Annotated in this window: 51 protein-coding genes and 1 pseudogene; 5 read left to right on the top strand and 47 right to left on the bottom strand. The window is 58.9% G+C overall.

Annotated features, from left to right (window positions below; all coding sequences use genetic code 11):
- Positions 1 to 241 precede the first annotated feature (241 nt).
- The 9 genes from prmB to LAT62_RS05155 all read right to left on the bottom strand — a co-directional run bounded on the left by prmB (position 242) and on the right by LAT62_RS05155 (position 7286).
- Positions 242 to 1174, bottom strand: coding sequence for a 50S ribosomal protein L3 N(5)-glutamine methyltransferase (prmB, locus tag LAT62_RS05195; RefSeq protein WP_293379983.1), 933 nt, complete (start codon positions 1172 to 1174; stop codon positions 242 to 244).
- Between the two features lie 7 nt (positions 1175 to 1181).
- On the bottom strand, positions 1182 to 2027 hold the full coding sequence (locus LAT62_RS05190) for a DUF4892 domain-containing protein (protein ID WP_293379980.1): 846 nt from the start codon (positions 2025 to 2027) through the stop codon (positions 1182 to 1184).
- Positions 2028 to 2091: 64 nt separating this feature from the next.
- Positions 2092 to 2958 (bottom strand): alpha/beta hydrolase, encoded by an 867-nt coding sequence (locus LAT62_RS05185; protein ID WP_293379977.1) that lies wholly within the window; start codon positions 2956 to 2958, stop codon positions 2092 to 2094.
- Entirely contained in the window at positions 2951 to 3823 is an 873-nt protein-coding gene (locus tag LAT62_RS05180; RefSeq protein ID WP_293379974.1) for an alpha/beta hydrolase, read from the bottom strand. The genes LAT62_RS05185 and LAT62_RS05180 overlap by 8 nt, the downstream gene beginning before the upstream one ends.
- Entirely contained in the window at positions 3814 to 4254 is a 441-nt protein-coding gene (locus LAT62_RS05175) for a histidine phosphatase family protein (RefSeq protein ID WP_293379971.1), read from the bottom strand. Before LAT62_RS05175 ends, LAT62_RS05180 begins: the two co-directional genes overlap by 10 nt.
- Positions 4251 to 4547, bottom strand: a complete 297-nt coding sequence (locus tag LAT62_RS05170; RefSeq protein ID WP_293379968.1) for a DUF4389 domain-containing protein — start codon at positions 4545 to 4547, stop codon at positions 4251 to 4253. Before LAT62_RS05170 ends, LAT62_RS05175 begins: the two co-directional genes overlap by 4 nt.
- Complete coding sequence (locus LAT62_RS05165) at positions 4547 to 5563, bottom strand: NAD(P)H-dependent glycerol-3-phosphate dehydrogenase (RefSeq protein ID WP_293379965.1); 1017 nt, start codon at positions 5561 to 5563, stop codon at positions 4547 to 4549. The genes LAT62_RS05170 and LAT62_RS05165 overlap by 1 nt, the downstream gene beginning before the upstream one ends.
- Before the next feature lie 50 nt (positions 5564 to 5613).
- On the bottom strand, positions 5614 to 6105 hold the full coding sequence (locus LAT62_RS05160) for an STAS domain-containing protein (protein ID WP_293379961.1): 492 nt from the start codon (positions 6103 to 6105) through the stop codon (positions 5614 to 5616).
- Positions 6102 to 7286, bottom strand: a complete 1185-nt coding sequence (locus LAT62_RS05155) for a response regulator (RefSeq protein WP_293379958.1) — start codon at positions 7284 to 7286, stop codon at positions 6102 to 6104. Before LAT62_RS05155 ends, LAT62_RS05160 begins: the two co-directional genes overlap by 4 nt.
- Positions 7287 to 7492: 206 nt before the next feature.
- Here LAT62_RS05155 and LAT62_RS05150 point away from each other — a divergent pair, with 206 nt between their 5' ends.
- The gene (locus LAT62_RS05150; RefSeq protein ID WP_293379955.1) at positions 7493 to 7789 is read left to right on the top strand and encodes a PilZ domain-containing protein; all 297 of its coding nucleotides are present in this window, start codon (positions 7493 to 7495) and stop codon (positions 7787 to 7789) included.
- 40 nt (positions 7790 to 7829) lie between these two features.
- Here the strand turns inward: LAT62_RS05150 and LAT62_RS05145 are convergent, their stop codons facing one another.
- The 30 genes and pseudogenes from LAT62_RS05145 to fliE all read right to left on the bottom strand — a co-directional run bounded on the left by LAT62_RS05145 (position 7830) and on the right by fliE (position 37470).
- Entirely contained in the window at positions 7830 to 8264 is a 435-nt protein-coding gene (locus tag LAT62_RS05145; protein WP_293379952.1) for a DUF2802 domain-containing protein, read from the bottom strand.
- Positions 8265 to 8340: 76 nt separating this feature from the next.
- Positions 8341 to 8823 carry a chemotaxis protein CheW gene (locus tag LAT62_RS05140; RefSeq protein ID WP_293379949.1) on the bottom strand — a complete coding sequence of 161 codons (483 nt, stop codon included), beginning with the start codon at positions 8821 to 8823 and terminating at the stop codon, positions 8341 to 8343.
- A gap of 21 nt (positions 8824 to 8844) precedes the next feature.
- Positions 8845 to 9723 carry a chemotaxis protein CheW gene (locus LAT62_RS05135; RefSeq protein WP_293379946.1) on the bottom strand — a complete coding sequence of 293 codons (879 nt, stop codon included), beginning with the start codon at positions 9721 to 9723 and terminating at the stop codon, positions 8845 to 8847.
- A gap of 17 nt (positions 9724 to 9740) precedes the next feature.
- Positions 9741 to 10523 (bottom strand): ParA family protein, encoded by a 783-nt coding sequence (locus tag LAT62_RS05130; protein WP_293379943.1) that lies wholly within the window; start codon positions 10521 to 10523, stop codon positions 9741 to 9743.
- A gap of 49 nt (positions 10524 to 10572) precedes the next feature.
- On the bottom strand, positions 10573 to 11604 hold the full coding sequence (locus tag LAT62_RS05125) for a chemotaxis response regulator protein-glutamate methylesterase (RefSeq protein WP_293379940.1): 1032 nt from the start codon (positions 11602 to 11604) through the stop codon (positions 10573 to 10575).
- A 40-nt stretch (positions 11605 to 11644) separates the two neighbouring features.
- Positions 11645 to 14029: a chemotaxis protein CheA gene (locus LAT62_RS05120; RefSeq protein WP_293379937.1), complete on the bottom strand. Its 2385-nt coding sequence runs from the start codon at positions 14027 to 14029 to the stop codon at positions 11645 to 11647.
- Between the two features lie 11 nt (positions 14030 to 14040).
- The gene (locus tag LAT62_RS05115) at positions 14041 to 14871 is read right to left on the bottom strand and encodes a protein phosphatase CheZ (RefSeq protein WP_293379934.1); all 831 of its coding nucleotides are present in this window, start codon (positions 14869 to 14871) and stop codon (positions 14041 to 14043) included.
- A gap of 18 nt (positions 14872 to 14889) precedes the next feature.
- On the bottom strand, positions 14890 to 15282 hold the full coding sequence (gene cheY, locus LAT62_RS05110) for a chemotaxis response regulator CheY (protein ID WP_293379931.1): 393 nt from the start codon (positions 15280 to 15282) through the stop codon (positions 14890 to 14892).
- A 137-nt stretch (positions 15283 to 15419) separates the two neighbouring features.
- Positions 15420 to 16169 carry an RNA polymerase sigma factor FliA gene (locus LAT62_RS05105; RefSeq protein ID WP_293379928.1) on the bottom strand — a complete coding sequence of 250 codons (750 nt, stop codon included), beginning with the start codon at positions 16167 to 16169 and terminating at the stop codon, positions 15420 to 15422.
- A gap of 6 nt (positions 16170 to 16175) precedes the next feature.
- The gene (locus LAT62_RS05100) at positions 16176 to 16997 is read right to left on the bottom strand and encodes a MinD/ParA family protein (protein WP_293379925.1); all 822 of its coding nucleotides are present in this window, start codon (positions 16995 to 16997) and stop codon (positions 16176 to 16178) included.
- A gap of 36 nt (positions 16998 to 17033) precedes the next feature.
- Positions 17034 to 18431: a hypothetical protein gene (locus LAT62_RS05095; protein ID WP_293379922.1), complete on the bottom strand. Its 1398-nt coding sequence runs from the start codon at positions 18429 to 18431 to the stop codon at positions 17034 to 17036.
- Between the two features lie 13 nt (positions 18432 to 18444).
- Entirely contained in the window at positions 18445 to 20646 is a 2202-nt protein-coding gene (gene flhA / locus LAT62_RS05090; RefSeq protein WP_293379992.1) for a flagellar biosynthesis protein FlhA, read from the bottom strand.
- A 179-nt stretch (positions 20647 to 20825) separates the two neighbouring features.
- Entirely contained in the window at positions 20826 to 21968 is a 1143-nt protein-coding gene (gene flhB, locus LAT62_RS05085) for a flagellar biosynthesis protein FlhB (protein WP_293379919.1), read from the bottom strand.
- On the bottom strand, positions 21961 to 22743 hold the full coding sequence (fliR, locus tag LAT62_RS05080) for a flagellar biosynthetic protein FliR (protein ID WP_293379916.1): 783 nt from the start codon (positions 22741 to 22743) through the stop codon (positions 21961 to 21963). Before fliR ends, flhB begins: the two co-directional genes overlap by 8 nt.
- 9 nt (positions 22744 to 22752) lie before the next feature.
- Positions 22753 to 23022 (bottom strand): flagellar biosynthetic protein FliQ, encoded by a 270-nt coding sequence (locus LAT62_RS05075; protein WP_293379913.1) that lies wholly within the window; start codon positions 23020 to 23022, stop codon positions 22753 to 22755.
- Positions 23023 to 23032: 10 nt separating this feature from the next.
- Entirely contained in the window at positions 23033 to 23764 is a 732-nt protein-coding gene (gene fliP, locus LAT62_RS05070; protein ID WP_293379989.1) for a flagellar type III secretion system pore protein FliP, read from the bottom strand.
- A gap of 52 nt (positions 23765 to 23816) precedes the next feature.
- Complete coding sequence (gene fliO, locus LAT62_RS05065) at positions 23817 to 24341, bottom strand: flagellar biosynthetic protein FliO (protein ID WP_293379910.1); 525 nt, start codon at positions 24339 to 24341, stop codon at positions 23817 to 23819.
- Positions 24341 to 24865 carry a flagellar motor switch protein FliN gene (fliN, locus tag LAT62_RS05060; protein ID WP_293379907.1) on the bottom strand — a complete coding sequence of 175 codons (525 nt, stop codon included), beginning with the start codon at positions 24863 to 24865 and terminating at the stop codon, positions 24341 to 24343. The genes fliO and fliN overlap by 1 nt, the downstream gene beginning before the upstream one ends.
- A 245-nt stretch (positions 24866 to 25110) precedes the next feature.
- A pseudogene (fliM, locus tag LAT62_RS05055) lies at positions 25111 to 26067 on the bottom strand (flagellar motor switch protein FliM); the annotation flags it as partial.
- Positions 26068 to 26075: 8 nt separating this feature from the next.
- The gene (gene fliL / locus LAT62_RS05050) at positions 26076 to 26609 is read right to left on the bottom strand and encodes a flagellar basal body-associated FliL family protein (protein WP_293379904.1); all 534 of its coding nucleotides are present in this window, start codon (positions 26607 to 26609) and stop codon (positions 26076 to 26078) included.
- Between the two features lie 57 nt (positions 26610 to 26666).
- Positions 26667 to 28472, bottom strand: coding sequence for a flagellar hook-length control protein FliK (locus LAT62_RS05045; RefSeq protein ID WP_293379902.1), 1806 nt, complete (start codon positions 28470 to 28472; stop codon positions 26667 to 26669).
- A 78-nt stretch (positions 28473 to 28550) separates the two neighbouring features.
- Positions 28551 to 28910, bottom strand: a complete 360-nt coding sequence (locus LAT62_RS05040; protein ID WP_293379899.1) for an Hpt domain-containing protein — start codon at positions 28908 to 28910, stop codon at positions 28551 to 28553.
- Between the two features lie 11 nt (positions 28911 to 28921).
- On the bottom strand, positions 28922 to 30625 hold the full coding sequence (locus LAT62_RS05035; protein WP_293379896.1) for a fused response regulator/phosphatase: 1704 nt from the start codon (positions 30623 to 30625) through the stop codon (positions 28922 to 28924).
- 14 nt (positions 30626 to 30639) lie between these two features.
- A complete protein-coding gene (locus tag LAT62_RS05030) occupies positions 30640 to 30945 on the bottom strand; it encodes an STAS domain-containing protein (RefSeq protein WP_293379893.1) in 306 nt (101 codons plus the stop codon).
- A 212-nt stretch (positions 30946 to 31157) separates the two neighbouring features.
- Positions 31158 to 31601, bottom strand: coding sequence for a flagellar export protein FliJ (gene fliJ, locus LAT62_RS05025; RefSeq protein WP_293379890.1), 444 nt, complete (start codon positions 31599 to 31601; stop codon positions 31158 to 31160).
- A 19-nt stretch (positions 31602 to 31620) separates the two neighbouring features.
- Positions 31621 to 33087, bottom strand: a complete 1467-nt coding sequence (gene fliI, locus LAT62_RS05020; RefSeq protein ID WP_293379986.1) for a flagellar protein export ATPase FliI — start codon at positions 33085 to 33087, stop codon at positions 31621 to 31623.
- Positions 33071 to 34165: a FliH/SctL family protein gene (locus LAT62_RS05015; protein ID WP_293379887.1), complete on the bottom strand. Its 1095-nt coding sequence runs from the start codon at positions 34163 to 34165 to the stop codon at positions 33071 to 33073. Before LAT62_RS05015 ends, fliI begins: the two co-directional genes overlap by 17 nt.
- Before the next feature lie 12 nt (positions 34166 to 34177).
- The gene (fliG, locus tag LAT62_RS05010) at positions 34178 to 35212 is read right to left on the bottom strand and encodes a flagellar motor switch protein FliG (protein WP_293379884.1); all 1035 of its coding nucleotides are present in this window, start codon (positions 35210 to 35212) and stop codon (positions 34178 to 34180) included.
- Positions 35205 to 36965, bottom strand: coding sequence for a flagellar basal-body MS-ring/collar protein FliF (gene fliF / locus LAT62_RS05005; RefSeq protein WP_293379881.1), 1761 nt, complete (start codon positions 36963 to 36965; stop codon positions 35205 to 35207). Before fliF ends, fliG begins: the two co-directional genes overlap by 8 nt.
- A gap of 64 nt (positions 36966 to 37029) precedes the next feature.
- Positions 37030 to 37470 carry a flagellar hook-basal body complex protein FliE gene (gene fliE / locus LAT62_RS05000; RefSeq protein ID WP_293379878.1) on the bottom strand — a complete coding sequence of 147 codons (441 nt, stop codon included), beginning with the start codon at positions 37468 to 37470 and terminating at the stop codon, positions 37030 to 37032.
- A gap of 247 nt (positions 37471 to 37717) precedes the next feature.
- Here fliE and LAT62_RS04995 point away from each other — a divergent pair, with 247 nt between their 5' ends.
- On the top strand, positions 37718 to 38383 hold the full coding sequence (locus tag LAT62_RS04995; protein WP_293379875.1) for a hypothetical protein: 666 nt from the start codon (positions 37718 to 37720) through the stop codon (positions 38381 to 38383).
- Positions 38384 to 38409: 26 nt separating this feature from the next.
- Here the strand turns inward: LAT62_RS04995 and LAT62_RS04990 are convergent, their stop codons facing one another.
- The 5 genes from LAT62_RS04990 to fliS all read right to left on the bottom strand — a co-directional run bounded on the left by LAT62_RS04990 (position 38410) and on the right by fliS (position 43433).
- A complete protein-coding gene (locus tag LAT62_RS04990; RefSeq protein ID WP_293379872.1) occupies positions 38410 to 39777 on the bottom strand; it encodes a sigma-54 dependent transcriptional regulator in 1368 nt (455 codons plus the stop codon).
- On the bottom strand, positions 39774 to 40898 hold the full coding sequence (locus LAT62_RS04985) for an ATP-binding protein (RefSeq protein ID WP_293379869.1): 1125 nt from the start codon (positions 40896 to 40898) through the stop codon (positions 39774 to 39776). The genes LAT62_RS04990 and LAT62_RS04985 overlap by 4 nt, the downstream gene beginning before the upstream one ends.
- A 63-nt stretch (positions 40899 to 40961) precedes the next feature.
- Positions 40962 to 42416, bottom strand: a complete 1455-nt coding sequence (locus LAT62_RS04980; RefSeq protein WP_293379866.1) for a sigma-54 dependent transcriptional regulator — start codon at positions 42414 to 42416, stop codon at positions 40962 to 40964.
- Between the two features lie 217 nt (positions 42417 to 42633).
- Positions 42634 to 43029 carry a hypothetical protein gene (locus LAT62_RS04975; protein WP_293379863.1) on the bottom strand — a complete coding sequence of 132 codons (396 nt, stop codon included), beginning with the start codon at positions 43027 to 43029 and terminating at the stop codon, positions 42634 to 42636.
- Positions 43026 to 43433, bottom strand: a complete 408-nt coding sequence (fliS, locus tag LAT62_RS04970; RefSeq protein WP_293379860.1) for a flagellar export chaperone FliS — start codon at positions 43431 to 43433, stop codon at positions 43026 to 43028. Before fliS ends, LAT62_RS04975 begins: the two co-directional genes overlap by 4 nt.
- 255 nt (positions 43434 to 43688) lie before the next feature.
- Here fliS and LAT62_RS04965 point away from each other — a divergent pair, with 255 nt between their 5' ends.
- From LAT62_RS04965 to LAT62_RS04955, 3 genes are all read left to right on the top strand, one after another.
- Complete coding sequence (locus LAT62_RS04965) at positions 43689 to 45725, top strand: methyltransferase domain-containing protein (protein ID WP_293379856.1); 2037 nt, start codon at positions 43689 to 43691, stop codon at positions 45723 to 45725.
- 128 nt (positions 45726 to 45853) lie between these two features.
- Positions 45854 to 47233 carry a YjgN family protein gene (locus tag LAT62_RS04960; RefSeq protein ID WP_293379853.1) on the top strand — a complete coding sequence of 460 codons (1380 nt, stop codon included), beginning with the start codon at positions 45854 to 45856 and terminating at the stop codon, positions 47231 to 47233.
- A 3-nt stretch (positions 47234 to 47236) separates the two neighbouring features.
- Positions 47237 to 48289, top strand: coding sequence for a M48 family metallopeptidase (locus LAT62_RS04955; RefSeq protein WP_293379850.1), 1053 nt, complete (start codon positions 47237 to 47239; stop codon positions 48287 to 48289).
- 174 nt (positions 48290 to 48463) lie between these two features.
- Here LAT62_RS04955 and traF read toward each other — a convergent pair whose 3' ends face one another.
- From traF to flgL, 3 genes are all read right to left on the bottom strand, one after another.
- Positions 48464 to 50032: a conjugal transfer protein TraF gene (gene traF / locus LAT62_RS04950; RefSeq protein WP_293379847.1), complete on the bottom strand. Its 1569-nt coding sequence runs from the start codon at positions 50030 to 50032 to the stop codon at positions 48464 to 48466.
- 160 nt (positions 50033 to 50192) lie between these two features.
- The gene (locus LAT62_RS04945) at positions 50193 to 51551 is read right to left on the bottom strand and encodes a peptidoglycan DD-metalloendopeptidase family protein (RefSeq protein WP_293379844.1); all 1359 of its coding nucleotides are present in this window, start codon (positions 51549 to 51551) and stop codon (positions 50193 to 50195) included.
- Between the two features lie 167 nt (positions 51552 to 51718).
- On the bottom strand, positions 51719 to 52935 hold a 1217-nt coding region (flgL, locus tag LAT62_RS04940), incomplete at its 5' end, for a flagellar hook-associated protein FlgL (protein ID WP_293379841.1).

The following is a 52935-nucleotide window of genomic DNA, read 5'->3' as shown; positions in this document are numbered from 1 at the left end:
CAGGGATGACGTTTTTTGCGTGTCTGCGGTCAGTGCTCCCCGCCATCAGGCGGCATTGGCACCAGCTATTATTCGGCGCTCATTTTACGCATGCGTGGCCAAGGGCCACAGCCTACAATTGCGGTCTGTTGCCCGGGTCTCCGAAAGTCTGATAGTGAATTTCACGCACCTCCGGAAGGGACCACCTCAGGTTCCCAAACCCCGGCCACCGTCATCGAGGTAACCGCCAACAGGCCGGCGTTCAGGGCAGGTCTGCCTGCGCGATGACGGCGATGCCGTGGCCGCCCTGCTCCAGTTCGACCCAGGTCATGGGCAGCGTTGGGAAGGCCTGTTCCAGGGCGGCGGCGCTGTTGCCGACTTCGATGAACAGCAGCCCACCCGGATTCAGGTGCTGCCGGGCCTGCTGCAGCAGGCGCCGGGTCAGGTCCAGCCCGTCTGTGCCGGACCCGAGAGCCTGTGCCGGTTCACGGTGGTACTCAACCGGCATGTCCGCCAGATCTTCCGCGTCCACATAGGGTGGGTTTGCCAGAATCAGGTCATAGGTTTGGCCGGCCAGCGCATCGAAGCCATCGGATTCCAGGGCTCTGACCCGGCCGCCTACCTGATGGCGCGCTATGTTTTTTCTGGCGACCTGCAACGCAGAGTCGCTGATGTCGACCAGATCCACCAGAGCGCCCGGGAACTCATGTGCGGCAGCAATGCCGATGCAACCGGAGCCGGTACACATGTCCAGAATGCGTTCTGGCGCCTGCTCCAGCCAGGGCGCACAGTGGTCGGCCAGTATCTCGGCAAAAGGCGAGCGCGGGATCAGCACATCAGGTGTCACGGTGTAGGCCCTGCCTGCAAACCAGGCTTCACCGGTGATATAAGGCAGCGGCAGCCGGTCTTCGACGCGTTTCTGCAACCAGCGCGCGATCTGATGCTTCTCCGATGGCACCAGACGCAGATGCAACAACTCAGGCCCGCTGTCGAGAGGCTGCGCCACTGCAGACAACACCAGGAAGGTGGCTTCGTCCCAGGCATTGTCGGAACCGTGCCCGAAGTATAGTTGATGGCGGGTCATGGCACTGCTGCACCAGCGGATGAAATCGCCGATGGTGTGCAGGGTCAGATACTCTTCCGGGGCATGCCAGGTTTCTGCTCTTGCATGCAGTGCACTTTCTTCCGGTGTCATGGCTGGCCTACTGATTTTCCTGATATTGCGGGGGCAGAACAACCGTTACCCGGCTGCCAAGTCCGACTCTAGGGGCCAGATAGCCGACGCTCTCCACTCTCACCCGATCGGAATCGATACCCTCGTCTACCCACGTATCAAGAAACCTTTCGGCTTGCTGTCGACCCGAATCGATGGCCTGCTGGGTATTCATGCTGTAGTCATGGCCCACCAATACCAACTCCCAGTCGGGCTGATTGTCCAGTACTTCGGCCCAGACCTGAGCCGGGAAGGCTGACGCCAGAATGGCTTCACCGGCCCTCAGGTCGCTGGCCAACCGACCAGCAGGATTGGTGCGCACCGCCTCCAGCCAGTAGACATAGTTGAGCTGGGTACCCCGACGCACGGCGTACAGCACCCGAATATCGTCTCCGACGGTGCCAGTACTATAGTGCTGGTGGCGATTGAGGCCATAAAGAATGGACTCATTGAAGACCTCATTGGCCCAGTGCTGGCTGGTACCGCAACTGTTGCCTTCACAGTGGAATATTTCCTGATAGCCGTCGTTCTCCTTCCAGGACCGACGGACCTGTTCGAACACGTCCGCCTGATCATGCGCGCGGTCTATTTCGATGACCTGCCACCGACTGAACAGAACATCGACACGCTCTGCATCGTCGGGGGCGAAGTCACGTTCGATACGGCGCAATGCGCTGCGCACCCACCAGTAACGATGGGGTTCTTCGATAGCCCCCTCACTGCGCAGCCGATTGGGCTGAAAGTCGCGCAGTGCCTCTTGTCCAAGGTCGGCCTGCGCGGACGCAGCCAACAATACCATGACCAATAGAGCGATCACTCTGGGCATCGATCGCATGCACACTTCCTCCTGATAATTAACGGCACACCAGAATTGGTGCCTTCAGCCATTCGGCCCCGTTTCACTCACTGTCCATCAGTTGTCTTATTGTCTGCCACAGGGCCGGCGTCTGTGATTCCATATGGAAATGGTGGCCCCCTGGCCACCACTGGATACGCACGGCCGGCCAGTTCGGTTGCCATTCGCGCACCCGCTGCGGGTCGAACAGACCCTGCTCTCCCAGTATAACGTGCCAGGGGCAGTCGATCATATGACCCAGAGCAATCACCTGGTCGGTCGTGGGGCGCATGACAGAGCCGTGGCGTACCCGGGGGTCCAGGCGGAAGCACCAGCCTTCCGTTGTCTGCTTTGCACCCCGCCTGACCAGTGCCTCGTTGGCCTGTGCGGTAGCCGGGCTGCCAAAGCGCATGCGGCGCCGAGTGGCATGTGCCAGATCGGGCGAGGGTTGGCTGCCCGGCAGTCCGCGACTCTGCTCTCCCAGCACCTTGGCCAGGCGGCTGACCTGAGCCTCGGCGTCAACGTCGAACGACTGACCCAACATATCGAGTGTCAGCAACCCGCATGTCAGATCCGGTCGGGCCACCGCCAGTTGTGTCATCACCATGGCCCCCATTGAGTGGCCACATAACCAGTTAGGGCCAGGGCGCGATTCCAGCCAGCCTGCCAGCAAGGGTATAAAATCCCACAGATTGTAAAACTGAGACGGTGGTAAATGATCCGAAAGGCCATGCCCGGGAAGGTCTACCGCAATCAGTTGCCAGCCGGCGGGCCCCATCTGCTCCAGCGCAGCGCCAAGCGCCTGGAAGCTGGCGGCATTGTCCTGCCAGCCATGAGCACAGATCAATGTGCGCTCGCCAGGCGCCGCGGGGTCTCCCCATTGGCAACCCGCCAGTGTTACGCCCAGTACCCTGTGTGTCCACTCAACCACTGTCAGTCCCCGTGTCCGCCTCGACCTCGCCCACGTCAAGCAGGCCGAGCAACTGTTCGGCGCTGGCCTGCGGATGTTCCAGCGGAAACAAATGGCCGCCCCTTGCTTCATGCACGGGAATGCCCAACCGTTGGCGCATCAGGTGAACATGGTGTGGCCGGACCAGGTCAGTATCTTCGCCAATCACCACACTCAGCCCCGGATGATGATGGCGGTATCGGCGCACCCAGTTGGTGGGATAAGTGCGGAATATCTCCGCTTCCACTTCGGGCCGATAGCGCAGCGTCCAGCCCGTTTGCGGTGTTTCACCGATATCGCTTGCTGGCTCTGTAGCCGGCAGTTGTTCGAGCACTGCCTTGATGTAGTCCCAAAGAACACTGTCGGGAAAACGCGCAAAGAGCGCACGCTGACGCATATAGTCAAAGGCATCCTGACGGCTGGCCCATTCACTGCGGCGGCGAGAAGCCCGCCCGGCCGGGGTGAAACGATCGCGCCAGGGCGAGCGTTTCAGCAGGGCAAAAAAAGTCGCCTCCCAGAAGGTAATCAGTGGGACATCCAGCAGTGTTACCGACTGAAACAGTTCCGGGCGGCGCAGCGAGGACATAAACATCAGCCCGCCCCCCAGCGAGTGTCCGATGCCCAGGACAGGTCTTCCTGAGCGCTTTACCGCAGCTTCCACATCATGCAACAGATGGTCGCACAGGTAGAACCAGTTGTCGGTCACCGGGTAATCCGGATGGTGGCCAATGAAATCAGTGCAACTGACATCTGCAACAGCCTGCAGAGGGGCCAGAAACTGCCGGTAGCTGCCAATGGGAAACCCATTGGCATGCGCAAAATGCAGTGGTGGTCTTTCTAGAGCCATTGCAGCGTCATGCAGCCGGGCAGCAGGGCCTCTCCGTCCAGTCGGGCCAGGCTGCCGGTACCGAAACCGACCTCGAACTCCGGCGCTCCGGTCAGGCTGGCTGTCAGTCGGGTAACCAGAGGATTGTGAGTGACCAGCAGCAGATCGGGCCCCTGCAAAAGCTCCAGTTGCGCCAGCGTATCGTCCAGCCGCGCATCCGGAGTCAGCCAAAGAGCGGCCTGCTGCCCGCTTACAGCAACATGGTTCATTACGATCTGTGCCGACTCGGTCGTTCTCACATAGGGGCTGTGGTAGAGCATCAGGCCCTGTTTGGGCAGTTGATTGGCGGCGCGGCGAATCTGCTGTACGCCCCGGTCTGTGAGGCGGCGCATTTCATCATGCGCCCCGCCAAACTCTGCCTCGCCATGACGCAGGCAATACAGTGTGCTCAAGTCCGGCTTTCTCCGTCTCCGTCAGTGGACGCGGGCCAGTCATTGAACGGAAAAGGTTTGTATTCACTCTGGAAGGTCAGATAGTCCCCACATTGACGGGCGAACTGAACCACACTGCCACTGACCCGCAACAAATCAGGCTGCTTCTCGCTGCGCACCAGCACGAACACGAACTGGACGACGGCAAAGATGCCCACCAGCACCCAGGCGAGGCGGCTGAACAGCCAGAAAAGGATCATGTACAGCACGCGGAAAAGGACATATTCCCACTTGCCTCGATTGTTATCAGCCATCAGGGGTTCTCCGCATCAAATATGAATTCCACATCACTGGCACGCTCTCCCAGCATAAGGCGCTGGGCGACCACGTCAACATCCTGATTGTCATGAACCACGGCATACAGGCCTTCCACCAGTGGCATGTACACACCCAGCTCATCGGCTTTCTCTTTTACCACGCGCAGTGTATTGACGCCCTCTGCGGTTTCTCCCAGTTGCTTGACGGCCTGCTTGAGCGAATAGCCCTGTCCGATCGCCTGCCCGATGCGAAAGTTGCGGCTCAATGGAGAGGTACAGGTCACTACCAGATCGCCGACTCCGGCCAGACCGATAAAGGTCAGCGGGTTGGCGCCCAGTTTGGCCGCAAACCGGCTCATCTCTGCCAGGCTGCGGGTCAGCAACAGGGCGCGCGAATTCTCTCCCATGCCCAGGGCGGCCGCCATGCCACTGGCAATGGCATAGATGTTCTTCAGCGCCCCGGCCAGTTCCACACCGTACACATCCGGATTGGTATAGACCCGAAAGGTCCGGTCGGACAAGAGATCATGGACCTGATTGCGCAACGCTTCCGACTGGGACGCCACAACGGTGCCGGCCAGATGACCCTGGGCAATTTCCTTGGCCAGATTGGGACCACTGATGACCCCGATGGGGTGCTGCGGCACCAGTTCCTTGAGGACCTCACTCATCAACTTGAAGCCTTCCGGCTCGATCCCCTTGGTCAGGCTGACAAGGGCAGTGTCCGGCCCCAGATGGGGCACTGCGCTGGACACCACGACGCGAAACGCCTTGCTGGGCACGGCGACAAAGACAATGGCGGCGTCATGCACCGCAGCCGGCAGATCATTGGTCGGGGTCAGACGTTCATGAAGCGGGTATTTGGGTACATAACGGGTGTTGATGCCTGTTTCCAGAATGTCCTGCAGCTGCTTCTCACTGCGCATCCAGAGACTGACACTGGCACCGCGAGTCGCGGCGATATTGGCCACCACAGTACCAAAGCTGCCTCCGCCCAGGACGGCGATTTTCATGAAGCGAATTCTCCTTTTACCAGATGTTGAACAGAACGAAGGCTGCTGCGTCAGCAGCCACCCTGTTCGAGGGCACAGACCAGGTCACGAAACCTGGCTTCATTCTGCTCACTGAGGGACATCAGCACCCGATGGGCTTCCAGGACCCGTTCGCGTACTTCGGATTCGGTGCAGTCCAGGGCTTCGACAGCCTGCGTTGGGGTGCCGGTCATGGTGCCCTGCTCCATCATGATGTAGACGTCTTTCTCGAAACCCATGCTGACCAGAACGCGGTGGATATCCGGCGACCCGTACACCAGCAGTGGCACAAAGCCCATGGTCTTCTGTACATGAATGCTGAGCTTGGCCAGCATGCCGAGGCTGGTACTGTCGATGCCGTCCGTTTCGGTCAGATCCACCACCACCTGCTGATAATTGCCTGCAGCCAGCACCTTCTGGATACACCGTTCAAGCGTCGTCGACAGCGTCAGGCGCACGTCGCCGATCAGTTTCAGCACGTAGGTGGTATCGGTCTCGGCGTCCAGTATCTGGCCTTGCTTCATGATTTGTTGTTCCAGTGCGTTACAGCCATTACAGTCATATCGTCTGGCGCTTCGGTCACATCATCCATGCCCATGGCGGCACAGATCTCGGGTATCCGGAAGCGGGATTCGGTTACCACCTGCTGCCAGTGCAGCTCTTTTTCACCCAGGTTGCGTCCATCCCGGGTCTCCAGCAGCCCGTCAGAACAGAATGCCAGAGCCGCATAATCAGTGTAGTCGACGTCATGCTCGCTGTAGGTCGCTTTCTCGAAAAGACCGAGCGGTGAGCTTGGTTCTTCGAGCGACTGCACATGGCCATCCATCTCGAGCACCGGATACGGGAAATGAGCCGCGTTGGCATAAACATAGTATTTCTGTCGGGTATCAAGAATGCCAATAAACAGGGTCGCATGCTTGCCTATCTGACTGCGCAGCAACTCCTGATTCAGTTGGTGCAGAATACTGGCCGGGTGCTCAATGTGATCCGATATGCCATAACGCCACTCGGTACGCAAACGAGTGACCACATTGCGGATCAGGATGGTGACCATGGCGGATGAGACCCCATGCCCCGATACATCCACGATATAGTGCAGCAGCACACCGGGCTTCAGCTCGAAATAGTCGACAAAGTCTCCACTCAAATAGAGCGACGCCCGCAAGGCATAGTCGACGCCGACACCGCGTGACAGAAAGGGCCGCGCGGGGAGCATTGCCTGTTGCACGTGTCGTCCGGCGCGCAGGTCAGCCTCAAGGGTTTCGACTGTCGTTTGCAGCTGTTCGTTGGCTTCTTCCAGGCGCTCACTGTAGGCCTCGTTCTCGGCCAGCAGCCTGACCCGTTCCATGGCCTTGTCGATGGCGTGCTCCACCACGGCCAGGTCGGTCACCGGCTTGACAATATAGTCCGAGGCTCCTAACCGCAGGGCGGACACTACATCCGACATGACACCGGCACCGGAGATGACAATAAAGGGAACGCTGGAGTCGCCAGCCAGTATGTCCTGCAACAGGGACAAGCCATCCTTTTTCGGCATTTTGAGGTCGCACAGAATAAGATCTGGATGGTGGGCGTCGAAGATCTGCAGGCCCTCTTCTCCATCTGCAGCCTGCTCCACCTCATAGCCCGAGTCCTCGAGATAGCCGGCCAGAGACTCCCGAACCGACGCATCATCATCTATGACCAGAAGTTTTGCTTTCACCACGTTTGACAGTTACCCGGCGAACCATTTTCGGGGAGACTACTCCCTTGTTCTCGGAGGTGCAACAGATCACACAAGCCCGCCCTCCGGCTGGCTTGTATCACAGCGGGGACAGGTATGTTTTGACACCCAACCGGTGAGCTCTTATAAAGGACTCAGGCGGTGCTGACAAAGCTTCGCCATCTAACCGGTCAGACAGGATACTGCTGATGATTGATCGAGACTATTCGGAGAAACGCAGCTACATGCGCATGAACATGGATGCTGCAGCGATACTCAGACATGGTGACGGCTCGGAAGAACCCTGTATCTGCAAGGACCTCAGTGCGATCGGCATGCTGCTCGAACTGGACAGGGCGTTGACGCTGGAAGACATTCTGGATGTTCACGTACCGGCGTTTTCCAATCAGTTCTCGCCACTGGACGCCGAAGTGCGTGTGGTGCGTGTGGATGAGCTGGCCAGTGGCCGCTACCAGATCGGCGTGGAAATCGTGCAGATGAAATGACCACCAGCCCGAGAATACCCGGCGCTCAGTAAGCGGGCAGTCAGGCTGACTGCGGCTGGTAAAGCAACTGGATAAGCTCGGCCTCGGAACGGGTCAGGCCGGTTTGCCGGATCACCTGATCCAGGTCGCTGCCCTGCGCCAGAAGATTCTGCGCCTGGTCAAATTCGCGCAGGGCTTCTTCGGCCTGCCAGTGCTGATCATTCGCTGCCTTGGCTCGGGCAGACACTACCTGGGTACCAGTGCCGGTATCCTGGCGCATGCGGATCACTTCGCGCTGCAGGGACAGCAGCTTTTTACCCAAACCGATATTGCCTGCCTGAATCATCCCCAGCTCACGCCGCATGCGCTGAGTTTCCAGTGCCTGTGCCCGGGCACGGCTGCTGGCACTCAGCCAGGCCAACAGCAGGATCAGGCTCAGCAGGGCTGAACCGACAAAAGCCAGCAGCAGGCCGGTTGATTCTTGGATGAGGGGCATGACGCACTCCTGTCAATGTTCTGTCTATACAGGAGGGTCTAGCAAGGATTGGGCCACCGGAGCCTGCAGGCTCCGGTCAGAGTTCAGCGATTTCCTGCCACTCGTCGTCACTGAGCAGCCTGTCGAGATCCACCAGAATCAGCAATTGATCGTTCTTGTGGCAGACACCCTGTATGAAACGTGACGTGTCATCATTGCCGACACTGGGTGCGGTTTCTATTTCCGATTGGCGCAGATAGACGACCTCCGCCACCGAATCGACCATGATGCCGATGACCTGACCGTCGGATTCGATAATCACAATGCGCGTATTGTCGGTCACTTCACCCGGCAGCAGACCAAAGCGGTCACGGGTGTCGATCACGGTGACCACATTGCCGCGCAGATTGATGATACCCAGTACATAGCCAGGCGCGCCCGGAACCGGCGCGATCTCGGTGTAGCGCAGTACCTCCTGTACCTGCATCACATTGATGCCATAGGTTTCTTCTGCAAGTTTGAACGTTACCCACTGTAGAATCGGATCATCATCAGATGCTTTGGAGGCCTGGATACTCATAATTTGCTTACCTGTGATTCATTACTTCTTTTTATCACTCAGAAGCACTTTTTCAAAGGCTTCCAGATCAATCAGTGCACACATCTGGTCGACAACAGTTCCCGCCAACCAAGGCCTTCGGGTGCGTTCGGTGCGCCATTTGACTTCATCCGGCTGCAACGTTATCGACCCCACTACTTCATGACAGGACAGAGCCCAGTCACAACCATGAATACCGACCGCATATTCGAGCTCGGCAGCCGCCTTCGCCTGATACCGCTCCGGCATGACCAAACGTGCCGTTTCGATGACCCGGATATTGCGCCCGTCACTGACCGGCAACAAGCCCAGGAACCAGTCAGGCTGACCAAACAGCGGGGTCATTTCCCGGTTCATCGGATAGATGGTGCCCAGCAATACCATGGGTACCGCCAGCGCCAGGCCGTCCACCTTGAACAGCAGGCAGTCAAATCTCTGAGCGGCCCAGGCCGGTCGGCCGTTGGCCTGCCAGGCCAGCACAGGCTCCGTACCCGCAAGCTGCGCCTCATCCAGCACGCTTTCGGCTTCATAGTCGTTATCGGCGGTTTCCGACTCGACTTGAGCCGCGATTGCGCCCGGCTCAGAGGCTGGTTCCGGTTCCGAGGCAATTTCGGGCTCTGTTTCCGCCGCGGGCAGAGGCTCTGGCTCTGGCTCTGGTTCCGGCTTTGGCGGCTGTACTTCAACGTCAGTCGGTAGGTCAGCCTGAGGAGGCTGCTCTGGCTTGGCAGTTGTTTCGGTGTCAGGAGTGAAATCTGCAACCGTCTGTTCGGCTTCATCTTCAAGCGTTGTCGCTTCCTCCAGCATAATCGCCAGATAGCTGTTCAAGGCCTGACTGGGGGTCTGCTGCAGTGTTGGCTTGTCGGTTTGACGAGGTCGGGTCATGGGGGCAAGCTCCTGCTTCAGGCCTGTGCGGTTTGAAGCTGCATCACGCTCTTCAGCAACGCCCGGTAGGATTCACAGCCCCGTGAATCCGGATCCAGTTGATTGATACCCAGCCCCTCACGGGACGCATCACGCAGTCGGGTGTCGACCGGAATGGCCGATACCCAAAGATCGTCTTCATAGGTCTGACGAAGGGCTCTCAAAGCTCTCATCGAAGCCTGGGTGCGACGATCAAACATGGTCGGCACAATCAGATACTGCAATGGTTTGTGCCGAGAGCCGGCTACCATTTTCAGGGTATGCATCATGCGCTCCAGCCCCTTGAGCGCCATGAATTCAGTCTGTACCGGCAGAATAAGCGTCTGCGCCGCGGCAATGGCATTGACCAGCAGCACCCCCAGCAATGGCGGTGTATCAATCAACACATAATCGAAGTCATCCCAAAGCTGGGTCAGTGCACGGGACAGGACCAGGCCCATACCCCCCTGCTGGGAAATATTCCGTTCCAGGGTGGCCAGCGCGGACGTCGCCGGCATCAGCTTGACACCGGGCATGCCTGTCTCCTGCAGCAACTGACCGGGCAGGCTTTCCGGCACCGTACCCTGATGCATGAAGAGATCATAAACGCTGTGTTCGAGGGTATCGGGGTTCAGTTTGAAATAGCTCGACAGGCTGCCCTGCGGATCCATATCCACGATCAGCACGCGATGACCGGCCTCACCCAGCAGAGCGGCCAGGCTGACCACGGTTGTCGTTTTACCGACGCCACCTTTCTGGTTGGCAATTGCCCAAACGTGCACTGCGTTTCTCCGGTTGTTGTACCGTCTGCGACAAAACAGAACAGACGGGTTACAAAGCCTTTAGCAAGACCTGCGCCAGATCGTCTAATGGTATATCGGCATCTGACATGCCTTCTTTACGCACTGATGCCGGCATACCGTCAATCACGCAACTATTGCTTTCCTGAGTCCACACCGTGGCACCTGCCTTTTTCAGCATCCGGGCGCCTTCTCTGCCATCTGCGCCCATACCTGTCATGACAATGGCGAGCACCCGGTTGCGGTAATACTTGGCAGCGCTGCCGAAGCTCAGGTCGACCGAGGGCTTGTAGTTCAGCCGCTCATCGCCGGCCAGAACGCGCACTCTCTCCCGCGAGGCCAGCATCATCTGCTGTCCGCCAGGCGCCAGCAGCGCCTTGCCCCGCTCTATCAACGCATTGTTGTCGGCTTCCGCGACCTGAATCTGGCATTGGCGGTTCAACCGCTCCGCAAAAGGGCCGGTAAAGGCAGCAGGCATATGCTGAACCAGCAACAGCGGAATATCGAAGCTGGCGGGCAGACGGGTCAGGAACTTCTGCAGTGCCACCGGTCCGCCGGTGCTGGTTCCGACCATGATCAGTTCGGGCCGTGGACTGAGTCTCGGCTGGCGAAACGGAGTCGGGGCAGTTTTCGCCGCTGTGCCGGACGCAAGAGGCTGACCCTTGCCACCCCTTTTCACCACGGCGACCAGCTTGTCGATCAGTTGCTGCTTGAGCTGCGCATTGTCAGCCATGTTTTCACGGAACTTGGGCAGGTAATCGACGGCACCGGCATCCAGTGCATCGAGTGTGACTCGAGCACCCGAGGTGGTCAGCGAGGAAAACATCAGAATGGGTGTGGGTTGCCGCGCCATGATTTCACGGACCGCCGAAATGCCATCCATAACCGGCATTTCATAATCCATCGTGATGACATCGGGCTTCAGGCGCAGTGCCTGCTCTACCGCTTCCTTGCCATGGCTGGCAGTGCCGGCAACACGCAATTCGGGATGGCCCCTGAGCATAGAGACGATCTGCTGACGAAAGAACGCAGAATCGTCTACTACCAGGACACTAATGGGCATAGTTGTCTCTCTTGACTGTGCCTGCACCGTCAATTCGGAATCAGGCGTACTCCTTCAACATGCTGGGCACATCAAGGATGAGGGCGATGCGACCGTCTCCTGTAATGGTAGCACCTGCCATACCGGCGGTGCCAATCAAAGTCTTGCCGAGAGGCTTGATGACGACTTCTTCCTGGCCCACCAACTGGTCGACAACAAAGCCGACTTTTTGGGTGCCCACAGACACCACAACGACGTGACCACTCTCTTCGCCATGAGTAACCGCACCCTTGATCAGCCAGCGTTTCAGGTAAAACAGGGGCAGTGGTTTGCCGCGAACTACGACCACTTCCTTGTTGTCCACCACATTGGTCTTGGTGAGATCCAGGTGGAATATTTCGTCGACATTGACCAGCGGCAGCGCGAACGCCTGCTCTCCCAGTGTCACCATCAGCGTGGGCATGATGGCCAGCGTCAGCGGCACCTTTATACTGATGGTGGTGCCGACACCCGGCTGCGAATCGATATCAATAAAGCCGTTGAGTTGTGAAATCTTGGTTTTGACCACATCCATGCCGACGCCCCGACCGGATACGTCCGAAATTTCGGTCTTGGTCGAGAAACCCGGTGCAAAGATGAGATTGAACGCTTCCTTGTCGGAGAGGCGGTCGGCACTGTCCTGATCCATGACCCCACGCTGGACGGCCAACTCCTTCAGCTTGCCGGCATCCATACCACCCCCGTCGTCACTGATCGACAGCATGATATGATCGCCTTCCTGCTCTGCCGACAATACCACCTTGCCGGTGCGGGATTTACCCTGCTGCGCGCGCACATCGGGCAGTTCAATGCCATGGTCCACAGAGTTGCGCACCAGATGCACCAACGGGTCGGCCAACGCCTCGACCAGATTTTTGTCAAGGTCGGTATCTTCGCCAACCAGTTCCAGGTTGATTTCTTTCTTCAGGCTGCGCGCCAGGTCACGCACCACGCGCGGGAAGCGACCAAACACCTTTTTGATCGGTTGCATGCGGGTCTTCATGACCGAGTTCTGCAGGTCGGTGGTCACCACATCCAGATTGGACACGGCTTTACCGACTTCAAGATCCCCGCTGGCCTCACTCAGTCGAACGAGTCGATTGCGCACCAGCACCAGCTCGCCGACCATATTCATGATGTCATCGAGACGTCGCGTATCGACGCGCACTGTGGTGTCTTGCTGAATCGGGGCGCGCTCTGGCGCCGGATCCGCCGGGGGTTTTGCGGGTGCCGGCGCCGGTTTGCTGGCTTCAGGCTTCCTGGCGGCAGGCTTTTCGGAAGCTGGCGGGGCCGCCTTCTTCTCTGCAGGTTTCTTTTCGGCAGGTTTCTTGTCCGCCGGTTTGCTGTCGGCGGCCGGCTTGGCGGCTTTCTCGACGGATGCTGCAGCTTCGGAACGCTCTGCCTGGCGGTCTTCGGCGGCCTCGGTTACCTGCCGTATCGTCTCCTGATCATATTTGTCGGCGATGCCACCATCAAACTGCCCGGAGCCATGCAACTTGTCGAGCAACGCCTCGAATTCGTCATCGGTAATTTCGTCATCATCACCGCGCGCGGACCCGGTCTCGGCTTTCGGTGGCGCTGATTCGGAGGGTTCGGCGCTCTCACTGTCATCTTGCAGGCTGGCGACAGCCTCACCCGCCAAAGTCTTGGCCGGATCAAAACGACCCTCACCATGCAACTGATCAAGCAACCGTTCAAACTCGTCTTCGGAAATTTCATCAGCATCGTCGTCAGCACCTCCGGACTTGGCATCACCGTCCGGCTGGGCTTCTGCAGCCTGCGCGCTCTGCTCTTTCTTGCCGCTTTCCAGAGCATCCAGCAGCTGCTCGAATTCGTCATCGGTAATGTCGTCGCCGGGCGCTCCGGAATCCAGGCTGGCGGAGCTCGCTTCCTCGGCTGCGGGCGGCTCTTCTTCCAGTTCCTCGGCAGGCAGTTCAGCCTCTTCAGGTGCGTCATCGTCCGCGTGGTCGACTTCGTCGTCTGAGCTGGCAACCTCTTCTTCCGGCGGCTCTTCGCCTTCGGGCACGGTCAGTCGCTCCAAAGCGGCCAGCAGGCCCGGGTCTGCCGGTTCCGGCTCCTTGCCCTGGCGCACCTGGTCGAACATGGTATTGACCGTATCCAGCGCCGTCAGCACCGTATCCATCAGGTCGGAGTTGACGGCACGCTCCTGCTTGCGCAAAACGTCAAACACATTCTCGGCAACATGGCAGCAGTCGACCAGCGCATTCAGTTGCAGAAAGCCAGCACCGCCCTTGATCGTGTGGAAACCGCGAAATATGGCGTTGAGAAGATCGACGTCATCCGGACGCTGTTCCAGCTCTACCAGCTGGCCAGACAGTGCCTCCAGAATTTCTCCGGCTTCGACCAGGAAGTCCTGGAGAATTTCGTCATCTGTATCAATGCTCATAACGCCACTCCCTAAAACCCTAGACTCGAGAGCAGATCATCGACTTCATCCTGACTGCTCACCACATCATCTGTTTTCTTGATGCTGGGCCCGTGGCCCTTGTGGCTGTCTGGCACTTCGTCGTCCTGCGCCGGCGTTTCTTCCTGCTCTGCAGTCGCAGCAACAGACTCTTCGCGCTTCCTGATTTCTTCAGCCAGCCCGGCAACCCCTTCTACCTTGGCCGCCATGCGCATCAGGTCCACTAGGCTGGTTTCGACATCGCGCACCAGGCCTGTCACGCGCTGAATCAACTGGCCGGTCAGATCCTGATAGTCCTGCGCCAGCAGGATGTCCGAGAGATGGCCATACAGCGAACTGGAGTCACCACTGATCTTGTTCAGGAACTGATCCATTCGCCAATACAACTGACGAAACTCTTCAGGCGACATGTCGCGATCCACCAGACGTTTCCACTCTGTTCTCAGTTCATCGGCCGTTTCGCCCAGATCCTTAGCAATCGGCATGCAGTCATCCACCTTGTCCATGGTGCGATTGGCTGCATCCTCGGTCATTCTGATGACATGGTCGAGTCGGTCAGTGGCGTCCGACATTTCGGAAAGCGTATCGATTTCGGTGTAGGCGTCATCGCCATCCACATGGAAATTGGTGATGGCATCATGCAGGGCCCGGGTCAGTCGACCCAGTTCATGATAGAGCGTCTGTTCACGGGCATCCTGAATCTCCTGAATCAGTTTGACCGCTTCATAGAAGTCGCCCCGTTCGACGCAGGCCTGCAGGTCCTGCGACTTGTCACGCAGCAGTTGTTCGAATTCTGGCTTGAGGCCGGAGCTGGTAGCGGTCATATAGACTCCATGTCATTACTACTTGCTGGCGTCTACGCGTTCGAAAATCTTTTCGATTTTTTCCTTCAGCGCGGCCGCAGTGAACGGCTTGACCACATAGCCATTGACGCCTGCCTGAGCGGCAGCAACGATCTGGTCGCGCTTGGCCTCGGCGGTGACCATCAATACCGGCAATGTTTTCAGACGATCATCCGCCCGCACCTTCTGCAGCAGTTCAATCCCGCTCATGCCGGGCATGTTCCAGTCAGTGACCAGAAAGTCATAATCGCCGCTCTGCAGCATGGGCCAGGCCGTGGTGCCGTCATCCGCCTCATGGGTATTGGTAAAACCAAGATCCCGCAGCAGGTTCTTGACGATTCGCCGCATGGTCGAGAAGTCATCCACGACGAGGATTTTCATGTTCTTGTCCAAAGCAACCTCCAAAAGCGCTTTTAGGGTTTATCGGCACCTGACCGATAACTTGATGGCTGACTGCATTATAGCGCACGCGGCACAGGCCGCAGCAAGGGCGCAGCGCTCATTACTTCATCAGAAACCCGGGGTTGCTGTCATTCACTGGCTTCATCACGCCAGTCGCGCAGCCGAGCGCGCAGTCGATGGGCTGCCTGAGAGTGGATCTGGCTTACCCGGGATTCGCTGACACCGAGTACAGCGCCAATTTCCTTCAGATTGAGTTCTTCATCGTAATAGAGGGAGAGAATCAGCTGCTCACGCTCGGGCAGCGTCTTGATGGCCTCGACAATGGCGAGTTGCATGCCCTGTTCTTCATTCTCGCGATACGGGCCGTTGTCCATGGCCGGCCAGGGCTGGTCGCTTTCAGACTGAGGCTGACTTTCCAGCATCTCTTCGAAGCTGAACAAACGGGCGCTCTGGGTGTCCTTGAGCAAGGCGTAAAACTCGTCCAGCGTGATGTCCAGTTCGGCCGCCACTTCCTGATCCTGAGCGTCACGACCGGCGCGCATTTCCACATTGTGGATCGCCTCCGACACCCGTCGGCTGTTGCGGTGGACACTGCGGGGCACCCAATCGCCCTTGCGCACTTCATCCAGCATGGCACCACGAATTCGGATGCCGGCATAGGTCTCGAAAGAGGCACCTTTGCTGCGATCGTAGTTGCGCGAGGCTTCGAGCAGGCCAATCATGCCGGCCTGAATCAGGTCGTCTACCTGCACACTGTCAGGCAATCGCCCCATCAGGTGATGAGCAATGCGCTTGACCAGCACGGCATGCGTGTTGACCAGTTGCTCCAGCTCATTGTTTTTCTGCGACTCGTACATGGATGACTGTACCCGCAACATTATCGATTACCTCATGCCACCCGCGATCAGGCGCTCGACGAAAAACTCGAGGTGCCCGCGCGGTGCTGTCGGCAGCGGCCAGCGCGACATCTGCGCCGCCAGTTCAGTATAGGCCTTGGCAGCCTTACTGTCGGGATAGAGTTCTACCACTGATTTCTGGCGCCGTACGGCACGCCGGACATGATCGTCGAAAGGAATAGCCACAGTATTGAGCAGGGCTACATCAAGAAAGCGTTCGGTGACACTGGACAGTTTCTGGAACAATCGTTCACCTTCCTTCTCCGAACGCACCATGTTGGGCACGACACGGAAGCGGTTGATCTGGCTGTCCTGATTGATCACCTTGATCAGCGCATAGGCGTCGGTGATCGAGGTCGGCTCGTCACAGACCACGACCATGGCTTCCTGGCAGGCGCGCACGAAACTGACCACGGTTTTGGAGATGCCGGCCGCGGTATCCACGATCAGCACATCAAGATCTTCTTCCAGTTGCGAGAAAGCATGAATGATGCCGGCATGCTGCTGTTCGCCCAGATTGGCCATGTGCGGCGTGCCGGAAGACGCCGGTATCACCTTGATTCCGCCGGGGCCTTCGACCATGACTTCGCTGAGGGTGCAGACACCCTCGAGCACGTCCGACATGTTGTGCGTGGCACGAATGCCCAGCAGCACATCTATGTTGGCCAGCCCCAGATCACCATCCAGCACAACCACTCGTTTGCCGCGGGCTGCCAGCGCTACAGCGGTATTGATGGCGACATTGCTTTTGCCCACGCCACCTTTTCCGCCAGTCACTGCAATCACCTGAACGGGTTCCAGTTTAGTCATGCTGAGAGGGTTCCTTACTGCTATGTTCATGAGAGTCTAGCCGAAACCGACAATTTTTTCGCTGCCCGAGAGGCGCAGCAACTGTCGCCCGCACTGCTCAATCAGACGCCTGACCTGACCCTGATGCAAATCCTGCGGCACCAATGTCCCGTCACTCCAGTACATCAACGGCAACTTGCGCAGCAGCCCGAGGCTGAGCACAGGCCCTACTTCCGGGCTTTCGTCGGCCTTGGTCAACACCAGACCCCCGGGCTGCAAAGCGGCAAAGCGCTGCCAGGCCAGATCCAGGCTGTGGCGCGACAAATTCGCGGGCAGTACCAGCAGCGGCTTGACCTGACGCTCCAGCATACCTCCGGTGAGCTGCTCACGGAAGGCCTGAAGTCCGCGGTCGGAGCCGTTGGTGTCGATCAGAATCAGTTTCTTGTCACGCAACCGGGCCAACTGGTCTTCCAGACTGTCGCCATTGTCAGCCATCTGTACATCACAGCCCAGTATACGCCCCAGAATCCGGATCGGCTCGTGGGCGCCGATGCGATAGTGATCCAGTGAAATGATGCCCAGACTGTCGGCACCGTGCTGCATCGCATAGCGGGTGGCAATTTTCGACAGGGTAGTGGTCTTGCCCGCACCCGTGGGCCCGATCAATGCTGCCACCCCGCCACGCCGAATCAGACAGTCGGCATCACGCTCGACCAGTCGTGACATCATCTCGGTGCTCAGTGTCCAGGCTTCGGTAACGGGCTGCGAGCCATACTTCTCCACCATCGGATTGATGCAGCGCAGGTCAAAACCGAGTTGGCCCAGCCGAGCCGCCAGGGGGTTGGGCCGGGCGCCGGAGTTGCCAGGTACATCATGAGTCTCCAGCCACTGGCGCAGGGACGCCAGTTCGGCGCGCATATCACTCAATTCATGGGCGTTGACCTGTTCGCTCTCGCTGGCTGAGGCACTCCGAGGCGGTGCTGCCGGAGCCTGTTGCTGACGAACCGGGGGTGGCTCCACCGCCCGGTTGACTCGTGCGGGTGCAGGCGGAGAGGCCGGCTTGCGCCCGGCCCCCTGGTGCTGCTGTGCCTCGATCTGCGAGCGCAGGCGGCGCCGTTTTTCTTCCAGCGGATGGCGATGCTGATCAAGCAACGACATCAGAGATTCCTTGGACAGGCCGCCCTGGTCCTGCTCGGACATGCGCAGAATGCTGTCCTGCAGGGATTCTTCGGCGGCATTTCTGGCGGATCGCACAGGAGCAGTCGGAGTTGACGGCTGACGGGCTGGACGTGACACCGGCGGTGCTGCGCCCTCTTCCGGCTTGACGGCCGCTACGATCTCGATGCCGCGCGGCACTTTGCGGTTGGACAGAATCATGGCGTCATCACCGAGCTCGGCAGTAACTGCCTTCAGGCCCTCTGACATATTTCGAGCGATTATTTTCCGCACTTTCATGTTCTGACTCCTGTTACTGTCCGACCGTGGCCACTACTGTAATGCGCTTGTTTTCCGGCACTTCATCAAAGGCCAGTACACTGAGTGTTTCGACGCTGAAGCGGAAGAACCGTGCCAGCATCATACGCAGTGGTCCGGGTACCAGCAGTACCGCAGGCTTGCCTTCGGCTTCCAGCCGTTGCGCAGTCTCCGTGACAGAGCGTTGCAGCTGCTCTGCCAGGGCCGGCTCTATGGCGACATTTTCCCCACCGCCAGATTGTTGACTCTGCTGCAGTATCCTTTGCAACAACTGTTCCAGTTCACGATCCAGGGTGATCACCGGCAGTTCGTCTTCCTGCCCGATGATGTTCTGCACGATCAGTCGGGACAGCGCCGTGCGGGCCGCCGCGGTCAACTGCTGCGGATCCTGGGTACCGGCATTGGTGATGGCCTCGGCAATGGTACGGATGTCACGAATCGGCACCTGCTCCAGCAGCAGGTTCTGCAGCACCTTGAGTAACTGGCTGATATTGATGGTGTTGGGCACCAGTTCCTCGGCCAGCTTCGGCGAGTGCTTGGTCAACTGGTCGATCAGCTTCTGCACTTCTTCATGGCCCAGCAGCTCGTGGGCATGGCGGAACAGAACCTGATTGAGGTGAGTGGCCACTACGGTACTGGCATCCACTACCGTATAGCCCAGCGCCTGGGCCTGATCTTTCTGGTTGCTCTCTATCCAGACCGCATCCAGCCCGAAAGCCGGATCCTTGGCGGTGATACCGGCCAGCTCGCCAAACACCTGCCCGGGGTTGATCGCCATGTCCCGCTCAGGATGAATTTCGGCCTCTGCCACACTGACGCCCATCAGGGTGATGCGATAGTGATTGGGCAGCAGGTCAAGATTGTCCCGAATATGAATGGAGGGAATCAGAAAGCCGATCTCCTGCGACAGCTTTTTGCGCACCCCCTTGATACGGCCCAACAACTGGCCGCCCTGTGACTTGTCGACCAGGGGAATGAGTCGATACCCTACTTCCAGCCCGACCATGTCGACCGGCTGCACATCCTCCCAGCTCAGTTCCTTCTGTTCTTCGTATTCGCCTTCGCGCGCCGTTTCACCGGGCTTTGGCGCGACGCCATCCGGCGCACTGCCGGGCGGCCCGCCCTTGCCACCCTTGCCGCCGCCGTCACCACCCGACCCTCTGGGCTTGCTGCTCCCGCTGGTCGGCCCTTCATCGACGAACAGATCCATTCCAGCGCCGTCGCGGCGCAGCCACATCCAGATGGCCAATACCGTCATGACCGCCGCCAGGCTCAGGAAGACCGCATGCGGCATACCCGGAACGCTGCCCATGATCCAGAGCAGACCGGCGGCAATACCCAGCACCTTGGGTGAGCTGACCATCTGTTCGCGGATCTGGCTGCCCATCTCCTGACTGGCCGAGTTCCGGGTCACCATAATGGCGGCGGCGGTAGAGAGCAGCAGTGAGGGAATCTGCGCAACCAGGCCGTCACCGATGGTCAGCAGCGCATAGTTTTCGACCGCCTGATTGAACGGCAGCCCGTGCTGGGCCATGCCGATCGCCAGACCGCCAACGATATTGATGATAAGAATCAGGATACCGGCCACCGCATCCCCTCGGACGAATTTCGACGCACCGTCCATGGAGCCGTAGAAGTCAGCTTCCTGGGCAATTTCCTGGCGCCTTGCCTTGGCCGAATCGGCATCGATCAGGCCGGCGTTCAGGTCAGCGTCAATGGCCATCTGCTTGCCCGGCATGGCATCAAGGGTAAAACGGGCACTGACTTCCGAGACCCGGCCGGCACCCTTGGTGACCACGATGAAGTTGATGATCATCAGAATGGCGAAGACCACCAGCCCCACGGCATAGTTGCCGCCGATCAGCACGGCACCAAAGGCCTCAATCACCTTGCCGGCAGCATCTCCGCCCTCATGGCCATTTAGCAGCACGATGCGGGTAGAGGCCACATTCAAGGCCAGACGCAACAGAGTGGCGACCAGCAGTATCGAAGGGAAGACGGCGAAATCCAGCGGCCTCAAGGCGTAGATAGTGACCAGCAGTACAATGATCGACAGGGCGATATTGAAAGTGAAAAAGAGGTCGAGAATCTGCGTGGGCATGGGCAGCGTCATGAACGCCAGCAGCACCAGCAGGAACAGGGGTACACCGAGATGCCCGGTGACGATGGACTGCAACCCGCCCCGGGTGCCGGTCATGACCTTGTTTCGATCCAGTTGTCGCAGCTGTCGCAGCTGCTCTACTCCAGGCAGGGCCATGAATCTCGAATTCCTGTGTCAAAAGTATGTCTGCTCAATGCGACATTGCAAGGAGGGTGCCAGATGCGGCAAGGGGTTGCCGGGTGCTGATGGCCGAGCGGTCGTGATGTGTTGCGGGCTCAGTTATCCCGGCGATATTCCGGAGGAATATTGACGTGCGGCTTGCGTTTCGGTCGTTCCATGCGTCCGGCTCTGGCTTCCTGCAACTGGTAGACATAGGCCAGCACCTGAGCCACGGCCAGATAGAGCTCCGACGGAATCTCGTCACCGATGCGGGTGTGGTGAAACAGGGCACGCGCCAGCGGGGGCATTTCGATAACTTCCACATTGTACTCGAAGGCGATCTCGCGAATCTTGAGGGCCACATCATCTACACCCTTGGCCAGCAGCAGCGGGGCCGGCATGGAGTTCTGGTCATACTGCAGCGCGACGGCGTAGTGGTCGGGGTTGGTGATCACCACATCGGCCTTGGGCACATCCGACATCATGCGGCCTTCCGCCATCTCGCGCTGCAACTGGCGGATCTTGGCCTTCACTTCGGGTTTGCCCTCGGTGTTCTTGTATTCGTCCTTGACCTCCTGAAAGGTCATGCGCAGCTTCTTGGTGTGCGAATAGATCTGAAATGGTATGTCGATGGCCGCAATGATGGCTGTGGTCAGACACATCAGCAGAAAGCTCCAGCCCAGTATGGTCAGCGCGTGGACAATGGCCTGCTCGGTGGGTTCGCGACTGATGCCACGCAAAGCGTCGACCTGTGCCAGCAGGATGACCACGGCCATGGTGCCCACGAAGCCCACCTTGCCATACCCCTTCAGCAACTCCATCAAGGAATTCATGGAGAACATCCGCTTGAAACCGGCCAGCGGACTGATACGGCTGCCCTTGAAGGCCAGCGCCTTGGTGGTGAAGTTCCAGCCCCCCAGGCCCAGCGGCCCGGCGACAGCAGCAAACAACAGGGCCAGGAATATCCACAGCAGAGGCCATCCCAGGTGGGCGAAAGAGGAAGAGAGATAGTGGAACATCAGCGCCTGGTCACGCGAGGCGGCATGCTCGAAACTGAACACGAACGCTGCGACATCCAGCACCCGGCCACCCAGCAAGGGGCCAAAGAAGATCAACGACAGGGCGGCAATGACCAACAGCACGGTCGTCTGCAGCTCTTTGGAACGTGCCACCTGCCCGTCTTCGCGGGCCTTCTGCAGTTTTCGCGGCGTGGGCTCTTCTGTTTTTTCCTGACTGGTATCCTGCTGCCCTTCAGCCATTGTGCAGCTCCAACTGGCGCATCATGGGCACCAGGTCCAGGGTCAGTTCCGTTACCATGGGAAAGACGCCGGTAAACGACGCCCACATGATGAAAATGCCCATCAACATGGTGATCGGGAAGCCGAGGGCAAATATGTTCAACTGGGGCGCCGAGCGGGTCATGATGCCGAACGCCAGATTGACGATGAGCAAGGCTGTTACCGACGGCAGCGCAATGACGAAGGCCGAAGCGAACATCCAGCTGCCCATGGTGGCAATCATCATGAGGCTGCCTTCCGACAGCCCGGTCATGCCGATAGGCAGCGTGTAGAATGAATCAATCAGCACCTGAAAGACCACCAGGTGGCCATCTATGGCCACGAATATCAGCGTGATCAGGGTCAGGTACCACTGTGACAGGATGGCTACGCTTACGCCGTTGGACGGGTCCATCATCGAGGCAAAGCCCAAACCCATTTGCATGGCGATGGACTGACCGGCGACCACGAACACCTGGAACATGACCAGCACCATAAACCCGAGGGCCACACCGATCCCCATCTGCTGCGCGATAATGACAAAGTTTTCCAACGAGATACCCTCGACATCCGGCATGGCAGGCAGCATCGGCACAATGGCCACGGTAATCACAAAGCCGAGCAGCACACGCACCCGCATGGGCACTGTCTGGGCACCGAAAATCGGTACCACGGCAAAAAACCCCAGAATACGGAACAGAGGCCACATGTAATGGGTAACCCAACTGGCGATCTGCTCGTCTGTGATTTCGATCATGGTGAACCGTCAACTCAGCAGGAAGGGAATGTCCATATACAGGCGGCGCGCAAAGTCGACCACTCGCGTGGTCAGCCAGGGGCCGGCGATAATGACAGACATCAGGGTTACCAGCAGACGCGGCAGGAAAGACAGGGTTTGCTCATTGATCTGGGTTGCGGCCTGAAACGTGGCCACCACCAGGCCTACCAGCAGGCTGGGGACGATCAGTACCGATACGCACATGAAGACCAGAAACAAGGCTTCCCGAAACAGGTCACCAATATAGATCGCGCCCATGTCTGTTCTCCTATATACCGAAACTGGCCGCCATCGACCCCATCACCAGAGCCCACCCATCGACCAGTACAAACATCATGATCTTGAACGGCAGAGAAATGATCAGCGGCGACAGCATCATCATGCCCATCGACATCAGAACACTGGCAACCACCAGGTCGATGATCAGGAAGGGTATGAACAACAGAAAGCCGATCTGAAACGCGGTCTTGAGCTCGCTGGTGACAAAGGCCGGGATCAGGACCGTCAAAGGAATGTCAGTGGGGCTTTCTATGCCATCAACATCCAGCCCGGCCTGCGATTCGGCCAGACGGGTAAACATGTCCAGATCATTCTGCCGGGTCTGGCTGAGCATGAAGTCATGTATCGGCGCACGCGCTGTCTCCACAGCCTCCAGCGGGGTGATGTCCTCCGCGATATAGGGTTGCAAGGCACGCGCATTGATGTCCTGCAACACCGGGTACATAACGAAGAAGCTGAGAAAAAGGGCGATGCCGATGATGACCTGGTTGGACGGCGTCTGCTGCAGACCCATGGCTTGGCGCAGAATGGCCAGCACGACGACTATACGGGTAAAGGCGGTCATCATGATCACGGCGGACGGAATAAACGCCAGCGCCGTCATGATGGCGAGAATCTGCAGCGTGACTACATACTGGCCTTCACCCGCCTCGTTGGTGTTGAAGGTGAGTGCCGGTATGCCGGCTGCCTGCAGCGTTTCTGCCTGCTGCGCCTGGCCCATGCCGGCCAGAGCCAGGCCGAGCAACAGCAGCAGTGCAGTCGCCAGCCAGTGTCTATTCTTTTTGTCCGCGGGAGGACGGGTTAGCCTGTTTACCACCTAGCAACGCTCCTAACTGGCGGGCAAATGGACTGCCCTCCGGATGCGTTGTGAGGTCGAGGGGTTCATCCAGCTCAGTGAGCTGGGTGATCTGATGTGCGGTGACACCCAACAGCAGTTGCTGTTTTCCGATAGCCACCAGTACCAGCTTCTCTTTTGCACCCAGGGGCGTCACTGCCAGCACCTTGATAACGCGGCTGTTCACCGCAGGACTGCCATTAAATCGACGCACTATCCAGGCCAATGCAAATATGAGGCCGATCACAAAGAGAAGGCCGAGAATCACCGTGATCATGTCACCGGCACTGAGTCCGGTAGGGGCTGTGGTTCGGGGGCTGACGCCGGTTTCTTCGGCTATCAGCAGGCCGGAACTGCAGATCGACAGCACCACAGCACCGAGCACCATGACCGCCCGCAAGGGTAGGCAAGGTGTCGGCAAGCGCCAACGTTGGCGGCGGCGGGTCAATACATTGTCCGTCATCAGTTGTTCAACCGACTGATGCGTTCCTGCTGACTGACCACATCGGTCAGCCGGATGCCGAACTTCTCGTTCACCATGACCACTTCACCATGGGCGATCAGGGTGCCGTTGACCAGCACATCCAGTGGCTCGCCTGCCAGTCGGTCCAGTTCGATCACTGACCCCTGGTTCAGTTGCAGCAGGTTGCGGATGGCAATGTCGGTCCGCCCGACTTCCATCGAGATGGTCACCGGAATATCCAGAATCACTTCCAGATCCGGCGATGTGCCATCTGCCCGCTGCACACTCTCGTCGGTCAGTTCCTGCAGTTGAGCCGCTTCGGGGCCGTCTTCGTCATCCTGCGCGCCGGTTTCGCCGGCCTCTTCCATGGCAGCAGCCCACTCGTCCTCCATCGCGGCATCACCAGAATCGCTGGCCACCTCGTCAGCCAGACGATCCGGATCCATCTGGTCATCCTGATCAGCCTGTTCTTCCGGCGTGGGGTTGTTCTCATCTTCCTCGGGCGGTTGGTTTTCATCAGCCATGACCGACCTCCTGTTGGATTACAGTGTGTATGGACATCAGCTCAGCCCTTCTTCTGCTGCTGGGCCGACTTCTGCTGTTCGCGTTCCTGGGCTTCTTTTTCCCGACGCTTGCGCTCTACGGTGTCAATTACCCCTTTGTCTTTCCTCTCACCGGTGGCCTCACGATGATACCGCTCCAACTGGGAGCGGCGACTCGCCAGCACCGCGGAGGCGATATCCGAATCTTCATCTTCAACCTGGGCACCGCGTGGGATCGGACGACGTATTTTCAGTGCCAACTGGTCCCGTGAGCGCCCCAGCGAGGTCTCGAAAACGGGCACGCCGTTGGCAAACATGGTGGTGGTTTCCGGCAATTCGATCGGGATGATATCGCCCGCCTTGATGTCCACCAGCTCCTTCAACGGAATGCGGCGCTTGGCGACCTGGGCGGTGATTCCGACCGGCGCATTGAGAATGTCCTTCTGCAGCGACAGTACCCAGCGCTCATCAATCTCATCGACATCACTCTGCACCCCGGCATCGAGAATTTCACGCACCGGCTCGATCATCGAGTAGGGCATGGTGATATGCAGATCACCACCGCCACCATCCAGCTCGACATGAAAGGTGCTCACCACCACAACTTCACTGGGGCTGACTATATTGGCCATGGCCGGGTTCACTTCCGAGGAGACATACTCGAAGTCCACCCCCATCACTGCACCCCAGGCCTCCTTCATGTCGACGAAAACCTGCGACAGTATCATCTGCACTACACGGATTTCGGTCGGCGTGAATTCCCGACCCTCAATCTTTGCGTGCCGGCCGTCACCGCCGAAAAAGTTGTCGACCAGCTTGAACACCAGCTTGGCATCCAGAATGAACAGAGCAGTGCCGCGCAACGGTCGCACCTTGACCAGATTCAGGCTCGTGGGCACGTACAGGGTATGTATGTATTCACCGAACTTGAGAATCTGGATGCCGCCGGAGGCCACGTCAGCGCTGCGGCGCAGAAAATTGAACATGCTGATGCGGGTATACCGGGCAAACCGCTCATTGATCATCTCCAGCGTGGGCATGCGCCCACGCACGATCCGATCCTGAGTCGTCAGGTCATACTGTTTGATCCCATCGGGATCAACCGCATCCTCTTCCTCTACGGCGCCGTCATCGACCCCGTGCAAGAGCGCATCAATTTCTTCCTGGGAAAGCAGATCCTGCATGCGCGCACCTATTGAATGACAAAGTTGTTGTAGAGGACGGCTTCCACACCTGGGGCATCCGAATGCTCCTCCACGATACGGTTCATGGTGTCCCTGAGTGCGGTCATCAGCTCTTCCTTGCCTTCTCTTCGCTGTATATCGCTGAAGGTCTGGTCGCTGAGTGTTTGAATGATATTGTCACGGACCAGCGGCATGTGTTGCGTCAGCGTATTCAGTGACTGCTGGTCACGGGCCATCACCGCCAGTTCAACTTTCAGAAAGCGCTGGCGCGGCCCAACTTCATAGGTGATGACAAAATCCGGATTCAGCTGCAGATAGTGCGCCCGGGGAGGCAGGCCGGTGCTGCCGCGCTGACCCGCTTCTCCTTCGGCAACAGGTTCCGGCTCATCAGAGAAGGCGCCAGTGAGAAACAGCGTCCCACCGATGGAGATCGCAGCCACCAGCAACATGCCACCCACCAGCGCCAGTATCTTGACCAGCCCTGATTTGCCGCGGCCACCGCCGTCTTCCGTTTCATCCAGATTGTCGTTCTGTTCAGTCATCGTATACCTCTGATCATGCCGGCAGTATAGCCCAGTGGCCTGCCATGACAGAACCCGTTACACATAATGATCCACCAGTCCGACGGGCCGACGGGTCACGTCGGCGCCGCCAGTCTGCATGTCCTGATCGTCTTCCGAACCCGTGCGGTCGCCATCATTGTCCTCTGCCGCCGTCTGCTCTCCGGCTTCACGGTCACTGATATCGACCTGTACCTCTGTAAAGCCCTGCTGTTCCAGTTGCTCACGCAGCCGGTTGGCCTGCTGCTCAAGCAGGTCCCTTACGAGAGGCTGCTGAGCCACAATATGCACCTGTACCTGATCCCCCTGAGTAGTCACACGGATGTCCATGGCCCCCATTTCCGGCGGATCAAGCCGAATTCTGGCTTCCTGAATATCCTGACCGATCATCATGACCAGTCGCTCACCCAACTGGCGAGCGGCTTCACCCGTGCTGTAGCGAATGGGCATTTCCCGCTCCAGGTGCGCCCGAATCTGCTCGGGCAACGCCCGCTGATCAAGACGTGTGCTCTGGGCATCACTCAGCGCACGCAAGGGCCCGGAGTCATCAGACCCTGCAAGCCTGGCCGCTTCGCGCTCACTGCGGCTGACCAGGCTGTCGAGCAGCGCCCGGTCGCGCATCCCGCTGCGGTCTTCGGAACGCAATACAATAGGGCGCTCCTTGTCTTCGGCGTCGCCATCAGCATCTACCCCGGTCAGGTCGGTCAACATGGCGCGCATGGCCGACTCAAGGAAGCCGGGAGGCGCAGCAGGGGCTTGCTGAACCAGATCAGCCACCTCGGCCAGCCCGGCTGCCAGAATCTGCAAAGCCGACTCGTTGTCAGCGAGTTCCAGTCCTTCCTGTGCTTTCTCCAGCAGATCGCGCAGCAGTTCATTCAGCTCCGCATTGGCCACGCCGGTCAGGTCACTGAACAGGCGCTCCGGGGGTGTCTCAAGCTGCTCCGCCAGCGCATCAAGACGCTGCAGAAATGCCTGCAGCATGTCTCTGGTTTGGTCCGGAAGATCGGCCAATGGCTTGTCGAGCGGCTGGTCCTTGTCGAGCAGCAACTCGGCCAGCAATTCCTGCAGGCCGCTCATGGCCGCCAGCAAGTCATTGACGGAATCAATGGGTGTTTCATCGTCCTCCGTCCCCAGAGCCGAGGGCTCTGCCGGTTGTTCTGTTTCAGTCAGGCGATCCGTATCTGTATCAATGGCGCTCAAGAATTCAGTTCCGACACCTTCTGTTTCTTCCAGGTCAGCGCCCGCCAACCCCGATTCCGTTTCGGGTGCAAGCTCCGCCGGGACCAGGGCCTCCAATTCAGGGAAACTTTCAAGCAGGGCCTCCAGTTCGGCAGGATCAAAATCGGCCAGCAGGGCCTGCAGCAGGTCTTCCGGCTGGAGGTCCGTGGGCAATTCACCCAATTGGGTGGTCAGCCATTCTTCAGGCGTCTTGTTGGCGGCGCGAGCCTGTGCCAGTACCTGCATCACCAGGTCACTGTCACTCAGCTTGAGAGACTCCGGCACTTTGACAGAGCCTTCGGATCGCGTCTTTTCAACCCTGCTGTGCTGGGTGTTCGCACTGTCAGGTGAGGATGAACGGAAGGGCGGTGCGGCAGTGCGTCGTTCCGGCAAGGCCTTGCCGCCTTCACCCCTGGAGGCGGCCGTCTCCTGACCTGCCGGGCGGCGGGAAGCACCGACCTGATCACCCAGGTGATCTCGAAAGGCCCGCGCCCTTGGGCGCTCATCGGCAGATTGGCTCGCAGCTGCGGGAGATGAGGGGCTTACGGCGTTGACACGTCCGCGCTCTCTGGACGGGCGCTCCGGGGCTTCGGCAATGGTCTGTATCTGAATCCTGGGTTCGAACATGCTCTCTCACATCCTGATCACCGCCCCGCTGGCGGTAGGTACAGGATCAATAGCAAGGTTCAGGCCAGGCTGAAATTTTCAGGGCGCCAATTGCTCTTCCAACTGCGCCCGGGTCAGCTCCAGTTCACGCTCTATGGCCAGGATTAGCGCCTCCACTTCTTCAGACCCGGGTACATGACGCTGATCATTGGCTTCCCGGCAGAGTGACTCCAGAGCCTGGCAGCAGTTGGCCAGTCCACGCGCGCCTACATTGGATGAACTGCCCTTGAAGGCGTGGGCGGCGCGGCGTAGATCATCAAGATCGGTCTGCGCCTCGCGAATGGCCTCAATGCGCCGCTGCGAGTCCTCCAGGAAGGTTGTCATCAGGGTATCGAATTCGTCTTCCATAACCAGGCGCAGCTCTGCCAGCGTTTCCAGGTCCAGTGATGAGTCACTCATACTCTGTCATCCTATAAACGGCGCTGGGGCCAGTTGAAATCGACTTCGACCACATTTCCCATGCCCAGATACTCCACGCGGCTGCACAGCTCACGCACCAGAGCCATGCCCCGGCCGCTCAGTGCGCGACCCTGCTGACCTGATGACACGCGCTCAGCATGCCGTGCCGAGTCTGCATGGTCAAATCCGCTGCCTGAATCTTCCATGCGGATGGTCAACAGGCCGGCGTTGCCACGCGCTTTCTGTTCCATCGTCAGTATTATGTGCCCTTCTTCCAGTTGCTCCAGTCGCTCCTGGCGGAACTGGTAATACCGACCGAAGCCTTCGCCGCCGGCTTTCAGTTCACTGTCAAGCCCCAGCACGCCGTGTTCGAGCGCATTGGAGTAGAGTTCGGAGATGATGGTATAGAGCTGAGTACTGTAGGCCTTCAGTCCTTCCGTTTCACTGAGCACATGCATGATCAGTGGCATGGGGTTGTGGTATTTCAGGGTCTGCGCGGGAAAGACGAGCCGCACCTCCCAGTCCAGAGGAACGACCGAGCGCCCCGTCTTTTCCTGCAGGTCCAGCAGGTAGGCCTGCGGCGGGTCGGCCATGGTCACCTCAACCAGCGTGGTATCATCGGCGCGTTCATTGTCGCCCTGAAAGGTCTTGACCGCCGCCAGCAGGTCAGTAAACAGGTCGCGGGGATCCTTCACCTGAGTGAAAATCTGGCGCAGGCGAGCCTCTCCGAACATTTCCCCACCCTGATTTTCTGCTTCCACAATGCCATCGGACCACATGAACAATCGGTCGCCGTTGTGCATCGCAAACTCATGCATGCGCAACGAGAACTGGTGGCCTTCGGTCACCCCCAGCGGCAGGTTGATGGACGGCAGCGCTGTGACGCTCTGATCGGCCGCATCATAGAAGAAGCAATCCGGCACCCCACCGACCCAGGCGCGCCCGATTTTCTGCAACATGTCGATATGCAGGGCGACCGCACAGCAGAAGAAATTGGTGGGCAACACCCGATTGAGCTTGGTGTTCATCTCGCGCACGATTTCTTCCAGCTCGAAGCCTTTGCTGGTCATCCCATAAAACGCTTCTGCAAGGGGCATGGCGCCAATGGCTGCCGGCAATCCGTGGCCGGTAAAATCACCCAGCAGAACGTGCACCCCCCCATCCGGGCGATACTGTGCCAGCACTGTGTCGCCGTTGAACATGGCGCGGGATGACAGTGCGTAGCGCACATTGTCGATACGAACATGGCCCGACTGGGTGACATTGTCATAGACTTTCTTGGCCACCGCCTGCTCCAGCAACAATTGGCGATGATTGGCCTGCAGCGCCCCATGCATGCTGCGCATGCGACTGAAGGCCAGCAATTTGGCGCGCAGTATGACCCGGTTGTAGGGTTTGGTGAGGAAATCGTCGCCACCGGAGTTCAGGCATTGCGCCAGCGAATCCGCATCCTGCAGCGAGGTCAGAAAGATGATAGGTACCAGCTCGTTGCCCGCCAGTGCCTTGATTTCACGCGCTGCATCCATGCCGTCCAGAACCGGCATCAAGACGTCCAGCAGCACCAGGTCAGGCCGCTGCGCCGAATAGACATCGATGGCTTCCTGACCATCCGCGGCTTCGAGTACCTGATGCCCTTCCTTGCGCACGATGGCACTGAGAATCATGCGGTCGGTCTGATTATCGTCAGCGATCAGGACCCGGAGTTCTTCTGTCATGGCAACATGCGCAACTACTCTATATGGAAGAGCTGTCCGAAATTCGAAATATTGAGGATCTTGCGCACGTCCGGGTTGCAGTTGACAATACTGATGCTGGCACTGTCCCCGCCGGCATGATCGCGCAGCAAGAGCAGCATGCCGAGCGCCGAACTGTCGAGGTAGGTCGCGTCAGTCATGTCTATCGTATACTTTTGCACATCGGCAGCAGCACTTTCATACGTCTGGCGAAAGTCCTGATGAGCGCTGAAGTCGAAACGACCGGCGACCTTGATGGTCAATTCAGTGCCGTCTGAAGATGGATGAGCCGATACTGTCATGGATCTCTGTCCTCATTGGTCCTCACTGTTCCCCGAAACCAGCCACAGCAGGGGCTTGCGGGGCAACGGACTGACCGCGGCTGCAGAGCAACTAACGCGGTTCAGTAGCTTCCTCAGTGTCCTGGACACTAGGATAGTGGTTCGGCGAAAAAATATCACCTTCTGCGCGGCATTGTGTTTAGAAAGTGTCAATCGGCCGGTGTTCTGTCGGGTTAATTCAGTTTGCGGCGCTGTTGCTGCTGAATCATCTCGTCCAGTAGTTTCTGTTCTTTCCGGGCTGCCTCGACCTGCTCCAGGCGAGAGATACGCTCTATGGCGCTCTCCATGGAGCGCCTTTCCAGGTGCGCGTTTTGCCACAGAACCTGAACACGCTCCAGTTCTACCTGGGCCAGGCCTACCTGTCGCGTCTGCTGACGAATAATCCCGTCCAGCTGCTCGATATAGTCCTGCAGTCGCTTCCACTGAGCCATGGTGACACCGCCCTGATCCGGGGTCTGTGCGCCCCGCTCGTAGTCCGCCTGGTAGTCCTGCAACTGTTGCAACTGCGCTTCATGGCTTTCCAGTTCGGCGCGGGCACGGGCCACCAACTCTGCCGCCTGATCTTCCCGCCGCTGGTAAAGCCGCAATACAACGTCCAGCCGCTTGGACCGCTTCATGATGACGCCCGCTCACACATCAGGACGCCTCATCTCCCGTCGAACCGGCTGGCGCCTTGCGGCGTTTCGGCAAGGGTTTGATTCCGCCTGCGGCAGGCTTTTTGCCGGCGCCCCGGCGCTGGCCTGCCTTGCTGCCTTCATTGCCTGCACCGGCCTGGCCATGGGCGCTCTGCACGAGCTGTTGCATCTGTTGTCCACTGACGGCGAAATCCACTTTTTCATTCAGCCCTTGGCGCAAAAACTGGCGCATGTCGGGCATCAGACGAACAGCCGTGTCCAGCTCCTGATCCTGGCCTTCGGTATAGGCGCCGATACTGATCAGGTCCTGACTCTGCTGAAAGCGCGAGAAAAACTGCTTGAAGGTCTGTGCCGCATGCAGGTGTACCTCGTTGATCACCTGCGGCATGGCCCGGCTGATCGACGCTTCGATGTCTATGGCGGGATAATGGCCCTGCTCTGCCAGGCGGCGAGCCAGCACGATATGGCCGTCCAGTATTGCCCGCGCGGCATCCGCCACCGGGTCCTGCTGGTCATCCCCTTCGGTGAGCACCGTATAGAAGGCAGTGATGGAGCCTCCACCCTGCTCCCCGTTACCGGCTCTCTCTACCAGGCTGGGCAAGCGGGCGAAAACCGAGGGTGGATAGCCCTTGGTAGCCGGCGGCTCGCCGATGGCCAGGGCGATTTCTCGCTGGGCCTGGGCATAGCGGGTCAGCGAATCCATCAGCAGCAGCACGTTCTTGCCCTGGTTGCGGTAGTACTCGGCAATCGCCGTGGTGTACTGGGCAGCGCGCAGGCGCAGCAAAGGCGGATCATCAGCGGGCGAGGCGACCACCACGCTGCGCGACAGGCCTTCCTCGCCCAGGATCTCGTCGATGAACTCCTTGACCTCCCGACCCCGCTCGCCGATCAGGCCGACGATGATGATGTCGGCATTGGTAAAGCGGGTCATCATGCCCAGCAACACCGACTTGCCGACCCCTGAACCGGCAAACAACCCCAGGCGCTGCCCGCGCCCTACCGACAACAACGCATTGATGGCCTTGATGCCAACATCCAGCGGTTCGCGAATGGGCTGACGGTGCATGGGATTGATATACTGGCCCTGCAGGGACTGGCGACTGCGACACTGCAGTGCGGGGCCGGTATCAATCGGCTCACCGAAACCATTGACCACGCGGCCGAGCAGTTCGTCACCAATCACCAGTTCAGAGGCGCTGGCAATGGGCACGACTTCTGCCCCGGCGCGCAGGTGGCCCATGGCCTGTACTGGCATGAGATAGGTTTTGTCTTCGGTAAAGCCAACCACCTCGGCTTCGAGATCCTGATGGCCATCTCGCACCAGGCAGCGATCACCCACCGACACGGACAGTCCGGAGGCCTCCAGCGTCAGGCCCACCAGTCGGGTCAGCTTGCCGGCGACCGGCGGTTCCGGCTGTTCCGGAACGCGGGCCAGCGCAGCGCGCAGGCTGTCAGCCAGCAGGCTCATCATCACCCTCCACGTTGCCATCAACGTCCGGTGAATCTTCGTCAGACACGTCCTGGTCAGACCTTATTTCGTCTGTTTCCGAAGTGTCTGCCTCGTCTGTCTCTATGGCCTCGGGGGATGCTTCGCTTGGTGCCTCAGCGGCGGCCGGCTTCTCTCGCGGTGCCGGTCGGTCGTCGGGGGCTTCCTGATCGAGCAGGGCCTGGAAGCGTTCCGCAGACAACTGGCGCAGCGGCTCCGGCGGCTCATCGGTGGCGAAGCCGTTGTTCATTTCCAGCAGCGCTTGAATCTGTCTCTGATAGCGTTCATCCAGGCTGTAATCCAGCAGGCTGTGCCGGGTCTTGATCTGGCATCCTCCCGGAGACAGGCTGTTGTCGGGTTGCAGGTCGACCTTCTCCAGCCAGTGCAGGCCCTGCCCCTTGAGCATGGAGCAGTCATCGGGATGCAGAAAAATCTGCATCCGCTCGTGCGCCGGCGGCATCAGCTGGATGGCCTGATGCACTATGTCCTCGATCTGCTCCGGTGTCTGTTGCAGTGCCTGAACCACCAGCCCCTGTGTCAGGCGCAGCACCAGGTCACGCAGCACAGGGGCAAGTTCCTGTTCCAGTGATGTCTCATGTTCGTTGAGGGTCTGGATAGCGGCGCCAAAGCGCTGTGTGAGATCGTCAAGAGTTGCCTTCAGCTCTGCATCTGCAGTCTCTTTGGCCTGGGTATGACCTTCTTCCTGTCCGGCAGCCAGGCCTTCGGAGCGCCCTGCCGCATAGCCCGTTTCATACCCTTCGGCATGCCCCTCTTCATAGCCGGCCTTGCAGCCTTCGGCAAACCCTTCCTCGCGCGCTGCGGCACGAATGGCCTGCAATTCTGCCGCCGATGGGGGCTGCAGGTCGGGCTCAGCGGGTGAAGAGGTTTCCTGCGCCGGGGGTTCCCGGTCTTCCCGCCGCCGACGATGGTGCGCATTGCGCGCGGCCCTGTTGCCCAAGGCGTCTTCTTCGTTGACAGGCAGCCCTTCCAGGTCCGGCAACTGCCAGGAACGGACTTCCAGTTTCTCACTGTTGGTAAAGCCCTTGCGGTTTACTGCCACAGCGAGAACCCCTTAAACCATTGAATCGGCACCGGCACCACCCAGGACAATATCGCCTGCATCCGCCATACGGCGAGCGATGGTGAGGATTTCCTTCTGCGACGATTCCACATCGGCGACGCGCACGGGGCCCATGGCCTCTATGTCATCACGCAGCAATTCGGACGCACGCTTCGACATGTTGCCCAGAATCTTCTCCATCAGGCGGTTGTCGGCACCGCGCAGGGCCACTTTGAGCAGGTCGGTATTGACCTCGCGCAACAGCGCCTGAATACCCCGGTCGTCGACATCCATCAGGTTCTCGAAGACGAACATCAGTTCTTCGATCTCGGTACCCAGATCCTCGTCGATGTCCTTGATGCCATCCAGCAGTTCGGTTTCGATGCTGCTGTCCAGATGGTTCATGATCTCTGCGGCGCGTTTCACGCCACCCAGAGCCTGCTGTTGGGCACCGGCACTGGACGCAAACTGTTTCTCGAGAATATCGTTCAACTCCTGCAGCGCTGCAGGCTGCACGGTATCCAGTGAGGCGACACGCATCATGATGTCCAGACGCACTTTCTCGTTGAAGAACTGCAGTATTTCCGCCGATTGTTCACCATCCAGATAGGCAATGACAATGGCCTGGATCTGAGGGTGCTCGTTGCGGATGATGTCGGCCACCGAACGGGGCTCCATCCACTTGAGCGTATCCAGACCGGTGGTATTGCCGCCCAGCAGGATACGATCAATCAGGCCTGACGCCTTGTCGGCACCGAGTGCCTGGGTCAGCATGGCACGGATGTATTCGTCAGAGCCCACACCCAGACTGGTGCGGCCCCCGACTTCGTCCAGAAACAGTTGCACCACCCCTTCAACCTGCTCCTGGGTGACATCCGACAACTGTGACATGGCAGTACCCACCCGCTGCACTTCCTTGGGCCCGAGATGCTTGAGCACTTCTGCAGCATCACTCTCGCCCAGCGTCATCAGCAGAATGGCCGCCTGGTCCAAACGGCGGACGCCATCCAGTGCCTTGCGATTGTCGTTACCCTTCTGTTCAGTCATCGTTCATGATCCACTTCTTCATCAGCACTGACACCTTGCCCGGGTCTTCTGCAATCAGGCCGCGCAGTGCCTCCAACTGCTTGTCAAACGACTCGGAGGGACCGGGCAGCATGTACTCGTCCGACACGCTGAGTGTCACCTTGTCATCCGATATCGCATCTTCATCGATATCCAGCGCATCCAGGGCAGCATCTTCGTCTTCCGTGTCTTCACCCTGACTCATCAGGTTGCGGATCGCCGGGCGCACCACACCGAAGATCAGGACCAGGATGAACAGTCCGCCCAGCACATAGCGCATGATTTCCCAGAACCAGGGCTCGCGCCAGAACGGGGGCTCTTCGATGATCTCTTCAGGCGCCATGAAGGCGGAATTGATCACATTGACACTGTCACCCCGGGCGGCATCAAAGCCGACCGCGTCCTGCACCAGGATGCGCAGGCGATTCAATTCTTCTTCGGTCCAGGGTATCCGCTCTACCTGACCGTCGGCGCCGGCCTGGCGCATATCGTCGACCGCAACGGCGACGGTGAGGCGGCGCAGACGACCGACCTGCTGTTGAGTGTAGCTCAGCGTCCGGTCAATCTCATAATTGCGCGTCGACTCGGAACGCTGGCTTTGCGGCGGCGGGTTGATCGGGTTGCCATCTTCGTCGACCTCTTCGGGTGCCTCTGCATCACCCGGAGGCTGGTTGGTCAGGGCGCCGGGGATACCGCCATCTGCCTGGCCGACCGTGCTTTCGTCCAGCAGTTGCTCACTGCGCAACGCGATCAGGTCGGGATTGAACAGTTCTTCAGCCTGTTCGATGCGGGTAAAGTCGACATCCGCGGACACCTGGGCACGGAAGGCGTCGTTACCGATGATAGGCTCCAGAATGCTGTGAATGCGGCGCTGCAAGTTGTCTTCCACACGGCGGGCAAACTGGAATTGGCGGTCGGTCTCCTGATCCGAAGCATCGACCTCCAGGTCACTGAGCAGGCGTCCGCGCTGGTCCACTACACTGACCTGATCGACATTCATCTGCGGAACGCTGTTGGCCACCAGGTTGACGATGGCCTTGACCTGATCCCGCTCCAGGGCGGTCCCGCCGTGCAGGTCGACAAATACACTCGCAGACCCCTGGCGCTCATCGCGCACAAAGACACTGCGCTCGGGAATGGCCAGATGTACCCGGGCACCGCGCACCTGATTCATCGACATGATGGTCCGCGCCAGTTCGCCCTCGAGACCCCGTCGGTAGCGTGCGGTCTCCATGAACTGACTGGTACCCAGGCCACCGGCATCTTCGAGCAACTCCATACCCACAGTCTGATCTGTACTCAGGCCGGCACGCGCCACGGCCAGGCGGGCGTCATGCAGTTGGCTGTCACGTACCAGGATAAGTCCCGATGAAGGGTCGATATTGAAATCTATGCGCGCATCCGACAGTACATCCAGCACGTCACGCACTTCATAGCTGTCCTGGGTGCTCATCAGAGGCCGGTAATTGGTGCCCTGTACCCAGAGGATGGCGGCAAATCCGAGCGCCACTGCCGCCGCCAGGGCGACCATCAGCCACAGTTGACGCATCATGGACAGTTTCTGAAAACCGGCCACCAGTGGATGCATGCGCTTGTTCTCGGTATCGAAACCGCCAGCTTCGTTTACCGAACTGGCATTCGCCACCGCCTCACGTCCGGATTCATCCCTGCCGCCTGTCGTGGTAGGTGAGGTTCCGGGCTGTCCGGTGCCGGTGGCGGCGGGTACGTTTTCCATCAGCGCTCTCTCTCTGAATCTGCAAGTGGCCGCTCAGTGAGTGGCGGCCTGCTCAGGCACGGCATCAGACCGGCATATTCATGATTTCTTTGTAGGCTTCCAGCAGACGATTGCGCACCTGGGTGGTGGCCTCGAAACTGACCTGGGCCTTGTTGGCGGCGATCATTACATCGGGCAGGTCGACACCGGGCGTGCCTTGTTCATAGGCGGTACGCAGCGTGTCTGCCGACTGCTGGCTCTGGTTGACGGTATCAATGGCCGACTTGAACATTTCACCGAAACGCGGCGGATCCTGGGTGGCACTGATTGGCGCCTGGCCTTCCACTCTGGGCATGCCTGCCGGTGCATCGGTCTGCAGGCGAGCCTCACCATTGATGCGCGCGCCCTGCTGGGTCATTTCGGTCGGTCTCTGTACCTGCTGGGGCTGGTTCTGCACCTGCATCTGTGAACGCATCTGACGCATCTGACTCAGAACGCTCTGCACGTCGGTTCGATTGCTGACCATTGTTTCCACCTCGATCCGTGCCGGGCTGCAGGCCCGATACTGTCAATTTTCTGTTGTCTTTCGTCTGACAGGGGATCAACTTGCAACATTAAGGCCAATTCTTGCCGCCCGGCAACTTGTGTCCTGTGCAAAAGCGCCGTCAACCGCTTGTGAGCCAGTGCTGCACACGGGACAATAAGCGACAGCTGATCTGGAGCCATCCGGATCAAGTCGCCCGTTCGCCGTTTCCAGGAGTCTGCTTCCCCACATGCCAAGGTCCATCCGTCTTGCCACCCTGCTCTTGACCGTGGGCCTGGCTTCGTCAGCCAGTGCCAATTCCCTGTCAACCGCGGTCACCGATATGGGGCGCTGGGACCCACGCGTTCACCTGCATGGCGGTGTACAACTTATTGAGCTGCCGGAACAGGGAGACAACCTGGATGCCTACTATATCGAGCTCAATTCCGCATTCGCTCACCGCAGTGTGTCCAATGTAAGTCTGCTGCTGGACCTGCGGGCCGAAAGCCTGCGCAGTATTGCCGGTGATGATCGAAGCACCGGGCTCTATGCCCACCTGCGACCTGGCCTCGGGTTCAGCGTCCCGCTGACCAGCAACTTTGCCGCCTATGCAGAAGCCAAAATCAATGGAAGTCTCGAGTGGTACAGCCTGAATGGGGAGCAGGAGGAGGAGTATCCGGCCCGGTACACGACCCACTTGTATGAAGCCGGCTTTGCGGACAACTACCGGGGCGCCTACTGGCGGCTTGGACTGGCCCACAGCGGTCATGCCGAACGCGCCGGCCGCACCCCCTGGCAGGCGAGAGGCCATGTCCATGTGGTGGACCCCTGGGACACCAATGCTCTCTCCTGGGGAGTCAACGGGCGCGTGGCGCCCGACTATTTTTCGATGGGTCTCAGCCTCAGCTTCTTCTGATCAAGGCGCTACAGACCCCGGCCCGATCAGGCCAGTTCGGCATCCACGTCGACGCCCATTTCCCGCAATCTCGCCATTTTGTAGCGCAGCGTGCGCGGACTGATGCCCAGATTCTCCGCCGCCTGCTTTTTGCGGCCCCTGGCAGCCCGCAGGGCATCCAGTATCAACTGGTATTCATGCTGTTTTACCCCGGCTGTCAGTATATTGTCGCCGGTCAAAGCCTGACTGCCTTGCTGTGCCGGAGCATCCCGGTCGATCAGATGCTCACCTGACAGACCCAGATCAAATTCGGAAATTCGATCGCCTTGCTGCAGGATAAGGGCACGCTGAATGGCATTGTCCATCTCCCGAATATTGCCCGGCCAACTGTGGCGCAGCATGGCCATGCGGGCCGACTCATCCAGTTGAACCGGCGGCTTGTGCATGCGATCGGCGTGGATGGCAATCAGGCGTTCCGCCAGCGGAATGATGTCCGCCGAACGCTCGCGCAAGGGCTGCCACTGCAACGGAAAGACACTGAGCCGGTAGAACAGGTCTTCCCGGAACTGGCCATCCTTGACTGCCTGGCGCAGATCCCGGTTGGTGGTGGCCAGCACGCGCACATTGAGCTGGATCGTCTTGCGCCCGCCGATGCGCTCCACCTCGCGTTCCTGCAGCACGCGCAGCAGCTTGGCCTGCAGACCCAGATCCATCTCCGAGACTTCATCCAGCAGCAGGGTGCCCCCTTCTGCCTGCTCGAACTTGCCCGGCATGGACTGGATGGCCCCGGTAAAGGCGCCCTTCTCATGCCCGAACAGGGTCGCTTCCAGCATGTTCTCGGGAATGGCCGCACAGTTGATGGCGACAAAGGGCTGGTCAGCCCGATCCGAGTGCTGGTGGACATACCGCGCCAGCACTTCTTTCCCGGTCCCGCTTTCGCCGGAGATCAGGATGGTGGAATCCGTGGGCGCCACCTTGCGGGCCAGGTCGAGCACATGCTGCGAGCTCGAATCGGCAGCTACAGGGGCCGACTCGTCCAACGTCACCCGGTTGCCGATATGGCGACCCAGGACATCCAGCAGTTGCTGCGGTTTGAACGGTTTGACCAGATAGTCCACGGCACCCTTCTGCATGGCCTCAACCGCATTGGCAACATCACCATAGGCAGTCATCAGCAGCACGGGTATTTGCGGAAAGTCGCGGCGCAGATCATCCAGCAATTCATAGCCCGACTTGCCGGGCATGCGCACATCGCTGACCACCAGTGAAATGGCGTGTCTGGCCAGCAGTGGAATCGCGGCCTCTGCCGAGTCTGCCTCAATAACCTGGTAATCGTGAATTTCCAGGGTGTCGCGCAGGGCGTCGCGCAGGTTCTGATCATCTTCCACAACCAGTATGGTCAGAGCTGAACTCATGATGCTGTCTCCGTGGTTACATATTCAGGCAAAGTCAGATGGGCACAGGCCCCCTGCGCCGTGTTGTACATTGTCAGTTGGCCCCCATGGGCGCGCACAACCGCCAGAACGACGGCCAGGCCAAGGCCGGTGCCATTGGCTTTGGTGGTCAGAAAGGGCTCACCCAGTTGCTGCAGCACAGGCTCCGGAATGCCGGGGCCATGATCCTGCAATACCAGCGCCAGCGAACCTTCCGCGCGCTGTACGCGAAGATTGAGCGAGGCGTTCTGGCCCACTGCTTCAACGGCATTGTTGACCAGATTGCACAGAGCGCCGATCAGCGTGTCGCGATTGCAGATCACTCGGGCGTCAGGTGCTTCATTGAGCAGATTCAGGGTGGAGTGGCTGCGCTCCAGCACGGCGGCGCTGGCATGACGCAGACCATCCAGCAGGTCCGTGACGGTCACCCGGTCCACCAGACGCACATCGCCACGGGCAAAGATCAGCATGTCGTGCACCTGCTTTTCCAGATGCTCGAGACGAGACTGAATCTTTTCCGCGAAGCGTGCCCGATGGGCCGGTGAGAGGTCCTGCTGACGAAGATTGTCGGTATACAGCATGGCCGCCGACAGGGGAGTACGGATCTGGTGGGCCAGGCTGGCGACCATGCGCCCTATACCTGCAAGCCTCTGGTGTTGTGACACCTTGGCCTGCAACTGACGGGTAGCCGTCAGGTCATTGATCACCACCAGTTGGCCATGGCCTTCCAGGGCACAGGTATCGAGGCTGACCATTTGACCGTTGTGCAGGGAGATTTCGTGGCCGTCGTGCTCCTGCGGACGGAACGCCAATTGAATGACACGTCCCCAGGGCTGGCCGACCAGTCGCGGCAGTTTGGGATGTTCGAGCAGCGCTTCTGCAGCCGGATTGGCGATATCAATACGCCCTCGGCGGCCGATGACGATGACCCCGGTGGGCAGCATGCGCAGCAGGCCCTGAAGCTGGTCTGCCAGACGGGCTTTCTCTTCCAGTTCCCGCATGTGCTGGGCGCTGAGCGCACGTATTTCGCCATTCAACGCGTCTACTTCACGCGCAAAATCTTCAACGGTACGCTGGTCGGATCGGGTTGCTGCTGATGACACTGCCAATATTCCGTCTTCCGAATCGGTTTAGACAGTGTCACTGCAAGGGGTGTGCCGTTCTCTTCACTCGCGCTTCAGAAGCCCGTATTTGCGCATCTTTTCCACCAGTGTTGTACGGCGCAACTGCAAGCGGTCAGCGGCCCTGGCCACCACGTCATCACAGTCTTCCAGAGCCTGGCGGATCAGCTCTTTCTCCAGCTCAGTCAGATATTGCTTTAGGTCCATGCCATTGACCGGCAGCAACGCCTGTGGCTGTGGCATGTTGTCTGCCCCACTGTCCACCAGGTCAACCGGCACCGGGGCGCGCACGGGCAACTCTTCCGGGTCACCATCTTCGACATGACGGTATTTGGGCGGCAGCTCCTGCACACCCACCACGCTGTAGGGGTGCATGATCACCAGACGCTCTACCAGGTTGGCCAGCTCACGAACATTGCCCGCCCAGTCATGACGGGTCAGCGACATGATGGCGGCGGAGTTGAACTGGACCGAACCCCGCTTTTCGTTCTCTACCCGGCGAATAAGCTCATTGATCAGCAGGGGGATATCTTCCGAGCGCTCGCGCAGTGCTGGCATCTCAATGGGAAAGACGTTCAGACGGTAATAGAGGTCTTCGCGAAAGGATCCATCGGAAATCATGTCTTCGAGGTTTCTGTGGGTGGCGGCGATGACCCGTACATTGGTGTTGAAAGTCTTGTTGCCACCGACGCGCTCGTAGGTATTTTCCTGCAGCACCCGTAACAGCTTGACCTGCATGGCCAACGGCATGTCTCCGATTTCATCGAGGAAAAGAGTGCCGCCCTCCGCCATTTCGAAGCGCCCGGCACGGGCTGTAATGGCACCGGTGAAGGCTCCCTTCTCGTGTCCGAACAGTTCGCTCTCCAGCAGTTCTCCCGGAATGGCACCGCAGTTAACTGGCACAAAAGGTTCGTCCTTGCGATTGCTGTGGTAATGCAGATTGCGCGCGACCACCTCTTTCCCGGTGCCTGACTCACCCAGAATCAGAACGGTCACATCCTTGTCGGCAACCTGGGCCATCATCTCCCGCACATGCTGAACACTGCGGGAGCTGCCGACCAGACTGCGAAACAATCGGGTATCCCGCTGCTGCTGTCGGGCGCGCCCCCACTCATACTGCTCCCGATACATCTGACAGCGATGCATCGCGTCAATCAATCGGTTGTAGGTCGCCGGCCACTTGAGTTGGCCCAGCACGGTGTTGCGACACGATTCAGGCAATTCGTTGACATCAACGACCTGCCCCAGCGTGACAATAGGCAGGCCGCGGTTCCAGGCAAAGATCTCTTCCACCAACTCGGCCGCCGGTTTCTCCGTCGGTCCCAGAATGACACCGCCAAACCCCATCGGGCTGGATTTAAGATGTTCTTCAACAACTGACTGCCACCCGGAACCAGGCAGAGTCAGTGTTTCATCCTGCAGAAAATTGAAAATAAGACTGACTTCCTCGCGTAAAGCTGCATCGTCAACCAATACGAGAAACTTGTTTTCTTGCCACATGCGATGTCACTTCCTTCTCGCTGCCGGAACTGCCCAGAGACGTCTCACACCCGAGGTTGTATCATTATGGGGGAAAGAGTCAAATATTTGTCAATATTTTAGACAACTCTGCACAGGGTCCTGTGCAGAGCTTTACGCAAGTGGCGAACGATGGGTTCACCGGACTGGATGACATTGGCGGACCCTGCACACCGACTATCGCCCCTGCACCAGGCCGTCAGCCTTTGTCGCCGGTGGGTTCCGCGGGTGGGTTGTCGGCTTGGCGGGCGGCTCCCGAGGCCTCCTGCACAATGGACTGGCGCTCTTTTCTGAGGTCGTCTTCTTTTTGACGCAGCACCTCATCAAGATGTTGAGCCTGGACCAGTGCTTTCTGCAGATACTCGATGAGCGCCTGCAAACGGATGTCAACTTCATTGCTGGTAAAACCCATCGCCAGGGCGCGATTCAGATCACCAGCGACCCGGTCCAGGGTCAGCGCGACCTCACCGAGTGCTGTCCAGTCATGCTTCACCATGGCTGCCCTGGCCCGATCATGGCAGTCATGGAGTTGGCGGAGAAAGTCGGCCTCATCGGGCAGGCTGTTCGAGTCCCCGAGATGGCGGTGAGCGGTCACTGACCGCCCCCAGCCACTTCTTTAAGTGCCTCTTCACGTATGCCGTCCCACGCCGTCTTGATTTCGGTCATCAGGCGCATGACTTCGTCCACGATCTCTGGATCATTCTTCAGATTGGCTTCGAACAGGCGCCGCGTCATGTAGTCATACAGGCGCTCCAGGTTCAGCGCAATTTCTCCAGCGTCCATGTTGAGGCTTTCCTGCAGGCCCGAAATGATCTTGATGGCGGAGTTGAGCATCTTGTTGCGCTGCTCGATTTCGTTGCGTTCTATATGCCCTTTTGCCGCCGCCATGCGGTCAAGCGATCCATCAATCAACAGCTGAATCAGCCGGTGGGGATCAGCGTCCATGACGCTGGTCTGAGTGCTCACGGACTGGTACTGCTTCGCTGCACGTGAATACATGGTGCGGTCCTCTTCATCGGTCAGACAACGGTTCAGCTACTTTGGCGACCGCTGCTGCAGGAACTTGAATCTATTCTGGCACAGACCTTGAAATAATGCCTGTGGAAGCTCACTGCGGGCTGCCGTGTACCAGGCCGGAGGCCCAGTACTGGCGGGCTGCAAACGATCCTGATGGTGCCAATCGCGATATTAAATCGCGCGCGCCACCAGGCAACAGACTGCCGCCAATCGGCAACGCTATGCCGGAGAGAACGCATGACTGAGGCAAGACAGATCCAATCGCACGCCGCTCCTCTGCAGGATCGGGAAGCTCAACGCCTGGAGAGGCAGGCGGCATGGCATGTCGATCGCATGGGTGTGCGTGGCATTCCGCGCAGTGAGCAGGCGTTCCATCTGCGCGAGGCGCGCCGCATCGGCCAGGCCCTGCTTGGCCAGACTTCAGGGCAGGCCAGTGGGCACAATCTGCTGGGTCGCCTGGCGCTTGAAGCCGGTGAGTTCGGCAAGGCAGGACAGCATCTGAATCAGGCCCTGCGCCTCAACCCGCAGGATGCCGGCATACACTTCAGCCTGGGGCACGTGGCGCTGCAGCGCCAGCAACTGGCAGAGGCTGCTGGTCGATTTCGTCAGGCCATGGCGCTGGACTCGGAAGCGACTGTGGCAGACCAGTCTCTGGCCTACGTCAAGTTCCGCAGCGGCATGTACGCCGAAGCCTTCAGCGACTACCGCACTCTGATCCGGCGCTACCCCAATCGCTGGACGCTGAAAACCCGTCTGCTGGATTGTGCAGAGCGTGTGCAGGCCGACTATGATGACCCCGCGCTGTCTGATGATGTGGTCGAACTGCTGCAGACCGACGATCTCAACTATCAGAGCCTTGCACCACTCGCCGGATCGCTGCTGCGCCACCGCTATCAACTGCAGGACCCGGACAGCCGCATAGATCTGGCAGCACTGGTTGCGGACCCACTGCTCAACGCGGCACTGCCGCGCCTGCTGTTCGTTCACCCCGAACTGGACGAACTGCTGGCCACTTTGCGTACCACCTGCCTGCATCACCACCTGACGTTGGGCGACTTCGATCCACAGTTGCTGACGCTGCTGCAGGGGCTGGCCTGGTATGGCCTGAACTGTGAATTCGTTCTGGCCGAGACGGATGACGAAACAGCGACACTCGACAACCTGGTGGCCTGGTGCGCCGAACAGTCGGCACAGGGCAATATCAGCGCCGTGGCCCTTCCTGCCTGCCTGCTGGCGTTGTATCGTCCGCTGCACACGCTGAGCTGGCTGCCGGCGCCTGATGCCCTGCGGGGTGTCTGGCCTGACTGTCTTCATGCCCTGTTGGCGGCGCACCTGCAGGACCCGGAACAGGAACAGTTGCAGGTCGAGAAGATCCTGTCTCTTACCCCACTAGCCGGCGGCGTGTCTGCTGCGGTCCAGACCCAGTATGAAGAAAACCCCTATCCAAGATGGCAGCATCTGCCGAGGCACAGCCCAACCGACTACATGGCGGCAGTGGCGGCGGAAATCCCCGCCTTCAAGCCAAGGACCAGCCGTCAGGGCAGATTGCACATACTGGTCGCAGGTACCGGCACAGGTCGCCATGCCATTCACCTTGCCCGGCACTTCCTCGATACACGTGTGCTGGCCGTGGATCTGAGCCGACGCAGCCTGGCCTACGGGGAGACCAAGGCAGCGCAACTGGATATCACCAATATAGAGTTCCGGCAGGCGGACATTCTGCATCTGCATCATGTCAAACAGCAGTTTGATGTCATTGAATGCAGCGGCGTTCTGCATCACATGGAAGATCCGATGGCCGGCTGGCACCAGCTCTGTTCGAGACTGCGCCCGGGCGGCCTGATGAAGATCGGGCTCTACAGCACCCGGGCGCGCACCATCATCCATCAGTTGCGGGCCATCATTACCGAGCAGGGGCTCAAGCCGACACCGTCGGATATACGACGCTTCCGCCGCTCCGTGTTGCGCGAGGCCGGTGCACCCGAACTGGCCACCCTGCTCCACTCAGTCGACTTCTATTCCATGAGCGGCGTACGGGACCTGCTGTTTCATGTTCAGGAGCATACCTTCACGCCGGCAGAGTTGGCGAACATGATCGATGAGCTGCCGCTCAGCTTTCTAGGCTTCGTTCTGCCAGCCAGCGCCCGTCGGTCCTACCAGCACTTCTTCCCGGACGACCCTCTCCTCAACCGGCTGGACAACTGGGAGATTCTGGAGCGTGATAACCCGGAACTGTTTGGCGGCATGTATCAACTGTATCTGCGCAAAGAGTGATCGCCGAGAGCGGCCGAATGACGGAAATGTGGACACGGTCACGAACTTGAACCCAGGGGTAGTGGCCAGGTCGGGAGTCCCTGCTATATGATGAGGTTCCCTCGCTCAGCATCAAAAAGGACCTGATCATGCCCGAGCACCGCTACGATATCGTTTTCCGGGGTGAGTTGCAGGACAACTTTGACCCGGAAGAAGCCAAGGCGCGCTTCGCTCGAGCCTTTTCCATGGCAACAGAACGTGTCGAACTGCTGTTTCGACGTTCAGCCACTACCCTTAAATCAGATCTGGATGGGGCGTCGGCGCGCCATTATGTGCAGCGTCTGGCTCAATTGGGCCTGAAAGTTGATCAGGTGGTTCGCGCCAGCTCGAGTTCTGCTGACAATTTGAGCCTGGTGCCTACCGCAGAAGAGACTGCCGGACAGTCCCATGGTCAAAAGGACGCTGGGCCTCGCACACAGAGCAACCAGCAGGGTGGCCGGTCAGGGCAGCAGGCGACGGCAGAGGCCGATGATCAGCCGCGCATGTCACCTTTCGTATTCAGTGGTGAAGGCCGGGAATATTTCGGCATCTGGATCGTCAATATCCTGCTGTCGATTGTTACGCTGGGGATCTACTCGGCCTGGGCCAAGGTGCGCAACAAGCAGTACTTCTACGGTAACACGGAGCTGGATGGTGCCCGATTCGAATATACCGCCGAACCGAAAAGAATACTCTTCGGTCGACTCATCGCTTTTGTCTTCTTCGTAGTCTATTCGGTGATGATCGAATTGTCGGCAGTGACAGCACTTCTGGCCTTTTTGGCACTGGTGGCGTTCATGCCCTGGGCCATTCGCCAGGCGCTACGGTTCAATGCGCGCTACAGCAGCTATCGCAATGTGCCCTTCCGCTTCACCGGCAGCCTGCTTGATTCGTTTCTGGCGTTCGTTGCCTGGCCCCTGCTGGCGGTGATCACGCTGGGTATCCTGACCCCCATGATGCTGCACCGTCAGCAGCACTTCATAATCGGCAACCATCACTGGGGAACGGTTCCGTTCCACTTTTCCGCACCGGTCAGTGCCTACTACATGATGAGCATCAAACTGGTCGGCGTTCTGATCGGCGGTGGCTTGGCACTCTGGGCATTGTCCAGCCTGGGGTTGCCGGGCTTGCTGCTGTTCATTCTTGGTCTCTCTCTGTACCTTGTTCTGCTGGCCGTGTTCAATGTGTCCATGGCCAATCTGAAGTTCAATTTCGCCGCCCTGCGCATGGCCCGCCGCGAGCACGGGTTTGAGGCCAATTGGGAAGTTGGCTCCTATTTTCAGTTGATTCTGGTCAACACGCTGGCCACCTTGGTCACGCTGGGCCTGTTTACCCCCTGGGCGAAAGTGAGGGCGGCACTTTATGCCGCGCACTATACAGAGGCCATGATTGATGGCGATCTGGATGACATTGCTGCCGCTGAGCGCGAGAAAACCAGCACCATTGCCGAAGGCGTCGGTGATCTGTTTGATCTGGATGTTGGAGCCTGATCAATGGCCATTGAGGGCGAGTGGTACAGCCCGGGCAGTTCGCGCCGTCAGGCGGCAAGGCTGGAAATCAGTGCTGGCGGCCGACTCACGGTAAGACTGCCGGAACAGGACCTCGAAGTGGCCAGCGCTCCGGCAGCCGACTGGCAGTTCAACGACCGTCTGGGCAACACCACGCGCTTTCTCGGGCATCCTGACGGCGGTCGGTTTGCCACGCTGGACCAGGATGCGGTTGACGACCTGCAAGCGCAGTATCGCCCTTCCTGGCTGACCAGCGTGGTACATCGCCTTGAGTCCCACAAACGCTTTATCGCTCTGACCGTGCTGGTGGTGGTCGCCTTCGGCTGGGTCACCCTGACTTGGGGCGTCCCCGCACTGGCCAGCGCCATGGCAGAAAGGGTGCCGCGGGCTGCGGTGGAACAACTGACCCGAGAAACCATGACAGTGGCTGATCGAGTCTGGTTCAGTGACAGCCGGCTGTCGACCGACGACAAGGAGCGGTTGCGCGATCATTTTTCGCCAATCAAGGCCAATCACCCCCATCTGGAACTGCAGCTTCTATTTCGTGACGGCGGTCCGCTAGGCGCCAATGCCATAGCGCTGCCGGATGGCACCATGGTGATGACCGACCAACTGGTGCGTCTGGCCGAGCATGACGATGAACTGAGCGCTGTACTGCTACACGAAATTGGTCATATTGAACATAACCACGGTCTGCAGGCCCTGATTCAGAGCTCTCTGATCGGCCTGGCCTTTGTCATGCTGACCGGTGACGCGTCAGCCACAGCGGAAGTGCTGCTGGGTGCCCCTCTGATCATCAACGAACTGGCTTACAGTCGCCGGGCGGAATTCGAGGCCGATGACTATGCGCGGGACTACATGCTGACGCACGACATCCCCCTCAGCCACTTTCACAACATCATGTGGCGACTGAGCTACGGTGAAGAGTTTGACCCCGATGCGGATCTCGCAAATTTTGGCGACTACAGCCCGATAAGCCGGTACATGGCCACCCACCCACCGACGCCAGAGCGCATAGAGCGATTTCAGGCGCCCTGAGCGCGCCCAAGGCCGCTGCCTGCAATATGGCTCCCTGTGGGCACTGGCTTGCCTGCCCTTTGAGTAGCGCTGAGCACGGCCAAGGCCGGCGCCTACAGAGCGTTTTCAGGCGCCCTGAGCGCGGCCAAGGCCGGCGCCTACAATGCGCAGCGGCCACATGGGAGTCGCCCAACCCTAGAAACGGACCGCAAAGTCGGCACTGAACCCGGTATTCAGCAGCAGGTCGACCTCATCCTCGGAATTGGGCTTGTACCAGCCACTGAATTCAAGCTGCGTGACCCAGGGGGTCAGGCCGATACCGGCAGTGATGATGCTCGCATCATCGACGGCCAGATTGTTCCGGTAGCCGGCACGGAAGCGCGCCCAGTCCCAGGCATTGAATTCACCGCCAATACCGAAATAGCGGGTGGGTACACCAAAGCCGATGGGGTCGTTCTCGGTCAGGTCAATATCCATCGTTACCCGGGTCAGTCGAGTTTGGTGAGACACACCGGCTCGAACCTTGGGGCCGATGTCGATATCGCGACCATCACCACTTTCAAAACTCTGGGGTATCAGGTCTTTAACCACCGCACCCACTGAGAACATGCCCAAGCCGGGTTGCTGGAAACTCTGCGCCACCCCAATGTCCAGATTGACCGCAACATATTCGTTGGTATTCTCATTGATAAAACTGGCATCTACCGAATCAGCGTCATCAAAGGCAATCACATCACCGAACACCTGAATGTACTGAATCTTGGCCGTGGCACCGACCGACAGATTACCGTACACGTTGGGGAAATCCATGCCCGAGCCAAATGCAAGTTCGGTGATATTGGCACCCAGCAGGTCAATGGTGGAGTCGAGGTCTTCTTCATCGAAGGTCAGGATGTCTGCGTCATCATCCACCTCACCGCCTACGAACAGTTCATTCTCCGAATTGAAGCTCTCGACCACGGCTCTTTGCGCATCGAAGTCGTCTCTGGCGTCCTCGAAAGCGGACTGCGCACCGGCATCATTGGGCGCAGCTTCAAAAGCCTCGGCTGCATCAACCAGTGTTTCCAGGCGCTGATTCAGCTCTTCTACGGCCTCCAGATAGTCATCCAGGTCGTCCAGTACAAAATTCAGGTTCTGCAGATCGCTTTCCTGCAGATTGAGGCGGGCACCACCATAGGTATTGTTGCTCAGGGCTATAGCAAAAGGCACATCCCCGCGCGGCATGGTCAGCCCGAGACCCGCCAGCAGGCCGAAATTGACGGGCCGGTCAGAGAAGGCCCGGAAGGTTTTTTCGGTGCTTTCCACCAGGCCCCGATAATTGCCGACACTGCCCTGCGTTTCATTGGTCGCCGCGGTCTGGTTCTGCTGGGCAGCGCGCAGGTCGTCCAGGGTGCTGCTATCCGTTTCATCAAAATTGTTGGCTGCATCCGCCGTATCGCCTGCCGCGTCGGCCAGATTGCTGGCTGACGTGTTCAATTGCCCGTAGTCAAAGTCCTGATAGGTTTCGAGGTCTTCATCGAGGAATTGCTGAAGGTTGAAGGCAAAACCGTTGGGATCTTCCAGAAACAGAGTGCCCGACCCGATCGTCAGGTCGAAGTCATACTCGCCCCGGATAGGGGTGATCATGGCCGGGTTGAGCGCACTGGAGGACGCGACACCGGCTCCCCCCATGCTGTTGATCTGCGGGCTGTTGACGATCATGCCACCGGCGGTGGCTCCGGAAGCAGCCAGCATGGCTGCGGTCAGGGCTGAGAGTCGGCGCATTATTCCTCCAGGGATCACTGCTCATGTCGAGGTTACTCCGGCCCCACTGCTGGAAAACCGGCGCGTCAGATCAATAATAGCCGAATATCAGTATGTCGAATGTAAAGATGCCAGAATAGTGGGCTTGACGAGGCGCTCTTGAGACAGAAGCAGGACCGGGTTATTGCCGGGCGTACTGAACATTGCTGTTCTCAACCACCAGAAGCAGCTCTTCAACCCGCTTCTCGAACGCTTCGCGTTGATCATCCGGCACCGATTCTGCCATCGGGATTTCGGCTCGCATCGGATCAACCGGGCGCCCGTTGATGTGCAGTTCAAAGTGCAGGTGGGGCCCGGTGACGCGACCGGTAGCGCCGGAAAGGCCGATTCGGTCACCCCGGTTGACGCTTTGACCGTGGCGAACCAGGATTCGATCCAGGTGCATGTAGCGCGTGGTATAGCGAGAGCCATGCTGTATTTCGACGTACTTGCCGGCGAAAGGATGGTTTTCGACCCGGGTGACGACACCATCGCCGGTGGTCAGCACGGGCGTGCCCGTACTCATGGCAAAGTCAGTGCCATTGTGCGGGGTCACCCGCCCGGTGACCGGATGCCGCCGAGTCGGATTGAAACCAGAAGAGATACGATACCGCTGATTGGACGGGTAGCGCATGAAGGCCCGTTGCAGGCTTTCGCCCTTCTCGTCGTAATAGTTGCCGTCTTCAAACAGGAAGGCCGAGCGCTTGGTGTGGCCATGAATGCGGATAGCCTCGATGCGCGTTCGACCCGTTGCTCGGCCATTGATCATCTGTTCGGCACGGATAACGTCAAAAGTGTCCCCTGCACGAATCTGGCGCCGGAAGTCAATACTGTCTTCAAGCAGTCGAGTGATCTCGGCGACTTCCCGATCGCTCAGGCCGGCGCCGCGCGCTGAAACATAAAAGCTGCCGTTGATTTCGCCACCGATGACCCGCTGCGGCCAATCGCCTTCGATGAGGGTTTCCTCATACTCGAAGCTGTCATCATCAAAACGTTCGTATGCCACCTGGTAGCCGGCATGCACATAGAGCTCCATGCGCTCCAGGCGGCCGGTGTCAGGGTGCTTGTAAAATTTCAAGCGATGACCCGCGCGCAAGACGTCGAGCGCCAGCAAGGATTCATCGGCTGACAAAATCTGATACATGACGGTCTGGCCCAGGCCCATGCGGTCAAAAATGCCACTCAGGCTGTCACCGGAGGAAATCTCATAGGTGTCGACATCATAGGGGCTGCTGTCTATCTGCACAGCCGCCATGCCTTCGCCGCGCAGACGCTCACGCAAACGCTCTTCAGTGAAGTTGCCGGGCAGAAAGCCCCCATTGAGGGCATCAAGGTGAGACAATTCGGGGGGCAGATACACGGCGGCCTCAAGCCCCTGGTCTTCGGTGGGCCAGATCATGACGACCAGGACCAGAAGTGCCAGTATACTGATGCCGCGCCGGTGCAGGTGCGGTATGGTTTGCCAGCCTCTGTGCAGACGCCTGACCTGTGTCACTCCCATAATTACAACTCTGAGCCTGAACTATACTACGCGCCGGTACTGCCCGGTCGCGTGAGCATTATGATGTCAGCGCTGAAATGTTTGCAACAGTTACGATCCATTGACGCTTGTAAAGCCAGAATGAATCACATTTTTGGCACTACGGTCAAATTAGCCCTTGCGCTCACTCAGCGAATGAAGTTGAACAATGACAACCCGGATACTTTGGCATAGGCCTGCTGTGCCGCCTCCAGGATCATGGTCTCCATCTGCAGCTTGCTAACGGCTTCGGCATAGTCGACGTCCTTCAGTTTTGAGCGCACATCCTGCAGGGTCAACTTGCTCTCTTCGTGCACATTCAGGGTTGATTCGGCGGTATTGATACGCGCACCGATCTTGGCCCGATAAATGGACATATTCTCGATACCGGCGTCCAGATTATCCAGCGACTCGCCAACCAGGCGATCCAGGGCCTGAGTGTCTGCAGGGCTGTCACCCAGTCTGTTGAGACCTTCCACAAGCTTCTGAATGGTCTGCAGCGGCCCCTGCTTGCGAGTCGTTTCCAGGGTGAAGTTGTCACCGGCCCGAGGCTGGCCGGTTATGCGGACCTCCATGCCGGCAATGCTGACCGCCCTGCCCGGGACATATTCCACATTTTTCAGATTGTCGATCACCGAATTGTCACTGCGCCGGCGCACAGTAAAATTCTTGCCCGGTGGCTCGGTGTCCAGCTCGTTGTTGAAGGTGATGATGGCATCATCGGGAAACAGATCTTCCAGCTTGTCTGCGTCCCGGGTCACCCCAGCCGAAATCACTCCGGTAGGGTTGCCCTGGTTACGCGGACTGGCCGAGGTAATGAAGGACGGATTATCCACCGGGACATCAAGAAAGATATCCTTTCCGTTGTCGCTGGCCGGTATGCGGGCCGAGTTCGAAATGCGGATTTGGCGCTGCCCTTCATCCCCCTGATAGTTGAAGCCCCCGCCAGGGGCCTGTGCAAAGGGTTTGGTCTGTCCGGAAAACCCGGAAAACAGATATTCACCGGTAGCATCCTGAGAATTGGTCAGTTGCAGCAGTTCCTCCAGACGCACCTTCATTTCGGCGGCATAGGCCTGACGGTCTTTTTGTGTCGTGGAGGACGTATTGGACGCCACAGCCAACTCACGGACCCTCTGCATGACTTCTTCGGCGCCCTTCAGGTAACCTTCCTGCAATTCGAGTCGACCCGTAACCGAGTTGATGTTCTTGATGTACTGATTGGTCAGGTCGATGTCCTGATCTAGTTGCAGAATGCGCGCGGCATCCACGGGATCATCCGCCGGGGTAAGCACTCGCACACCGGTTGCCACCCGCTCTTCCGAGCGCGCCACCTGCGCCTGGTTGCGCAGTATATTGTTCAGAGAAC

Source organism: Natronospirillum sp., assembly GCF_022565775.1.
Classification (GTDB): domain Bacteria; phylum Pseudomonadota; class Gammaproteobacteria; order Pseudomonadales; family Natronospirillaceae; genus Natronospirillum.
Note: the sequence above shows the minus strand (reverse complement) of the source record. Positions and strands in the feature narration are given on the sequence as shown.

Coding starts and splice junctions, on each gene's coding strand:
- prmB (WP_293379983.1), bottom strand. CDS start 1,174: ATGACACCGGAAGAAAGTGCACTGCATGCAAGAGCAGAAACCTGGCAT.
- LAT62_RS05190 (WP_293379980.1), bottom strand. CDS start 2,027: ATGCGATCGATGCCCAGAGTGATCGCTCTATTGGTCATGGTATTGTTG.
- LAT62_RS05180 (WP_293379974.1), bottom strand. CDS start 3,823: ATGGCTCTAGAAAGACCACCACTGCATTTTGCGCATGCCAATGGGTTT.
- LAT62_RS05170 (WP_293379968.1), bottom strand. CDS start 4,547: ATGGCTGATAACAATCGAGGCAAGTGGGAATATGTCCTTTTCCGCGTG.
- LAT62_RS05165 (WP_293379965.1), bottom strand. CDS start 5,563: ATGAAAATCGCCGTCCTGGGCGGAGGCAGCTTTGGTACTGTGGTGGCC.
- LAT62_RS05160 (WP_293379961.1), bottom strand. CDS start 6,105: ATGAAGCAAGGCCAGATACTGGACGCCGAGACCGATACCACCTACGTG.
- LAT62_RS05150 (WP_293379955.1), top strand. CDS start 7,493: ATGATTGATCGAGACTATTCGGAGAAACGCAGCTACATGCGCATGAAC.
- LAT62_RS05145 (WP_293379952.1), bottom strand. CDS start 8,264: ATGCCCCTCATCCAAGAATCAACCGGCCTGCTGCTGGCTTTTGTCGGT.
- LAT62_RS05140 (WP_293379949.1), bottom strand. CDS start 8,823: ATGAGTATCCAGGCCTCCAAAGCATCTGATGATGATCCGATTCTACAG.
- LAT62_RS05135 (WP_293379946.1), bottom strand. CDS start 9,723: ATGACCCGACCTCGTCAAACCGACAAGCCAACACTGCAGCAGACCCCC.
- LAT62_RS05125 (WP_293379940.1), bottom strand. CDS start 11,604: ATGCCCATTAGTGTCCTGGTAGTAGACGATTCTGCGTTCTTTCGTCAG.
- LAT62_RS05120 (WP_293379937.1), bottom strand. CDS start 14,029: ATGAGCATTGATACAGATGACGAAATTCTCCAGGACTTCCTGGTCGAA.
- LAT62_RS05115 (WP_293379934.1), bottom strand. CDS start 14,871: ATGACCGCTACCAGCTCCGGCCTCAAGCCAGAATTCGAACAACTGCTG.
- LAT62_RS05105 (WP_293379928.1), bottom strand. CDS start 16,169: ATGTTGCGGGTACAGTCATCCATGTACGAGTCGCAGAAAAACAATGAG.
- LAT62_RS05100 (WP_293379925.1), bottom strand. CDS start 16,997: ATGACTAAACTGGAACCCGTTCAGGTGATTGCAGTGACTGGCGGAAAA.
- LAT62_RS05095 (WP_293379922.1), bottom strand. CDS start 18,431: ATGAAAGTGCGGAAAATAATCGCTCGAAATATGTCAGAGGGCCTGAAG.
- flhA (WP_293379992.1), bottom strand. CDS start 20,646: ATGACCGGCACCCGGGGCGGGTTGCAGTCCATCGTCACCGGGCATCTC.
- flhB (WP_293379919.1), bottom strand. CDS start 21,968: ATGGCTGAAGGGCAGCAGGATACCAGTCAGGAAAAAACAGAAGAGCCC.
- fliR (WP_293379916.1), bottom strand. CDS start 22,743: ATGATCGAAATCACAGACGAGCAGATCGCCAGTTGGGTTACCCATTAC.
- LAT62_RS05075 (WP_293379913.1), bottom strand. CDS start 23,022: ATGGGCGCGATCTATATTGGTGACCTGTTTCGGGAAGCCTTGTTTCTG.
- fliP (WP_293379989.1), bottom strand. CDS start 23,764: ATGGGCCAGGCGCAGCAGGCAGAAACGCTGCAGGCAGCCGGCATACCG.
- fliO (WP_293379910.1), bottom strand. CDS start 24,341: ATGACGGACAATGTATTGACCCGCCGCCGCCAACGTTGGCGCTTGCCG.
- fliN (WP_293379907.1), bottom strand. CDS start 24,865: ATGGCTGATGAAAACCAACCGCCCGAGGAAGATGAGAACAACCCCACG.
- fliL (WP_293379904.1), bottom strand. CDS start 26,609: ATGACTGAACAGAACGACAATCTGGATGAAACGGAAGACGGCGGTGGC.
- LAT62_RS05045 (WP_293379902.1), bottom strand. CDS start 28,472: ATGTTCGAACCCAGGATTCAGATACAGACCATTGCCGAAGCCCCGGAG.
- LAT62_RS05040 (WP_293379899.1), bottom strand. CDS start 28,910: ATGAGTGACTCATCACTGGACCTGGAAACGCTGGCAGAGCTGCGCCTG.
- LAT62_RS05035 (WP_293379896.1), bottom strand. CDS start 30,625: ATGACAGAAGAACTCCGGGTCCTGATCGCTGACGATAATCAGACCGAC.
- LAT62_RS05030 (WP_293379893.1), bottom strand. CDS start 30,945: ATGACAGTATCGGCTCATCCATCTTCAGACGGCACTGAATTGACCATC.
- fliJ (WP_293379890.1), bottom strand. CDS start 31,601: ATGAAGCGGTCCAAGCGGCTGGACGTTGTATTGCGGCTTTACCAGCGG.
- fliI (WP_293379986.1), bottom strand. CDS start 33,087: ATGAGCCTGCTGGCTGACAGCCTGCGCGCTGCGCTGGCCCGCGTTCCG.
- fliG (WP_293379884.1), bottom strand. CDS start 35,212: ATGACTGAACAGAAGGGTAACGACAATCGCAAGGCACTGGATGGCGTC.
- fliF (WP_293379881.1), bottom strand. CDS start 36,965: ATGGAAAACGTACCCGCCGCCACCGGCACCGGACAGCCCGGAACCTCA.
- fliE (WP_293379878.1), bottom strand. CDS start 37,470: ATGGTCAGCAATCGAACCGACGTGCAGAGCGTTCTGAGTCAGATGCGT.
- LAT62_RS04995 (WP_293379875.1), top strand. CDS start 37,718: ATGCCAAGGTCCATCCGTCTTGCCACCCTGCTCTTGACCGTGGGCCTG.
- LAT62_RS04990 (WP_293379872.1), bottom strand. CDS start 39,777: ATGAGTTCAGCTCTGACCATACTGGTTGTGGAAGATGATCAGAACCTG.
- LAT62_RS04980 (WP_293379866.1), bottom strand. CDS start 42,416: ATGTGGCAAGAAAACAAGTTTCTCGTATTGGTTGACGATGCAGCTTTA.
- fliS (WP_293379860.1), bottom strand. CDS start 43,433: ATGTATTCACGTGCAGCGAAGCAGTACCAGTCCGTGAGCACTCAGACC.
- LAT62_RS04965 (WP_293379856.1), top strand. CDS start 43,689: ATGACTGAGGCAAGACAGATCCAATCGCACGCCGCTCCTCTGCAGGAT.
- LAT62_RS04960 (WP_293379853.1), top strand. CDS start 45,854: ATGCCCGAGCACCGCTACGATATCGTTTTCCGGGGTGAGTTGCAGGAC.
- LAT62_RS04955 (WP_293379850.1), top strand. CDS start 47,237: ATGGCCATTGAGGGCGAGTGGTACAGCCCGGGCAGTTCGCGCCGTCAG.
- traF (WP_293379847.1), bottom strand. CDS start 50,032: ATGCGCCGACTCTCAGCCCTGACCGCAGCCATGCTGGCTGCTTCCGGA.
- LAT62_RS04945 (WP_293379844.1), bottom strand. CDS start 51,551: ATGGGAGTGACACAGGTCAGGCGTCTGCACAGAGGCTGGCAAACCATA.